Source organism: Pseudoalteromonas sp. 68 DY56-GL68 (assembly GCF_041414825.1).
Classification (GTDB): domain Bacteria; phylum Pseudomonadota; class Gammaproteobacteria; order Enterobacterales; family Alteromonadaceae; genus Pseudoalteromonas.
In genome coordinates, this window is record NZ_JAOCZL010000025.1 from 115,343 (window position 1) to 173,013 (window position 57,671).

Annotated in this window: 42 protein-coding genes, 3 pseudogenes and 1 other annotated feature (1 of these 46 cut by a window edge); of the genes and pseudogenes, 33 read left to right on the plus strand and 12 right to left on the minus strand. The window is 41.0% G+C overall.

What is annotated here, in order from left to right:
* Positions 1 to 97: 97 nt before the first annotated feature.
* Positions 98 to 307, plus strand: coding sequence for a hypothetical protein (locus tag NYF15_RS21000; protein WP_130150938.1), 210 nt, complete (start codon positions 98 to 100; stop codon positions 305 to 307).
* Positions 308 to 314: 7 nt separating this feature from the next.
* Here NYF15_RS21000 and NYF15_RS21005 read toward each other — a convergent pair whose 3' ends face one another.
* Both NYF15_RS21005 and NYF15_RS21010 read right to left on the minus strand, forming a co-directional pair.
* Positions 315 to 917 carry an alpha/beta hydrolase gene (locus NYF15_RS21005; protein WP_237120242.1) on the minus strand — a complete coding sequence of 201 codons (603 nt, stop codon included), beginning with the start codon at positions 915 to 917 and terminating at the stop codon, positions 315 to 317.
* Positions 918 to 925: 8 nt separating this feature from the next.
* On the minus strand, positions 926 to 1,462 hold the full coding sequence (locus tag NYF15_RS21010) for a YaeQ family protein (RefSeq protein WP_130150940.1): 537 nt from the start codon (positions 1,460 to 1,462) through the stop codon (positions 926 to 928).
* Positions 1,463 to 1,773: 311 nt separating this feature from the next.
* On the opposite strand from NYF15_RS21010, the gene NYF15_RS21015 reads away from it, so the two are divergent.
* The gene (locus tag NYF15_RS21015; protein ID WP_371354580.1) at positions 1,774 to 2,955 is read left to right on the plus strand and encodes a tyrosine-type recombinase/integrase; all 1,182 of its coding nucleotides are present in this window, start codon (positions 1,774 to 1,776) and stop codon (positions 2,953 to 2,955) included.
* Here NYF15_RS21015 and NYF15_RS21020 read toward each other — a convergent pair.
* Positions 2,938 to 3,795 (minus strand): hypothetical protein, encoded by an 858-nt coding sequence (locus NYF15_RS21020; RefSeq protein ID WP_371354581.1) that lies wholly within the window; start codon positions 3,793 to 3,795, stop codon positions 2,938 to 2,940. The two genes, NYF15_RS21015 and NYF15_RS21020, sit on opposite strands and share 18 nt — an antisense overlap.
* 405 nt (positions 3,796 to 4,200) lie before the next feature.
* On the opposite strand from NYF15_RS21020, the gene NYF15_RS21025 reads away from it, so the two are divergent.
* Entirely contained in the window at positions 4,201 to 4,884 is a 684-nt protein-coding gene (locus NYF15_RS21025; RefSeq protein ID WP_371354582.1) for an inovirus Gp2 family protein, read from the plus strand.
* 67 nt (positions 4,885 to 4,951) lie between these two features.
* Here NYF15_RS21025 and radC read toward each other — a convergent pair whose 3' ends face one another.
* Positions 4,952 to 5,446 carry a DNA repair protein RadC gene (gene radC / locus NYF15_RS21030; protein WP_371354583.1) on the minus strand — a complete coding sequence of 165 codons (495 nt, stop codon included), beginning with the start codon at positions 5,444 to 5,446 and terminating at the stop codon, positions 4,952 to 4,954.
* Between the two features lie 129 nt (positions 5,447 to 5,575).
* Here radC and NYF15_RS21035 point away from each other — a divergent pair, with 129 nt between their 5' ends.
* The 4 genes and pseudogenes from NYF15_RS21035 to NYF15_RS21050 form a co-directional block, all read left to right on the plus strand.
* A complete protein-coding gene (locus NYF15_RS21035) occupies positions 5,576 to 5,752 on the plus strand; it encodes an AlpA family transcriptional regulator (RefSeq protein ID WP_371354584.1) in 177 nt (58 codons plus the stop codon).
* A 172-nt stretch (positions 5,753 to 5,924) separates the two neighbouring features.
* Positions 5,925 to 6,257 (plus strand): hypothetical protein, encoded by a 333-nt coding sequence (locus tag NYF15_RS21040; protein WP_371354585.1) that lies wholly within the window; start codon positions 5,925 to 5,927, stop codon positions 6,255 to 6,257.
* A gap of 12 nt (positions 6,258 to 6,269) precedes the next feature.
* Positions 6,270 to 7,489: pseudogene (locus NYF15_RS21045) on the plus strand (IS3 family transposase).
* Positions 6,548 to 6,664, plus strand: a sequence feature (AL1L pseudoknot). Its footprint overlaps the pseudogene before it by 117 nt.
* Positions 7,490 to 7,526: 37 nt before the next feature.
* Positions 7,527 to 7,937 (plus strand): annotated as a pseudogene (locus NYF15_RS21050) (transposase); the annotation flags it as partial.
* Here NYF15_RS21050 and NYF15_RS21055 read toward each other — a convergent pair.
* The gene (locus NYF15_RS21055) at positions 7,926 to 8,660 is read right to left on the minus strand and encodes a hypothetical protein (RefSeq protein WP_371354586.1); all 735 of its coding nucleotides are present in this window, start codon (positions 8,658 to 8,660) and stop codon (positions 7,926 to 7,928) included. The pseudogene NYF15_RS21050 and the gene NYF15_RS21055 overlap by 12 nt on opposite strands.
* 159 nt (positions 8,661 to 8,819) lie before the next feature.
* Here NYF15_RS21055 and NYF15_RS21060 point away from each other — a divergent pair, with 159 nt between their 5' ends.
* Positions 8,820 to 8,966: a hypothetical protein gene (locus NYF15_RS21060; protein ID WP_371354587.1), complete on the plus strand. Its 147-nt coding sequence runs from the start codon at positions 8,820 to 8,822 to the stop codon at positions 8,964 to 8,966.
* Between the two features lie 435 nt (positions 8,967 to 9,401).
* On the plus strand, positions 9,402 to 12,176 hold the full coding sequence (locus NYF15_RS21065; RefSeq protein WP_371354588.1) for a collagenase: 2,775 nt from the start codon (positions 9,402 to 9,404) through the stop codon (positions 12,174 to 12,176).
* 409 nt (positions 12,177 to 12,585) lie between these two features.
* Here NYF15_RS21065 and NYF15_RS21070 read toward each other — a convergent pair whose 3' ends face one another.
* Positions 12,586 to 15,063 (minus strand): hypothetical protein, encoded by a 2,478-nt coding sequence (locus tag NYF15_RS21070; RefSeq protein WP_371354589.1) that lies wholly within the window; start codon positions 15,061 to 15,063, stop codon positions 12,586 to 12,588.
* 65 nt (positions 15,064 to 15,128) lie between these two features.
* Between NYF15_RS21070 and NYF15_RS21075 the strand changes: the two genes are divergently transcribed.
* From NYF15_RS21075 to NYF15_RS21085, 3 genes are all read left to right on the plus strand, one after another.
* The gene (locus tag NYF15_RS21075; protein ID WP_371354590.1) at positions 15,129 to 16,877 is read left to right on the plus strand and encodes an MFS transporter; all 1,749 of its coding nucleotides are present in this window, start codon (positions 15,129 to 15,131) and stop codon (positions 16,875 to 16,877) included.
* Between the two features lie 4 nt (positions 16,878 to 16,881).
* On the plus strand, positions 16,882 to 19,251 hold the full coding sequence (ygjK, locus tag NYF15_RS21080; protein WP_371354591.1) for an alpha-glucosidase: 2,370 nt from the start codon (positions 16,882 to 16,884) through the stop codon (positions 19,249 to 19,251).
* A gap of 169 nt (positions 19,252 to 19,420) precedes the next feature.
* Positions 19,421 to 20,389 (plus strand): dihydrodipicolinate synthase family protein, encoded by a 969-nt coding sequence (locus NYF15_RS21085; RefSeq protein ID WP_193988916.1) that lies wholly within the window; start codon positions 19,421 to 19,423, stop codon positions 20,387 to 20,389.
* A 75-nt stretch (positions 20,390 to 20,464) separates the two neighbouring features.
* Here the strand turns inward: NYF15_RS21085 and NYF15_RS21090 are convergent, their stop codons facing one another.
* Both NYF15_RS21090 and NYF15_RS21095 read right to left on the minus strand, forming a co-directional pair.
* Positions 20,465 to 21,679 carry a M24 family metallopeptidase gene (locus NYF15_RS21090; RefSeq protein WP_371354592.1) on the minus strand — a complete coding sequence of 405 codons (1,215 nt, stop codon included), beginning with the start codon at positions 21,677 to 21,679 and terminating at the stop codon, positions 20,465 to 20,467.
* Positions 21,680 to 21,721: 42 nt separating this feature from the next.
* Positions 21,722 to 22,969, minus strand: coding sequence for an NAD(P)/FAD-dependent oxidoreductase (locus NYF15_RS21095; protein WP_371354593.1), 1,248 nt, complete (start codon positions 22,967 to 22,969; stop codon positions 21,722 to 21,724).
* Between the two features lie 267 nt (positions 22,970 to 23,236).
* Between NYF15_RS21095 and NYF15_RS21100 the strand changes: the two genes are divergently transcribed.
* The 9 genes from NYF15_RS21100 (at position 23,237) to NYF15_RS21140 (ending at position 34,467) form a co-directional block, all read left to right on the plus strand.
* Positions 23,237 to 23,452, plus strand: a complete 216-nt coding sequence (locus tag NYF15_RS21100; protein WP_250659873.1) for a hypothetical protein — start codon at positions 23,237 to 23,239, stop codon at positions 23,450 to 23,452.
* A 3-nt stretch (positions 23,453 to 23,455) separates the two neighbouring features.
* Positions 23,456 to 24,457 carry a 4-hydroxyproline epimerase gene (locus NYF15_RS21105; RefSeq protein WP_075593974.1) on the plus strand — a complete coding sequence of 334 codons (1,002 nt, stop codon included), beginning with the start codon at positions 23,456 to 23,458 and terminating at the stop codon, positions 24,455 to 24,457.
* 13 nt (positions 24,458 to 24,470) lie between these two features.
* Positions 24,471 to 25,967, plus strand: a complete 1,497-nt coding sequence (locus NYF15_RS21110) for an aldehyde dehydrogenase (NADP(+)) (protein ID WP_371354594.1) — start codon at positions 24,471 to 24,473, stop codon at positions 25,965 to 25,967.
* 120 nt (positions 25,968 to 26,087) lie between these two features.
* Complete coding sequence (locus NYF15_RS21115; RefSeq protein ID WP_069439272.1) at positions 26,088 to 26,759, plus strand: GntR family transcriptional regulator; 672 nt, start codon at positions 26,088 to 26,090, stop codon at positions 26,757 to 26,759.
* Between the two features lie 313 nt (positions 26,760 to 27,072).
* Entirely contained in the window at positions 27,073 to 30,066 is a 2,994-nt protein-coding gene (locus tag NYF15_RS21120; protein ID WP_371354595.1) for a TonB-dependent receptor domain-containing protein, read from the plus strand.
* Positions 30,067 to 30,230: 164 nt separating this feature from the next.
* A complete protein-coding gene (locus NYF15_RS21125; protein ID WP_371354596.1) occupies positions 30,231 to 31,277 on the plus strand; it encodes a proline racemase family protein in 1,047 nt (348 codons plus the stop codon).
* Positions 31,274 to 32,359: a Xaa-Pro peptidase family protein gene (locus NYF15_RS21130; protein WP_118845670.1), complete on the plus strand. Its 1,086-nt coding sequence runs from the start codon at positions 31,274 to 31,276 to the stop codon at positions 32,357 to 32,359. Before NYF15_RS21125 ends, NYF15_RS21130 begins: the two co-directional genes overlap by 4 nt.
* Before the next feature lies 1 nt (position 32,360).
* The gene (locus NYF15_RS21135) at positions 32,361 to 33,305 is read left to right on the plus strand and encodes an ornithine cyclodeaminase family protein (protein ID WP_371354597.1); all 945 of its coding nucleotides are present in this window, start codon (positions 32,361 to 32,363) and stop codon (positions 33,303 to 33,305) included.
* 796 nt (positions 33,306 to 34,101) lie between these two features.
* Positions 34,102 to 34,467 (plus strand): hypothetical protein, encoded by a 366-nt coding sequence (locus NYF15_RS21140; RefSeq protein WP_371354598.1) that lies wholly within the window; start codon positions 34,102 to 34,104, stop codon positions 34,465 to 34,467.
* Here NYF15_RS21140 and NYF15_RS21145 read toward each other — a convergent pair.
* A pseudogene (locus NYF15_RS21145) lies at positions 34,453 to 35,507 on the minus strand (helix-turn-helix domain-containing protein). The gene NYF15_RS21140 and the pseudogene NYF15_RS21145 overlap by 15 nt on opposite strands.
* A gap of 247 nt (positions 35,508 to 35,754) precedes the next feature.
* Here NYF15_RS21145 and ylqF point away from each other — a divergent pair.
* On the plus strand, positions 35,755 to 36,708 hold the full coding sequence (ylqF, locus tag NYF15_RS21150) for a ribosome biogenesis GTPase YlqF (protein WP_371354599.1): 954 nt from the start codon (positions 35,755 to 35,757) through the stop codon (positions 36,706 to 36,708).
* A gap of 736 nt (positions 36,709 to 37,444) precedes the next feature.
* Positions 37,445 to 40,897, plus strand: a complete 3,453-nt coding sequence (locus NYF15_RS21155; RefSeq protein WP_130150942.1) for a PAS-domain containing protein — start codon at positions 37,445 to 37,447, stop codon at positions 40,895 to 40,897.
* Here the strand turns inward: NYF15_RS21155 and NYF15_RS21160 are convergent.
* From NYF15_RS21160 to NYF15_RS21170, 3 genes are all read right to left on the minus strand, one after another.
* Positions 40,894 to 43,866 (minus strand): DUF3857 domain-containing transglutaminase family protein, encoded by a 2,973-nt coding sequence (locus NYF15_RS21160; RefSeq protein ID WP_371354600.1) that lies wholly within the window; start codon positions 43,864 to 43,866, stop codon positions 40,894 to 40,896. The genes NYF15_RS21155 and NYF15_RS21160 overlap by 4 nt on opposite strands.
* Before the next feature lie 118 nt (positions 43,867 to 43,984).
* The gene (locus NYF15_RS21165) at positions 43,985 to 44,641 is read right to left on the minus strand and encodes a response regulator transcription factor (protein WP_193988003.1); all 657 of its coding nucleotides are present in this window, start codon (positions 44,639 to 44,641) and stop codon (positions 43,985 to 43,987) included.
* A gap of 112 nt (positions 44,642 to 44,753) precedes the next feature.
* Positions 44,754 to 47,045: a TonB-dependent receptor gene (locus tag NYF15_RS21170; protein WP_371354601.1), complete on the minus strand. Its 2,292-nt coding sequence runs from the start codon at positions 47,043 to 47,045 to the stop codon at positions 44,754 to 44,756.
* Positions 47,046 to 47,340: 295 nt separating this feature from the next.
* On the opposite strand from NYF15_RS21170, the gene NYF15_RS21175 reads away from it, so the two are divergent.
* The 10 genes from NYF15_RS21175 to NYF15_RS21220 all read left to right on the plus strand — a co-directional run.
* Positions 47,341 to 48,642 carry a GntP family permease gene (locus NYF15_RS21175; protein WP_188729191.1) on the plus strand — a complete coding sequence of 434 codons (1,302 nt, stop codon included), beginning with the start codon at positions 47,341 to 47,343 and terminating at the stop codon, positions 48,640 to 48,642.
* A 9-nt stretch (positions 48,643 to 48,651) separates the two neighbouring features.
* Positions 48,652 to 49,839: a homoserine O-acetyltransferase gene (locus NYF15_RS21180; RefSeq protein ID WP_371354602.1), complete on the plus strand. Its 1,188-nt coding sequence runs from the start codon at positions 48,652 to 48,654 to the stop codon at positions 49,837 to 49,839.
* 4 nt (positions 49,840 to 49,843) lie between these two features.
* Positions 49,844 to 50,605, plus strand: coding sequence for a 3-hydroxybutyrate dehydrogenase (locus NYF15_RS21185; RefSeq protein ID WP_371354603.1), 762 nt, complete (start codon positions 49,844 to 49,846; stop codon positions 50,603 to 50,605).
* 9 nt (positions 50,606 to 50,614) lie between these two features.
* Positions 50,615 to 51,322, plus strand: coding sequence for a CoA transferase subunit A (locus NYF15_RS21190; protein ID WP_054552327.1), 708 nt, complete (start codon positions 50,615 to 50,617; stop codon positions 51,320 to 51,322).
* Positions 51,323 to 51,333: 11 nt separating this feature from the next.
* The gene (locus NYF15_RS21195; protein WP_237120250.1) at positions 51,334 to 51,993 is read left to right on the plus strand and encodes a CoA transferase subunit B; all 660 of its coding nucleotides are present in this window, start codon (positions 51,334 to 51,336) and stop codon (positions 51,991 to 51,993) included.
* 219 nt (positions 51,994 to 52,212) lie between these two features.
* A complete protein-coding gene (locus NYF15_RS21200; RefSeq protein ID WP_237120251.1) occupies positions 52,213 to 53,454 on the plus strand; it encodes a porin in 1,242 nt (413 codons plus the stop codon).
* Positions 53,455 to 53,472: 18 nt separating this feature from the next.
* A complete protein-coding gene (locus NYF15_RS21205; RefSeq protein WP_130150990.1) occupies positions 53,473 to 54,438 on the plus strand; it encodes a tripartite tricarboxylate transporter substrate binding protein in 966 nt (321 codons plus the stop codon).
* Between the two features lie 13 nt (positions 54,439 to 54,451).
* Entirely contained in the window at positions 54,452 to 54,916 is a 465-nt protein-coding gene (locus tag NYF15_RS21210) for a tripartite tricarboxylate transporter TctB family protein (RefSeq protein WP_130150954.1), read from the plus strand.
* A gap of 3 nt (positions 54,917 to 54,919) precedes the next feature.
* Positions 54,920 to 56,458 carry a tripartite tricarboxylate transporter permease gene (locus tag NYF15_RS21215; RefSeq protein ID WP_130150955.1) on the plus strand — a complete coding sequence of 513 codons (1,539 nt, stop codon included), beginning with the start codon at positions 54,920 to 54,922 and terminating at the stop codon, positions 56,456 to 56,458.
* A 14-nt stretch (positions 56,459 to 56,472) separates the two neighbouring features.
* On the plus strand, positions 56,473 to 57,671 hold the 5' portion of the coding sequence (locus NYF15_RS21220) for an ATP-binding protein (protein WP_371354604.1). It continues 424 nt past the right edge of the window; only the first 1,199 of its 1,623 coding nucleotides appear in the window; the start codon lies at positions 56,473 to 56,475; the stop codon falls past the right edge of the window.

The following is a 57,671-nucleotide window of genomic DNA, read 5'->3' on the forward strand; positions in this document are numbered from 1 at the left end:
GCAAGCAACTAGGCTGATTTAGAAATTGATTTAGGTCAAAAAAACAACATTTCAGAAGCGCATAATGAGTTTACCGCATTTATTTAGGAGAAGAAAAATGGACGGTAAAACAGCGAAAGAAAACAAAGCTGAAATAGTGGTTGTAGTGATTGCATTACTTGCTTTTGTTATTGGTTTAGTAGGGCATTTAGCAGGTGCTAGCTTTGCAAATTTTGATACCTTTGGCTATATCGCTGCGCCTATCCCACTTATTCTGGGTATTATCGTACTGATTTCATACAAAGTGGCAGCAAGTGCTGAAAAATAAGGCGCAACTAGTCTTTGTTGATAAGCTTTATAATGTAATCCATCACTTGGCGTGAGTAGATCATACTGGTGTGACTTAAATGAAACACCTTGTGCTCTGCCATGCCATTGAGCTTGGTTTCATCTATTAGCACTGTGCCATCGGAGACACTGCCTTTAGAAATTAATGGCATGAGTCCTATAGGTAAATCCCCAGCGATACTGTAAAGCTTCGCCTTAAATGGCCAGTCGCCGTTTTCAGACAATAAAAACTCGACACTATTTTTAAGTAGCATATCGAATCCTTTTTGCTGTATCTGTTTAGCAATATGACTGCCTTTGTGTGGAGTGCCGAGCGTAATAACTTTTTCTACATACTTGCTTTGCGAAGAATTCGCTTCAAGGTAAGCGCGTGCAACGAGCCCCCCCAAAGAGTGACACACCATGGCTGTTGGTTTGTCGCCAATGAAGTGATCAATTTTATCAAAAATAGCCGCTCTATTAGGGGATAGCGTGTTGTAGGTCAAATTAAGTATTTTTAACCCAGACTTTTCAAGGCGTGTACACAAGGGGCGCATGACAAAACCTGACATATAAAGTCCATGTAACACTACAACTTGTCTAATTGCCATCGCATACCTTACATTAATTGCTGAGGTTTAATTTCAATATTTGCTGTATCTGAGCTTACCCACACCTCGCCATCTTGAATAGTGATTGTGAGCTTAATATTGCGATCTGCCAGTGCAGCTAATGCTTGAGTCGCTGCATAATCGAGACTAAAAATACGCAAGTTTTTAAAATCATACAACTTAGGTTGATGTTTTTGCCACCAAATAGTTTGATTATTCTCGCCGTAAGTATACAAAACAACCTGTTTGGCTTTATTACAGGCTTTTTTCAAGCGCTTTTCATCTGGTAAGCCGAGCTCAATCCAAAGCTCAATTTCTTCGCTGTAGTTTACGTGCCAAAGTTCGGGTTCATCATCAGCGCATAAGCCTTTAGTGAACTCTAAACCTTCACGCGCATTTAGTGCAAAAGCGAGTAGGCGGATCATCAGCCTTTGCTCGGTCTCTGATGGATGCTGTGCAAGGGTTAGATTGAAATCTTGATAAAGGTGGCGATCCATATCGCTTAGCGATATTTGCGCTTTGATAATAGTTGATTTAAGAGCCATAACTGCTTACTTGAAAAAATTTGCGTCATTATAGCGCAATTCCAAGCTGAGCCAGTTAAAATAGCATGCAATTTATTTTTTAGGAGTAAAATATGGCCATCCAGTGGTTCCCAGGTCACTAGTATTGCCTTCCGCCTTTATTCGCCGTTTTCTTACCTGTCATTTAAAATCAATTGTTTATACTTGTTTTTTTCCGCTGTCTTCCATTGTTTGATTGTTGAATCCAAGTCATCCAGTACCCCGCTCAGTACCCCCATCAATAAAAATACTATATACTCATGTTATTCATTAAATGTATAAGAGTGCGTCATATGCGCTTGACTGATCGCAAGATAAAATCAATAACTGCTACCGGCAAAGAACAAACTTTTTCTGACGGTAATTGCTTAATATTACGTGTAAGAGCTAATGGCACTAAGTCTTGGCGATTTAAATATACAGTTAATAAAAAGGTTACCAAACTATCTTTAGGAAGCTACCCAGCAGTAACACTTGCGGTAGCAAGAGATATAGCAATGCACTATATACAACTTTTAGCTAAAGGTGTTGATCCCAAGGAGTATGAAAGCACAAAGAAGTTAGAGCTAACGAGGAAAAAGGCAAATACATTTTTGGCAGTTGCAGAATCTTGGTATGAGCGGAAAAAGCCGACGGTGACAGCTCAACACGCAGCTCGGGAATGGCGGACCCTAGAGATGTATATATTCCCAAAAATGCAAAATATGCCTTTAGAAAGCATTACAGCAATTGATACTATTGAAATACTTAGACCGCTTGAGTCTGATGGTAAGCACTCAACAATTAAGCGAATTTGCCAGAGCCTAAATCAGATCATGGATTACGCGGTAAATCATGGTGTAATCAATGCCAATCCACTAGCAAAAATCATAAAAGTATTTACTAAGAATACGGTAGAGCATATGGCTACAATAAGGCCTGAAGAGCTACCTGACTTTTTAAGCGCTTTAAATAACTCACAAACAATTCAGAACAAAACTAAACTTTTAATTTTGTGGCAACTGCATACCATGACGCGCTCAAAAGAAGCTGCTAGGGCTAAATGGGAAGATATTCACTTTGATGATAAAGTTTGGATAATTCCAGCTGAAGAAATGAAGCGCAGAAGAACGCATAGAGTACCTTTAACTCCTGCAACGATAGCAATATTAAAGAACATGAAGCCACTCAGCGGGCATCATCAATATATTTTTCCTAATGAACGTGATCCTCATGGCCATGCAAGCACCTATACAGTGAATGCAGCTATAAAACGCAGTTTAGGGTACAAAGATAAGCTGGTGGCTCATGGCCTTCGTTCTGTTGCATCTACGGCGCTTCATGAGCAAGGTTACGATAGTTTGTTAGTTGAAGCTTGCTTAGCTCATGCAGATGAAAATGAGACCAGAGCGGCTTATAACCGCTCGGATTATTTAGAGCAACGCAGACCAATAATGGAGTGGTGGAGTGGCTTTGTCTTACGAAGTTCCTTTTAGTTTTGAATGCGCTTGTTCTATTAAAAGCTCTATTGTTTCATTTAAGTTTAATCGTTCTTTTTTTGAAATTTCTTTAAGCTTAATTTTGATATCTTTTCTGAGCATATAGTTTGATGCAACTCTCTCGGCATTTTCGTTACGATATTTTCTTTGTGAGTTTGCCCTTTTTATCTTGATGAGAAAGTTTTCAGCGTAGTGTTGGTTAGTTGCATAAGGTAATGTATCAAAAAAATATTGAATATACTGAAGCATCCCCTTATTTGAAGTGTCTGTGGCCTTGGGTGCGGCAATGAAGCTGTCTACGGTCCTTATGTCAAATTTTTGATCTATATAATTTATTATCCACTGCATATGTTCGGTATTTTTAAAATTAACCCATTCGGTCTTCTTAGTAAGAGCTTTCGACTCATCTAAGAAACCTTTTATTTCTTGCTCTATGTTTTTTTCAAGTATTATCGGGGGATATCTAGTTGCGAAGGTGTTTGTATTTCTATCTTTGGCTAGCACGAAATCAATTAATGCTAGCAATTGAATATGAGAGTTTTCTGCAAGTATTGTTTTAGGATCGTAATTTTTGTAAACAAGAAATTGAATAAAATTTATTAACCTCTGATTCTTACTGATATTCTCAAGTTCGGGGAGAGATGTTTTGTTTTCTAACCATCGATTGTATACCTCTTCCACAACTTCGAATGTTTTATTTTTTATAAAGTTAATTTTACCTTCCATATCAATACTAGATTTTTCACATAAAAAAGCATGGACAAATGTAATTGCTCTAGAGTTTGTACCTAATAACGCTCTTATACGCTCTTCATCTGTGGGTGGTGTTAGTGCCATATCACTCCGTAACTTTTAAGTGTTTTTTTTGTGTTTTATGTGATTATCTTACATCGAGTTTTAGTGTTTTTATAGACATTTTTTAAATGTTATTAAGTGTGGCTTATAGCGCAGTTATTAGGCTTTATATAGCTTTAACCTTAATTCACAAGTTTTAGTGCGTTCTTTATTACTTCAATCATCAATAACTCAAGAGTTGACTACTTTTTTATTTGAAAGTTTTTGCTGGATTCTTTGAGGTTAGCGCTGTTAAATCATATATAAATTGAAGTATGGAAATGTCGGATAGGTAATATATAGATATAGGTAAATCTAGATAACTAAATTAGTAACTCTGAATAACAGATGTGTATGAAGTTACATGAGTACCTCTTTGTGTAGTTAACTAACCAAGAGAACTCAATAATGAATAAACTCTATACTTACAATCCTGCTTATCAAAAAAGAATTGAACTTGTTTTAGATCATGCGATTTCAAAATATCCTCGCTTAAATGTTTTCAGGTTTGACTTACGTCTTCCAGATTATTATCAGGATACTGATATCCCAAGTCCTCTAGCCAATAATTTAATTTCTAAGTTCTTTGCATCTTTGAAAGCGAAATTGGGTTATGACCTATTAAAGCGAAGGCGCTCAGGTAAAAGAGTCCATGACTCTGAGCTCTACTATGTTTGGGCTAGGGAGGTTGGGGATAAAAAAAATAAAGAGCACTATCACATTGCGATTTTTATTAACAAAGACCGTTTTCACAGCTTAGGTAATTATGATTGTAACTCAGATAGCTTGGCTTCTTTAATTATTCAGGCATGGGCTAGTGCTCTCGGTATCCCTGAATATGAAGCGCAAAGCCTCGTTCATTTCCCTGACAATGCAAGTAACTGGGTTAACAGAAATTCTGAAAAATATCCATCACAAAGGGATATATCAGTATCTCGATTAGACTATTTAGCAAAAAACCAAACAAAAGTGTATGGACTAGGTAAGCGTAATTTTGGGACAAGCCAAGTCCCCAAAAGCTTTACTAATAAAAGAGCGCCCAAAATGGGCGCCAAAACTACTTTATTTCATCTTCATACATTTTTTGAATAATCTTCAAAATCGCAATCGTGTGTATGATGATTCTAATCGTATTGTTATTCAGCAATAAAACCTCCTCTTAGTTAACTATATCAATGTTTAAAAGCCCTTCATGTGCAAATGATACACAGCTTTCCCCTATCACTATGTGGTCCAGTATGGGTACATCAATTAGTGATAATGCTTTTTCCAATTTGTTTGTAATTAACTTATCTGCTTGTGATGGTGTTGGATCGCCGGAAGGGTGATTATGAGCAATAATAATGCTGGCAGCGTTTCTATTTAGTACTGATTTGATCACTTCTCTTGGGTAAACTGATGCAGAATTAATCGTTCCAAAGAAAAGCTCCTCATACTCGATCACCCTATTTTGGCCATCTAAATAGAGTACGGCAAAAACCTCTTTTTCATACGCCCCTAGTTTAGCTTTTAAGAAATCTGTCGCGGTTGAAGGGCTATGAATAGCACCGCGTCTCATATAACGCTGCTGCATTATTTCAGCGGCTCTTTCTAATATTTTATCTTCTAAAAGCTTAAAGTTTGATTCGTATGGTTCTGTTTTAACTAAAGCCATTACCTTTTCCTCTGATGATAATTACATCAGAGTGATATATGCCTTCAATTTTTTGGATTTGGCCACCAGCTTAAAAGTAACTTTCTACATAACTGACATATCTCTTGAACGAATCAAGAGGCAAAAAAAATGCGTTTAATCAAATTAAAAGAAGTAATGGCAAAAACATCATTAGGTCATTCAAGTATCTATAAATTTATTGCTGAGGGTAGCTTTCCAAAGCAAGTATCGTTAGGTGCTAAGTCAGTGGCTTGGGTTGAGTCAGAAGTGGATGAATGGATACTTGATAGAATAAAAAAAAGATAACTTTGAAGTTAAATCATTCATGAGATTAGTTATATTTTAGATATCAATAAATCTAGAGTTGCATTATCGATAAACCTCGTAGCTTTTCTGTTGACCTAGGGGCTATCCCTACTTAGACTGTGAGGAGATCAAGGACGAAACTAGGATATAAAATGAAAAAATCATTATTTCAGTGATGTTATCGGCAGTAGGTGTCGTTGGCTGCTCAAAAGCGGTACCACGATGTGGTGATAGTGAAACTACAGATTTAGTTAAACAAATTGCAAGTCGTGAAATGGGCTATCAGATAGGTAATAAAACAGCAAAGTTGTTATCGTATGAGGTTAGTGCTATCAGGACTACAAGCACAAATGAGCAAACAGGTGCTAATGAATGTGCGGCTGAGCTAGCTTTTGCATATAAAGACAAAAGACCTTTTAAGAAAATATCAGTAATCTATACAGTTGAAGTGACTGATGATAATGAAGTGAATCGCCCCGTGTTTGCCAGAGACTCAATAACTTGAGAAACTGGAACTATGAAAAAATCAAATCGCTATACATCAGAATTTCGTGAACGTGCAATTAGGCTTGTTACTACACAACAGCATGAATACCCCTCTCTTTGGGCTGCGCTAGTATCGATTTCAGATAAACTGGGATGTACTCCAGAAACACTTAGAGCATGGGTTAAGAAATCTCAAACTCAACCGTCTAAACCATCTTCTAACACTCAATCAACTGAAGAACGACTCGCCGCCTTAGAGCGCGAGAATAAAGAGCTCAAGCGAACGAATGATATCCTGAGGCAAGCTGCCGCTTTTTTCGCCCAAGCGGAGCTCGACCGCAAACAGAAGTAAGAGTTGATTTTATTGATGCTTGCCGAGAGCATTACGGTGTCGAGTCAATTTGCAAGGAATTGCTGATTGCACCATCAACGTATTATTCTCATAAACAGATACAAAGAGAGCCTGAACGACTGTCTAACCGCAAAAAACGTGATGCTGAATTGATGATACTCATTCGCGAAGTGTGGGAGGATAATATGTCAGTTTATGGTGCAAGAAAAGTTTGGAAGCAGCTACAGCTTGACGACCATCAAGTCGCCCGCTGTACAGTCGAGCGATTGATGCGAATTATGGGAATTCAAGGTGTTCGTCGGGGTAAAGCACATAAGACAACGATACCTGACGAGCAACAAGATAAGCCACTGGATTTAGTTAATCGTCAATTTACTGCTGAGCAGCCAAATCAACTTTGGGTCGCTGATATCACCTATGTTGCCACATGGAGTGGGTTTGTTTATGTGGCTTTCGTGATAGATGTTTTTTCACGATACATTGTAGGTTGGCGTGTATCAACGACAATGCACACAGAACTTGTTCTTGATGCGTTAGAGCAAGCTATTTGGCACCGTGGCAACCCCGAGGGGTTAATTCACCACAGCGACAGAGGGAGTCAATATTTGTCTATACGATACACTGAGCGACTTGCTGAAGCTGGAATTCAAGCGTCTGTAGGCAGTGTGGGTAACTCTTATGACAATGCATTGGCTGAAACAATAAATGGATTATTTAAAACAGAGGTTATTCGCAGAAATGGCCCGTGGAAGAATGTTGATGCTGTTGAATACGCAACGTTAGAGTGGGTTAATTGGTTTAATAATCAACGCCTATAATCTTCAATTGGGTATATTTCACCAGCTCAATATGAAACAGATTACTATGATAATTTAAGCGAGTCAGGTAAAGTGGCCTGACTTAAACAAACTGGTCTCCGATGAACTCGGGGCGATTCACCAAAAAGCGTTCATGGCTGATTTAAAACCAGTCTACCGTGCAACGACCAAAGATGCCGCAGAAGCAGCCCTAGACGAACTAGATGCTAAATGGGGCAAGCTATATCCTATTGTCATCGAATCTTGGCGTAGAAAGTGGGCTAACTTGTCGGTTTACTTCAAGTATCCAGACTACGTGCGTAAGGCCATTTACACCACCAACGCCACTGAAGCTGTGCATCGCCAGTCTAGGAAGTTAACCAAAACCAAAGGCGCATTTCCAAATGAAAATAGCTTGATGAAATTATTGTATGCGGGCATATTGAATGCTTCGAAGAAATGGACAATGCCAATCCATAGTTGGAATCTGACATTGTCGCAATTAGCCATCCACTTCGAAGGTAGATTAGATGGCGTGCTAGATATTTAGAAATTTAGGCTGACACAGAATTCTGAACGCCCTCTGCTCAGCTTTTCGTAGCTCTACCTCTTTTTTGATTTCAAGCTCTTTAAGCTCAACATCACGCTGGTGAGTGGCTTGAATTGCTTTTTGTTCATCGCTCTTTCTATTCTGCAGTCGCTTTTCAAGTTCATCGAATGCTACAGAGATTTTCTCTTCTACTGTTTTAGCACGCAAAGACTGTATTGCTCGGTTAAATTCTTCATAAGGCATTTTTACAAGAGCATATGCATTTGCTACTCCATCAACATTATACAATTCACGCTTTACTCTCTGCGCACCGGCAACACTAACTTCTTCGACAATTGAATCAATAAGCATATTAATTTGAGTCTCAAGATTTGAATCTAGAGTCTGGTTTTCATATGAACGCTCTTGGCCAGAGATAAGCTGTTTAAAGCTCTTTGCTACATCAAATTTAGCTCTGAGCTCGGCTGCTTTTAATGCAAAAGGAGGTTTGTTTGATGAACCGTATCCAACCCCAAATACACCTGTTGAGTCAGATTGAGGTACATCTAAGTACCAATCTGGAATACTATTAATGAGTTGGTCCATTTTCTCGGTTTTTTTATCAACTTGCTTTTGGTGAGCAACTTCTATCTGTTCAATTTTTTCATGGATACCGTTACTAGAACATGCTGAAACTTTTAGTACAGTGATCGCGATTAATAGGTGACCTTTTAAAGGTTTCATGTATTTCTCCAAATTTGAATTTCAAGAGTAACGATACAGGATGTTTAAAAACGCGCATTTTTAAAAAAACTTAAATTTGATAAATCAGCAGGACAGCATTTATGATCCGTATAACCCCCAAATTTGTGAGGGTTATTGAAGAAACTAAAGGATTTTTGCATGAACAAATTCGCCATATTGTTAGGGTTGTCATTTATTTTGCCCAGTAAAGTAATCGCTGTAACTGGTGGAGGAGACCAAGGCGGCCCAGCATATGAAAGTTGGCAAGGGTTGATTATTAAAGATAAAAATCGTTGCTCTCCGTAGGTTAAGTTGCAGGCTCGACCATTCCGAGAGCGCTATTTGCTCCCTTACCTTTTCTAGATAGTAAATACTAACATCTAAACAAATGATGACCTGAGTGTGGCCAACTTAAAACTATTTTAATTTTAAGAGCTGTTAATTTCGTTACTTTTACATTATACAAGTTTATCTTTAGTTTAGGGTGTATTTACATTTACGCATATCTACAGCTTTGTCCTTTCTAGCAATACTTCTCATCCTAAATATTTAATGACTTTGTTTTCTTAGTTGAAATATAGATTAACTTCAGACCTTATTTCTTTCGTCAAACCATCAACAGAATCTACTTACACTGTTATGTAAATATAAAATATATTGTATACAGTGATAATTTTATGTTACAAAAGTGTTTCTCTTTCTGAGTTGGATAGAGAAAACAATAATTATCAAAGGTAAATTATGAAAATTAAAACATTAATTCTGGCGCTACCTATACTTGGAGCAAGCTCTTTAGCTCAATCAGCTAACCTGCAAGAGCGCTTGTTTACACCAAGAAATGCAGAAGTTGAGCGCACACATCATCACGGTGTAGATCACCAACATAATGAAAAAGCCCCTATAGCTGAGTTGCAAAAGCAGCCACAACAACTTAATCAATTTATGATGCGCAGCCAAGCCGCCGTTGTCAGTTGTGATTTAGCTGCGATGGCAAGTGCAAGCACTAGTGCAATTATCACTGAACTTAAGAGCCAAGGTACTAATTGCATTAATGAACTTTTTAGTGCGCCATCTTCTATTCAGAGTCAGGTTTATAGTTCAGATAACATGTATGCCGTTGCAAATCATGCTAAGTCACTCTCACAGACTTATGCTGGTGGTGGAGATGTTGATTTAGAAGCGCTGTTTTTATATTTGCGTGCGGGTTTTTATGTTGAGTTTTATAATGCTGACGTGAATTTTAGCTCTTGGGTACAACCTGCAGTAGTTGATGCTATAGATGCATTTGTAAACAATAGCCACTTTTATGATGATAATGATGGACACGGTAAAACACTTGCTGAAGTTATCATAACTATGGATAGTGCTGAGCAGCAGCATCGTTACTTAAACGTGGTAAAGCAGTGGTTAACGCGCTTCAATGAGAGTTATGCTGCAAAATGGAATATGCGTAGTGCTGTTAATGGTATTTTCACGCTACTTTATCGTGGCCAGTGGAATGATGCATTTGTAACCGCTATCGGCACTGATACTGACTTAGTTGCTAAGCTAAGCGCATTTACTCAAAAGCAGTGGATGATAGACTCAGATGCACAATACTTGATTGTTAACGCTGCCAGTGAATTAGCTCGTTTAAAACAATATTCAGGCACGCCAATACAAGCAAGTGTTGATACTGGTTTGAAAGCTATTTTTAGCACCTATAACAGTTTTGGTTATGGTGATGCAGTATGGCTTGCAGCAGCTGATTCTGTAAGTTATTACTCAGATTGTAATGACTACGGTATTTGTGGCTTTGTTGATGAACTAACTCAACAAGTGTTGTCACAAAATTATAGCTGTAGTAGTACTATAAAAATTCGCTCGCAAAATATGACGGCTATTCAACATGCAGCAGCATGTGATGCTATGGGCGCTGAAGAAGGGCTTTTTCATAATAAGCTAGCCACAAATAACACCCCTGTTGCTGATGACAACAATAACTTTTTACAAGTAAATATTTTTGACAGTAGTGACGATTATAGCAAGTACGCAGGTGCTATCTTTGGTATAAATACTAACAATGGCGGTATGTATTTAGAAGGTGACCCATCTGTAGCTGGCAACCAAGCTAATTTTATAGCTTATGAAGCAAGTTATGCCAATGCAGAGCACTATGTATGGAACTTAGAGCACGAGTATGTTCACTATTTAGATGGCCGTTTCGACTTATATGGTGACTTTAACGCACCCACAGAAGATATTGTCTGGTGGTCTGAAGGGGTTGCAGAGTATGTTGCTAATTTAAATAACAACGATGCTGCAAAAGCCACTATTAGTGATGGCTCGCGCTATACACTAGCGCAAATTTTTGACACCACCTATGATGGATTTGATCAAGATCGAATTTATCGCTGGGGTTACTTAGCTGTTCGCTTTATGTTTGAACGTCACAACAACGAACTTGATGCCATGTTGGCTCATACCCGCACTGGTAATTGGAGTGCCTATAAATCAAAAACTGTAGAGTGGGCCAATAACTATGAGAATGAATTTGTACAGTGGTGCGATGACTTAGTTGCAGGTACGAGCACTAATACCCCACCAGTAGCACAAATTAATGGCCCATATTCTGGCATGCAAAATAACAATATTAGCTTCACGAGTAATGGTAGTAATGATAGCGATGGTAGTATCGCCAGTTATCAATGGAACTTTGGCGATGGTAGCAGTTCAAATCTGGCAAATCCTACTCATAGTTACACAAGTGCAGGAGAATACACCATAACATTAACTGTGGTTGATAATGAAGGTGCAAGCCAAACTGTCACTACAGTAGCAACTATCGAAGCTGACAGTAGTGTTGATGATGGTGTGCTATTGAATAGCCAGCCAATTAACATTAGTGGCGCTCAAGATGAATTTTTATATTTCACTTTTGATGTTCCTTCAGGCGCCAGCGACCTTATGTTTAATTTAACTGGTGGTACAGGTGATGCGGATTTATATGTAAGTTTTGAAGCAGCACCGAGTGAAGCTATATATGATTGTCGCCCTTACATTGGTGGTAACGAAGAGTCGTGTGCTATAAATCCTGCACAAGTAGGCCGATACCATGTGATGGTTAGAGGTTATAATGCATTTGATAACGTTCAGTTAACAGCATCATTTACCCAAGTGACTTCTAACGTGCCAGATGTGTGTGCTAGTCAAGGTAGCCGAAGCAGTGGCCGCTTAAATGATGGCGAAGTAATTTGTCTAGGTAATAGCGATCCTATGTGGTTTAGCATTGCAGATGTTCAAGGCCAAAATGGTATTGCGATCACCACCGCTAATGGTAGTGGTGATTTAAGTCTAAGCTACGCTGCAAGTGGTTGGCCAAATGGTAACAATGAAGTGGCTGAGTCAAATAATAGCGGAAATGGAGAGTGTATTTATATTTCAGGCCAGAGTGAATACTGGGGCTACCTAAAAGTAGCTGGTAATAGCACTGGTGCAAGCTTAGTCGTCGACTTTAACAGTCAAGGGTGTCGTTAGTTAATATATAAACTTAAAGCGTGATCTCACGCACTTTATATAATGGAGTCATCAGTTTTCTGGTGGCTCTTTTTTTATAAAGAAACAAATGCAAAGGTTCATTTCTTCAAAGTCAAAACACCCCTTTAGCTTTTTTCTGGTGTTTTAAACTAACTATAAATTGAACTACTTGGATGTAAAGTTGAAAAATAAACATTCAATTGTACTTACGTTGCAAAAGTGTCGCCAAAGCTGACAACTTCAATATTGATGAGTGCATTGAAAGGTAATTAAATTAGGCCAAAGGTGGCTGAATACCAAGAGAAAGAAAGCAACATCAACTCAGTTAACGCTGGACTAAACAATGGTAATCTAAAGAGGAGGCAAAAGCCACTTTCTTGCGAAAGTGGCTTTTGTCCTATTGTTAAGCTTAGGACAAAGTAAGCTCTTGAATAAGACGAATAGGCTCACCATCAACATTTAAAATGGCCTTTACAGAAATCTGTTGTGGTTTGTCAGTTTTTGTTACTTTGAAGGTGTATGTTTTTTGTTCATAAGGTGCTATATCAACACTTTTCTGTTGAGATTTTGCGGGGGTGGCTTGCTCGAATAATGTTGAGGTTAGAATAATGTCCCCAGTTGTTTCTCCAGAATAAGGACCAGATAAATTAAACGCTACTAACCAATGGTCTTCATGCTCTTTCGTTTTTACTACATTAAACTCAACGCCATTAAACGGGGTTACTCGTTTTGAGAGCGTAGTTTGGTGCGTTAACGACTTCCATTTGAGAGTTTGCGCAATAGTAATCTTATCAGCATTTATTTCTGTTAGCAGTGAGATATTATGTGTTCCTGAAGTCAAGTTGCGTTTGAGCTGATGAGTTTTGATTAGCTTATCAGCGCTATCTATGAGCGATACTTGTGCAGTAATTTCTAAAGAGGAACCAGTTGGATTGACCACTCTTAAAAAAGGCTTTTGTTGGTGATAATAAATATCAGATTTAACCCCGGAAAGAGTACTAAAACCAGTATTATTTAATGTGGTTATATATTGATTTTCCAAGAACTCTAGTTCAGAACTGGCTTTATCGTGCAGCTCTATAGAGGGTAATTTTGCCAAAATATTACTCAACTCAAGATCGCATTGTGGTATAAATCTCTCGTGTTGCTGGCAGGTTTTAAACACTCGGTTTAATAGAGCATAATTTTTAAAAAGCCAAGGGTTTGTAAGCGCATTCTCTGCTGTGACAGACACCAAGCGAGTGGGGGTAGGGTTAAATAAGTACGGGGTGATTTTATGGTTGTTATTTTGACCTAATAAGCTGATCTTTTCGCTGTTAAGTGTTGAAATCATTTGCTTATTCAGGGGAATAGAAAATTGTTGGGTTACTTTTTGACTGTCACTTTGAGCGTGCAAGTTAATGCTTAATTGTGCTTGCTCGAGCGTTAGGTTTATTGCAAGTTTCTTATCTGCAATTAATGCACTTTTTATCTCAGGTGTCAGGGCTATTTGCTTTGCTTTAAAGTTATCGTAGCTTTGTGCATTTATAATTAAGTGACTGCCATCTTCAATAAGCAGCATCAGTAATTGATCATCATTCACTTGCTCTTCACCAATAAAAGTGCGGCGATATTTTAGATTTTGTTGGTCACGCTTTCCTTGTAATGCTATGCCAATTTTTCCTCGATGTAATTGAGCAGCTTCGAACTCGATTAGCGCGGCCACTTGGTTTTTATTTGCTACATCAATGAGTGAACTCGGTTTTGGCGCTGGAAAGTCCATGATTGGGTGGTTGGCAGCTGAGGGGGGATTAATATCTAATCGTGATAACGCCGTTGATTGAGTATTACGTAGCCAGTAAGCGTTACCGTCTTGCTCCCAAGGCCCTGATACAATATGGAAACTAGGTTGGATATTTTCTACAAAATCAGCAAAACCTTGTTCTATTTCCGACCAATTTTTAAAAGTACTTTTAAGCAGTGAGTTAGCTGTTGAAAGTGTGGCTTCGCTGTGTGGGTTCGCTAATCTGAGCTCTTCAATAAAGTGAGCAAAGTACTGTGCCCGTTCAGGAGAGCTTAAAAGATAATGAATAATAAAAAAATTAAGTCCACGTTTTAGTGCTGGATCGTCATTTATTTCTTCAATTGTAGGTTTATTTGCGCTGTAATATTGTTTTAAACCGGTTTCAATGTAATTCATTGGGGCGCGATCAAATACCATGACGGTGAGTTGTTTTTGCTTAGGATCATAAACATGGTGAGCAATCGAATCAGCTAAACCTTCGGTGATCCAATTAGGTGCCCACGTTGAATGGCCGTTTAATGCCATATGAAAAGCATGCATGGTTTCGTGAATAACTATATAACGCTGATGGTGCTCACGGTGGCTGGGGAAATTATATCCGGCACGGTTATAAAACATGGTTTCACCACCGGCCGTTTTATGTACCCCACGTAAAAAACCATCATCAAGCATGGCTTCTCGTACACGGGAGCGACTACTACCATAAACAACTGCAATGCGTTGGCGCTCAATATTTGGGGGAGCCATACCAAATAAAGCAACATAATGTGGATATGCCATTTCAAGTAGCTCTAAGTATAGCGTGACCTTCTCTTTGGGTAGATCACTTTTTAGCGCAAAGTGCTTACTTACCCACCAGTTGTAGCCCCGACTATTTCCTATTTTGCCATCGCTGTATGTATATGGAATTGTTTTTCCTAAAAACTCAATATCGATATTATTGAGTGTGCTGGTATAGCCCTGGACGGTAATGTTTGCTTGCATTTTACTTGGGCCGCTTTTTATGTTGCCGATATCAGGTTTATTATTCGCACTAGTATTAGGCGTGGGCTGACAGGCAGTGAGTAGTAAAGTTAATAATGTGAGAGATATAATTTTTGTCATTTTAGTTGTTTTGTCTGTATATTGTATGCAATATAAAATACTGCGTTTAATTGAAAAAGTAAACTATGAATAATAACCAACAATTACAATCAGCAGCACAGCAGGAAACTGGCAAAAATAAACAAACTTGGCGTAGCTTTGGGTTAGGTTTCTACTTGGCTAATACCATGGAAATTTTTGAGCGTTTAGCTTGGTATGGCTTTTTTGCAGTATCGTCGGTGTATATGACCACACCCATTGAGCAAGGGGGGGTCGGATTTAGTGATGCAGAGCGAGGCGCCGTACAGGGGATAATTCCGTTTTTTTTATACTTATTACCTGTGATCACTGGGGCTTTTGCCGATCGCTATGGCTATAAAAAAATGTTTACATGCTCATTTGTTGTGATGGCGCCAAGCTATTACTTCTTAGGTCAAGTGACTGATTTTAATTCGTTCTTTATGATTTTAATGTTAGTCGCTTTTGGTGCATCCTGCTTTAAACCTGTGGTAGTAGGCACTATTAGTCAAAATACTAACGACAGTAACCGAGGATTAGGCTTTGGTATTTTTTACACTATGGTTAATTTGGGGGGCTTCATTGGCCCGTTAGTGGCTGGGTATTTAAGGACTATTAGTTGGGATGCGGTATTTATTATGTCGGCATCTTGGATTGTTATTAATTTTATTCCATTGCTTTTTTACCGTGAGTCAAGCAGTAAACTACGTAGCAGCATAGGTGCGGCAGCGGTTTTACAGCAAGCTCAACATGTTTTGGGTAACAGCCGTTTCGCATTATTACTGTTTACCAGTGTAATTATTTTAATGACGGGGGGAGTTAGCTGGTTAACATACACTCAAGCTTTTTCACTAATTACGATTTGGTTAGCTGCGAACTGGTTATGGGATAAGTGCGTAAGCGTGCAAAAAGCGTCTAAATGGTATCTACAACCGGTGAGGGTTAGCAATCGTAGTTTTGCACTATATTTAGCAATATTAACGGGGTTTTGGACGGTATATAACCAAATTTTTTATACTCTACCTCTGTTTATACGTGACTATATTGATACTCAAGATTTAGTTGCACTCTTGAGTTACTTTGGTCAATCAGCAGTGGATTTTTTTGCTTATGTTGATATTCAAGCTTTAAGTAACAAACTGCAAACACTGGCTGCTACTCAAAGTCTAACACCAGTCAAAGAGATAAATTTAGAGGCAGTGCGTCTAGAGTTAGTCCACCTAAAAGTCAATGTTCCTGTTGCTGAAATAGCGTTATTTTTTAAACAAGCTAGTGCTTCTAACTTTTCAGCTGAGCAAAGTATGCAAGTGGCGCAGCAGTGGCTTAAATACCGACAGGTAAACCCTGAATACCTGATTAATTTAGATTTTGCAGCTATTGTTCTGTTACAAATAATAGTAAGTGTTAAATGTCAGCATTTTAAAGTTATATCTGTCTTAATAAGCGGTTTAATTGTCACAGCAGGTGCTTTTTTAGTGTTGTTATTAATGAGTGCGGGGGTATTACTAAGTCAGTTGGGAGGTTTAGTAGTGGTAACGGTTATATTATTAATTGCTTTTGGTGAAATGCTCACCTCACCAAAAAGCCAAGAGTATGTTGCCAGCATAGCTCCAAAAGGCAGTGCTGCGATGTTTATGGGTTATTACTTTGTGTCTATGGCATTAGGCTTTTTATTTGCTGGATTTTTGTCTGGGTGGAGCTACGGCTACCTGGTCAAAGAGATAAAGTCACCTGAAATCATGTGGTTATTATTTGCAGGCATTGCACTAGCTACTGGGTTTGGTTTTTATTTATTAGCGCGATACAAAAAGGGCTAAATAAATGATTTTTAAAAATCTGTTTATTTTAATCACCGTGCTTTTAATCAGTCATTGTGAGGCTGCTGCTAGTGAGGTGGTTGATTATAAAAACTTAATAGATAGAACCGGAAGCCCATATTATATGCAGGACTTTGAGCAAGGCGGCCACCAACGTTTTAGCCCTCTTTTTGATCTAGGCGCGTGGCATGGACATTTGCTACCAACGGATGAAAACGTCGGCGCGTTCACCGGGCCTGCTATTGTTACTGAGGAGTATTTAAATTTTATAGCGCCTTATCTAGAAAAGCTGACTGTTTATAAAGGCCTGAAAGTCGATGAGGCCAATAAAGTGAAGCTAGCAATGCGGGCTTACAGCGAACCCGGCGCGTTAGTGCAAGAGCTAAGCGGTGATGGGGTAAACATAACGCTTACTTTGCGCTTTGTGACAAATCGCACTTCATTAGTTAAAACACAGATTAAAACCACTGAGCCTGTTACATTACATTTCACAGGACAGCTTATAAACCATTTACGTGCTAACAATGGCACTGAAAGAGAGGGGTGTTCGCCATTTGTGGTTTATCCGAAATTAACCCCCCGATGGCAAGTCACCAACAATAGTATTGCGATTAGTTTTGGCAAAGTAAGGGCGCATGGACACATACTCACTTCGGGGAGCTCACAGTTATTGCTTAAAAAAACGTTAGCGGTTAGAACACGTCATGACGACCTAAGTTACTCAAGCACAACGCACATAAAAAACAATCGTACATTCTACACAAGCTATTCATATTTATTAAATAATCAAGAAGCGGTACGTGAAAAAGAGGTTATTGATAAAATTTTAAAGCAACCCGAACATCATTTATCACTTAGTAAATTACGTTGGCAAGAGTATATAAATAAAGCCACACAGCCAATTAGTAACAAGCAACCAGCTCTACAAAAACTTGCAGTAAAAAGTGTTGAAACGTTAATTGGGAATTGGCGCAGTAAAGCTGGTGCAGTAGGTTTTGATACCGTTAGTCCTGCCGTGACCGGTCGCTGGTTTTCAGGTAATCAAACTTGGCCTTGGGATAGCTACAAGCAGGCATATGCACTGGTAACATTTAATCCAGAGCTTGCTAAACAAAATTTGAATGCTGTGTTTGAGCATCAAATAACGCCAAACGATGCTGTCAGGCCATGGGATGCTGGATTTATACCTGACTTAGTGGCCTATAATTTTAGTGCAAAACGCGGTGGGGACGGCACAAATTGGAATGAGCGTAATACTAAGCCAAGCTTGGCAGCTTGGGCTGTGTGGCAGGTGTTTGAAAATACAGGCGATACTCAGTGGCTCGCGCACATATACCCTAAACTAGTTGCTTATCGTGAATGGTGGCTACGCAATCGTGATCATAATAAAAACGGTGTGCCAGAGTATGGTGCCACTGTTGATAAAGTTCATAATACTCGTGACGGCAAGTTATTATTTAAAGTAAAAACCTCGGCAGGTTGGCGAACAAGAAGTGGCTTAAAAAACTATAGGACTTACCTAAGCGATGAAGCAACCTTAGAAATTAAAGTTCCGGCACAAACAGCCGCATCTTGGGAATCTGGTCGTGATGATGCTGCTGTGTTTGGTTTTATAAATAATCAACAGTTAAATCGTTATATAAAAAACGGCGGGATTCGTGGTGACTGGTACGTTGGTTTTGCAGAAAATCGTAATGATACAGGTACATTAGTTGGGTATTCATTATTGCAAGAATCTGTGGATCAAGCCTCTTATATGGCTGCTGATAACCGTTATTTAAGTAAAATAGCGAAGCAGCTTAAGTTACCGCACCAAGCAAGTTACTTTTTAAGGCAAGCCGCTCGGTTAAGGGATTATATCAATCGGTGCATGTTTGATAAAAATACAGGCTTCTACTACGACATTGAAATAGCAGATACCCCCTTAGCGAATGGTTGCGCTGGGAGGCCTTTAGTAAAAAGAGGCAAAGGTCCTGAAGGGTGGTCACCGTTGTTTAATCAAGTAGCGAGTATGGAACAGGCCAGTGATGTGGTAAAAACAATGCTTGATAACAATGAGTTTAATACTTACGTTCCGCTTGGCAGTGCTGCGCTGACTAATCCGGCTTTCGGTGCGGATATCTATTGGCGTGGACGAGTATGGCTTGATCAAGCTTACTTTGGGTTAGTAGGTATGAGTCATTACGGTTATTGCAAACAAGCTCAACAATTAAGTGAAAAGCTATTAAATCATGCCAATGGTTTGCTTTCTAATGCGCCAATACGTGAGAATTATAATCCGCTTAATGGTGAGCAACAAGGAGCGCCTAACTTTTCATGGAGCGCAGCACATTTATTACTAATTGCTCAAAGGCAAGGTAAATGGTGCCAATAATTGGCACTGTTTAATTCAGTTCACCAGACTAATCACACTATGGGATAAATTAATCACCACTGCTTAAGCTTCACAAATTACAAGAGAATTAACACAAATAGAATATTGTATACAATATTCTATTTGTGTTAATATTTATAGGAGTTACCTTTAAGCAACAGGAAATATGATGAAAACAACGAACACAGATTGGCGCTTTTCAGTTATGCCGGCCGTATTCACATGGCTAAAAGAGTCTGAATCTGGATCATTTGAAATAGACTTTGATACAACAAAGAAATATGCTGCAGAAATTTTAAAAGTGCAAGGGAAAGGCGGTAGTAGAATGGGGGGGCTTGTTGGCTCAGGCACATTAGGTGAAAATAGTTATCTAAGTGTTGATCAGCGTCTTTCTTTACTTGAAGCTCTTTCTGATGTTGCAAAAGAATATGGTGTCCCACTGATCAGTGGCGCAGCGGCAGAAACGAAAGAAGAAATAGCTGAAATTGTAAAGCAACTAGCATCTGTTGGCGTAGATACCGTTATGGTTATGCCGCCAAAAACCAAAGAAGCACCTAGTGATGAAGACATGTATGCGTATTATGCGCTTTGTGCAACAGCCGCAAAAGAGGCGGGGATCACTATTATGCCTTATAATAACCCTGATGCAGCGGGCTATCATGCACTGTCAACAGAGCTTCTTAAAAAACTTGCTGCGCTTCCAGAAGTTACTGCACTAAAAATATCAACCTCAGACGTTTCAATCATTGAGACGATAATGTTAGAAAACAAAGATGCTAAAATTTTGGCAGGTGTAGACACAGTCACTGTGCATGCCGGACTAGCAGGAGCATGTGGCGGGATCACAGGTGTAGGTTGTATCTTTCCAAAAGCGAGTGTGACGATGCAGGAGTATGTAAATAAAGGGGAATGGGCTGAGGCTAACAAAATTTCTCAGGCTATGAATTCCATCTCTTACTTGGATGCTCAACCGCTACTTATGGAGTACCTTAAGTGCGCATTTGGAATTCATCATGACGATAAGGATGGTGGACTTCGTACCTTCGGTAATAAATTAACTCAACAGCAAATTGATGACGTTTGTGCAAGATATCTTTTAGCTAGAGAGAGACTCAAAGCTTTGGACTTGTTAGGCTAATTCGTTTTCTAGTTCTTTCAAGTACTAATTAGCTGCACGGTAAGCATTCGCCGTGCAGCAATGAGTATATTTATCTTATAACCCAAATGGGTTTTCGAGGCTATGAGCGGGTTCAGTGAACCACTTTGGACCATTTTCAGTAATATAAAAGTGATCCTCTAAACGCACACCAAATTCACCAGGTACAACGAGCATTGGCTCATTACTAAAGCACATACCAGCGGCTAGAGGTGTTTTGTCACCGCCGACCAAATAAGGCCATTCATGGATGTCTAAGCCTATGCCATGCCCGGTACGGTGTGGGCAGCCTGGAGTTTGATACTTAGGTCCAAGGCCTTGCTCAGCTAAGTAAGCGCGGGCAGCGTGGTCGACACTTTCACAACTTTGACCTATTTGAGCTGCATCAAAAGCGGCCATTTGTGCGGCTTTTTCATAATTCCAAAACTGTCGTTGGCGGTCCGTAGCTTCACCAAATACGTAAGTGCGTGTAATATCTGATAAGTAGTCGTGTACTTTACAGCCAGTATCAATTAAAACCATATCTCCTTTTTTAAGAATCTGTGGTTCTTTGACACCATGAGGAAATGATGTCGCGAGGCCAAACAAAACTATGCAAAAGTAGTTACCTGGCGCGCCAACTTTTTGGTGGGCTTGTTTAATAAATTCTTCTACCTCAGTCGTGCTTATACCCTCATATAGCATACTGGCAGTGGCCTGATGAACTTTTAAGGTCATATCCATCGCGCGTTGTATTAGCTTTAGTTCGTTTGCTGATTTATGCATGCGACAATGAGCAGTAACAGGCTGTGCATTAACAAGGTTTAAGCCTGTTTGCGCTTTATTTATGCCATCGAAAATGAAAAACTGCGCGCTTTCGTCAATCCCTACAGTGCCACTCTCAGCAATGCCCATTTCGGTGAGCACTTTGACAAATAATGCATAAGGACTTTCGTGTTCAAGCCAGCCGCGAATTGGGCCTTCTATAACTTTAAAGCCATTGAGAGAGCCAATTTCAAAATCAGGAGCTATATATTGTAATTCGCCCTTCGCGGGTAAAATAGCACCGACCATGCGCTCACTTGCGTACCAGCGCATACCCGTAAAGTAAGTAAGGTTAGTCCCTGCATTTAAGTAAATGGCATCAATATTATTGGCTTGCATATACTCTTGAGCACGGGCAATACGGGCTAGATGCTCATCAGCTTGAATGGGAGTTAAATCGCGAGTCATATTGGAAAGACTAGCAAGTGCTTGTTCTTTCGTTTGAGTACTAATACCTTTGGTCATCATTAGGTTCTCCTATGTATTTGTTTAATTATAATTTTTAAAGAATTAGCGCATAAACCGTTTTATAGAATATGGCTCTAAATTTATGGAGGGGGCTTTATTGAGACACAAATCTGTAATTAACTCGGCAGTTATGGCTCCTTGTGTCAACCCTAAATGCTGATGACCAAAGGCAAAGTACAGGTTATTGTGATTGGGGGCTTGGCCTATTATAGGTAATGAGTCAGGCAATGATGGCCTACAGCCCATCCATGTAGTCGTTGCACTAAGAGGCTGGCTAGCTAATAACGCTTGTGCATGGGGCAGTAAAGCTAATGCACGTTTATTGTTAGCCTTTCTATTTATACCCGCAAACTCCACTGTGCCTGCCACTCTTAACCCTTGACTCATCGGGGTCATGATAAGACTCCGTTCAGCAGAAGCTACGGGCCGTGTTAGGCCATGATTAATATTAACCATACAGTGGTAACCGCGCTCGGTATCTAAAGGTGCTGTGTATCCTAGCGGCTCGATGAGAGAGACACTCCAAGCACCCGCTGCGATCACGACTTTATCGAAATTGAGACTATCTTGTTCATCACTCACCATAAAACCTTCACTTTTAGGCGTGATAGCAACTACTTTCTGTTGACGAAATTGCCCTTTTAATAAACTGAACTTTTGCGCTAATTGGATACAAAATAAATGTGGTTCAATACTATGAGCAACGTCTTCAAATAATAAAGCGTGACTTATTTTATCGGATAAACTGGGCTCTAGAGCATGTACTTGCTTTGTATCAAGTAGCTTTACTTTAATTCCTTGCGCTTGATACATAGCCAAGGTGCGCTGCACATCAACCAATGGGGTTTTTTCAAAGGTAAGTAAACTCCCTTGTTTAGTAAGCAGGTGGCCCAGTTGATAGTTTGCTAATAATCTTTCATAAGCATGAATTGCATGTTCATTTAAAGCTTTGAGAGCATGTGTATGTGCAATAAATCTGGCACTAGGCATATTTTTAATAAACTGCCAAAACCAAGGGAGAGCTTTTATTGCATAGCGCCAATCAATGCGCAATGGTCCTAATGGGTTAAAAAGCATAGCAGGTAATTTTTTTAATAATGCTACCTGCGCTAGAGGAAATACCTGTTCGGTGGCAAAGTGCCCAGCATTACCTTTTGAACAGCCTTGCGCTAGGCCATTTTCATCGTATAGCGTCACTGCAAAGCCAGCTTGTTGTAACTGTAAAGCTGTGCAAATACCAATTACACCGGCACCGATCACGGCGACTCTTTGAGTTCTTGTATTGGTCAAAATTACCTTCCCCTGATGATAAAAGTAAAACGCTATACGTTTTTTAAAAAATAAATCGATATTGTATTTACTGACAAGTAGTAAGAAAAAAACTCTACAAGCTCTTTCTAACTCATTTTTAGTTTAACTTTCAATTAGTTATGTGTAATTTGTTATTTGTAATCTTTTAAGGGTGTGTACTTATAAATTTAATATTAAAATAGGATATTGATTATTGTATACAATATACCTATCATATCAAGTATAAATTCAGTTCGGAATAGGCAAATGAAAACCAATTGGCATGGCATAAACCCAGCAATGGCCGCTCAGTTTAATAGTGATGAGTTAGTTAGCTCTACATGGCAACTAGTTGGCAGCGCTATAGTAAAAGCTATAGCAGATTTTAAACCACTGGTTGTAAATGAAAAAACTTCTTCATCAACGCTTAACGATACTGCGAAAGCGTATTGTGTTGATGTAAATAAACCTAAATTGGATTAAGTGATGCGCAAAGGAACATTTTTTTGTATTGATGGCCATACTTGCGGTAACCCTGTGCGGCTTATAACAAGTGGCCACCCTCTGTTACAGGGAAATACCATGAGCGAAAAGCGCCAGGACTTTTTAGCTAACCATGACTGGATCCGTCAAGCGCTCATGTTTGAGCCCAGAGGTCACGATATGATGTCGGGCGGTTTTTTATACCCACCTACTAGCGAAGATGGTGATGCAGCCATTTTATTTGTAGAAACTTCCGGCTGCTTACCTATGTGTGGTCACGGTACAATGGGTATTGTTACCTTCGCCTTAGAGCATGGTTTGCTACATGCTAAAACCCCCGGTACTTTAAAACTGGATACGCCAGCAGGACGAGTTCAGGTCAATTATGAAATGACTGGTGGTAAAGTGCAGTGGGTTAAAATTTACAATGTGCCTGCTTATTTAGCGCATCAGTCTATATGTATCAATATTCCAGAGCTGGGCGAATTAAAGGTTGATATCGCCTTTGGTGGTAACTTTTATATTATTGTTGAACCACAGGGCAACTTTAAAGGTATTGAACATTTTAGTGCAGGGCAATTAATCAAATACAGCCCATTAGTGCGTGATGCTATTAATGCCAAAATACAATGTATCCATCCGCTCGACTCTACCGTTCAAGGTGCTAGCCATGTGTTATGGACTGGCTCACCCAAAAATTCCAACTCAGATGCGGCTAATGCGGTTTTTTATGGAGATAAAGCTATTGACCGCTCACCATGCGGAACAGGCACTAGCGCCCGCATGGCTCAGTTGTTTAGTAAAGGCTTATTGCAGCAAGGCGATGCATTTATTCATGAAAGTTATATTGGCAGCCAGTTTATTGGCTGTATAGAGCAGGTGTCTGAAGTGGCAGGTCAAACTGCTATTTTACCTAGCATTCGCGGCTGGTCTCGGGTAACCGGAACGAGCACCATTACAGTAGATGACGACGACCCATATGCCTATGGGTTTCAAGTAATTTAACGAGGAGAAAAGCATGACATTAACAGGACAAAGCCTAATTGCCGGACAATGGCAAGGTCGCGCTGAGCAAGGTGAATTTCAAGCCTTTTCACCGGCTAAAAATCAACCATTATCGACACGCTACTTTAATGTAACGAGTACTCAGTTAAATATGGCAGTTGATGCTGCTAATAATGCTTTTATCGAGTACAGAAAAACGAGTTTTAGTCAGCGTGCAGATTTTTTAGCGTGTATTGCAGAGCAAATTTTAGCACTTGGCGATGATTTACTAACGCAAACCGCGCAAGAAACCAATTTACCTATGGCACGCTTACAAGGTGAGCGAATGCGCACGGTTAATCAGTTAAAAGCATTTGCCAGTGCACTGCGTGAAAACCCAGACTCACCACTAGGTTTAAAGCTGCTTGATGAAGCTGATAGTAATCGCTCGCCACTACCTAAACCTCGTACAGAGCTTAATTACTTACCTCTTGGGCCTGTAGCTGTATTTGGTGCGTCTAATTTTCCGTATGCATTTTCAACACTCGGGGGGGATACCGCCGCCGCACTTGCAGCAGGCTGCCCAGTGGTTGTTAAAAATCATACTGCGCATCCAGGCACTGGGGAGTTAATGGCCCGTGCAGCGCTTGCTGCGATTAAAGAATGTGACATGCCGCTAGGTGTATTTTCAATGCTGCAAAGTGATGTTTACGATATTTCGCATCAATTAGTCGCAGCTCCGGTCATTAAAGCAGTCGGTTTTACTGGGTCGTTTAATGTGGCTAACTTACTGCAAGCTACTATAGCGAAACGCCAAGAGCCAATTCCATTTTATGGTGAGCTAGGTAGCATAAACCCACAAATAGTTTTACCCAATAAAGCGCAAAATGAAGGTAAAGCTATGGCTGAAGCTCTTTGCCAATCAATGCTAATGGGTAATGGCCAATTTTGTACCAGTCCTGGCTTATGGCTGGTACCAACGGGCTGTGATGAATTAGAAGCCGAGGTAGCCAACTGCATTAGTGCAGCCGCCTCAGATACTTTATTAACCCCAGGTATTGTGAAGACCTTTAAAAAGCAAGTTAGCCAGCGCAGTGAGCTCGAAAACGTAGAGCTTATTGCTAAAGGGGAACTCACAGAAGACTTTCATGGTAATGCCCACGTATTTGCATGTAATGTTGATACTTATTTAGCAACTCCAATGTTACGTGAAGAAGTATTTGGCCCAGCCGCTTTATTGGTTCGTTATGAAAGCATGGAGCAGTTAAGCTTACTAGTAGCAGCGCTTGAAGGGCAGCTTACGGCAAGTGTGCATGACAGCGCTGATGATTTAGCTAAAGCTGAACACGTTATAGAAGAGCTGAAATACAAAGTAGGGCGTTTAATACACAATCAAATGCCAACCGGCGTAGAAGTATGTGGCTCAATGAACCATGGTGGACCTTTTCCAAGCTCCACAGATGTTCGCAGCACTTCTGTTGGGTTAAATGCAATGTTGAGATTTTTGCGACCAATTTGCTATCAGTCTTAGTTAATTGTAGCGGGAGTGGAAATTGCATTTCCCGCTATCTCTTTATTATGAAGGATTCTAACTTGGCATGCGTGTTTTCATAGGTATAATGCATATTAAATGCAATTTATAAAAATTACTATGGCCATAGAACATAAAACTCGAACTCAGCTTGTTGCAGAAGCTATCCGCGAAAAAATTCTTTCAGGTGAAATCAAAGCGGGAGATCCATTACGTCAAGCAGCATTAGCCACTGAGCTAAACGTAAGTCGGATTCCAGTACGTGAAGCTTTGCTTCAACTCGAAGCTGAAGGGTTAGTCAACTTTGAAGCTCATAAAGGTGCGACTGCTACACAGCTTTCGGCATCTCAAATTGATGAGATTTTTGATTTAAGAGCATTGCTCGAAGCGGAACTACTAAAACATTCGATAAATAATTTAACTGATCAGGATTTAATTGATGCAGAATTAATTTTAGCTGAGCTTGAAAGCGCTATGGACGCTGGCGATACTCATTTAGCTACTGGAGATTTAAACAGTCAGTTTCATGCTAAATTATACAGCCGCGCCGCGCGCCCACAAACCCGTGAGCTGGTTGATATGTATAGTAAAAACTCTGAGCGCTATGTACGTATGCATATTTTATTGGCAGGTGGTTTAACAAAAGCTCCTGAAGAGCACCGTACTTTACTTGAGTTATGCAGAAAAAAAGACTGTCAAAATGCCTGTGAATTTCTAAAAAATCATATTGTTAAAGCTAAAAACGATATAAAAAAATTACTAATAAAATTAGAAGGTGAAAAAAGTAATTAAAAAATATACCTAGCAACTAGTACAGGCTATTAAACTCTAATTTATAACTTTAGGCATTGCTTTCGCTTTCCAGCAGCAATAATACAGAAGTGATGCCTTCCCTCCCTTTTTATTATTCCAATTAGCACCATAAATAGATCCTTTCTGTTGGGTCGAAAGTTTATAAGAATTTTTCATTAATAAGATCAGTTGCTTAAAGATGAATATGAATTATGTGTATATTTAATATTGTATACAATATGTAATGGGTGTATATTTTTTGTCGTCTAAGTTAAATAGGCAATAAAACCAACAGGAACAAGGGAACATTCACATGTTTACAAATAATAAAAAGCAAACTCGGGGAATAGGCATTAAATCGCTGTTAGCAACGGCGGTAACGGCTGCATTAATAATGACTCCTACAGCAAAAGCAGTTGATGGTAGTAGCATTGTTAAAGGTCATGTAGTGGCACAAGCTGGCAACGATTTAACCGGGGCTACAATAACTTTAAAACATAAAAGTAAAGGCTTAGTGTATACCATTACTAGTAATAATGATGGTGACTATTTACTGCGCAATGTGCCAGTTGGTACATATGATGTCACTATAAGTAAAGAAGGCTTTGAGCCGTTAGTTGAAGAAAATGTTGCAGTGACGATTGGTCAATCAATTATTCTCGATGCACAATTATATAAAGCCGGTAGTGATATTGAGCGAATTGCTGTTACGGGATCCGCCATTCGCCGTGTAGATATGGCTTCGTCTACTTCAGGTCTAACATTCAGTGATGCTGAATTAAAAGCTATGCCAGTAAACACTGGTTTTGAAAGTATTGCGTTATTAGCTCCAGGTACAGCGGCACCGGGTGGCGCAAGTTTTAATGGTGCTTCAAGCTTTGGTGGTTCATCAGCAGCTGAAAATGGTTATTACTTTAATGGCTTAAACGTAACCAGTATCCGTACAGGTTTAGGCTCAATTCGCTTGCCATGGGAAGCTATTTCACAAACGCAAGTGAAAACGGGTGGTGTTAGCCCTGAGTTTGGTGGAGCACTTGGCGGTATTGTTAATGCGGTGTCTAAGTCTGGTGATAATGACTTTAATTTCGGTGCAGAAGTACGTTGGGATCCTGATAGTTTACGTAGCCAGCACGACTCTATTTATCAAGAAAATGGGACTATTAGCACTAATACCAAGCAAAGTAGTTACGATTTTAAAGAGCTTCAGTTATGGGCTAGTGGTGCAATCATCGAAGATACCTTGTTTTTTTATGGTTTGTTTGCACCGCGCCGTGAAGAGTCAGCTGGCGCAGGACAAACAACTTATTCTGATTTTGAGCGCGATGAAGACCGCTGGTTTACAAAAGTAGATTGGTTTATAAATGAAGATCACTCAGTGGGTTTTTCAGCAATGAACAATAAGCGCACTTGGACCGATAAAACCTTTGCTTACAGCTGGCAAGAGAATGTGATTGGTGAGCAACAAGGTGTGGATGCACCAGGGGAAGATGGCGGTAAAGTATATAGCTTAAATTATAATGGCTACCTAACTGATACTTTTTCTGTTTCAGCAGTTGTTGGCCGAGTGACTGAAAACGTTGAAAATGTAGTCGCATCTCCAAATCCTGGAGTTTGGGATGAACGTGATGGTTTTGTCACTTTAAGTCAACACACAAATTCATCGGTAACAGAACAAGAATTTACGCGTGACCAAGCAAGAATTGATTTCAACTGGGATCTAGATATGCATTCAATCCAGTTTGGTGTTGATTACACTAATGTAAAAGTTGATTACTTTGAGGGCCAAAACGGCATTGGTGATGCAGAAGGTTGGTGGACGGTTAAAACTGCCGGTGATAATGATATATCGGGAGCTTCTTTAGGAAGTGACTTTATAGAAAGACGAGTTCGAAGTCGCGAAGTCGATTCAGATACAACTTCATTAGCTTTTTATATTAACGACTCATGGCAAGCAACCGATAATTTAGTGCTTAACATGGGGCTACGCTATAGCCAGTTTGAAAACACGGTATCAGATGGTCGTGCCTTCGTTGATATTGACAATCAAATAGCACCGCGTTTGCAAGCTATTTATGACGTATCGGGTGATGGCAGCGCTAAGATTTTTGCTACATATGGACGTTATTTCCAACCCGTATCTGCGAACATGAATATCACCCAAGGATCTGCTTCGATTGAATGGTTTGAGTACTTTGAGTTAGATGAACTAGACGCAAACGGTGCACCAACTTTAATGGCTGATGGCTCGCCAAGCAGAGGAGATATGTTGCGAGATAGGCGTTGGCGCCAGCGTGGTATTACTGAACCAGGGTTGATTGCTTCATCTGCATTAAAACCAATGTACAGTGATGAATTTACTATCGGCTATCAGCAAGAAGTGTTCGATACTATGTCAGCGGGTGTACGCGCTATTTATCGTGATCTTGGACGCAGTGTTGAAGACACTGATATCGGCCCGGTATTAGCTAAAAAGCTGGCAGAAATGGGCATTACCGATAATGTGGGTCAAGGCTCTTATTATGTGCTTAATAACCCAGGTGAAGCTATTCAAATGTCATATGATTTTGACGGTGATGGCCAGATTGATGAGGTTAATTTAAGTGCTGATGAACTTGCTTTACCAGAGGCTAAGCGAAAGTACTTAGCACTTGAGTTTACCTTAGACGGCAATGTGACGGATGATTTACGTATTAATACCTCATATACCTGGTCACATAGTTATGGTAACACCGAAGGGCTTGTGAAAACGGATAACGACCAAGCTGATCCAGGCTGGACAACCTCTTATGACTATGGCGATTTGATGGATCACGGCTACGGTAACTTACCTAACGACCACCGCCATGCATTTAAATTCAGTGGTGCATACAACATCACAGAAGCTCTGACCATTGGTCTTGTTGCCCGTACTACATCAGGCCGTCCTAAAAGTTACTTTTCAGTTCATCCAGCGGGCGTAGATAGCTGTGCAGAGGGGAATCCTTGGGATGCGTGTATTAGCCAATACTATGATCAAGCATCACATTACGATGAAAATGGTAATCCAGCTCCTCGTGGTAGCAAAGGAAACCTACCTTGGTTAACGAATGTCGATATGTCATTGACTTATAACACGGACTTTTTTGGTACCAATATGACTTTAAAAGGCACCGTCTATAACTTATTTGATGGTGATAGTGCTATGTCAATCAATGAAGAGCGTGCGCAGTACGGTGATAATGGCTTAGAACTGAATCCAGACTATGGACTCGTGACGGGGCGTCAAGGCGCGCGTTATGTGTCTTTAGTTGCACGTATAGAGTTTTAACTCCCTAGTGAAACAGCTGTTTGAAAACAGCGGACTAAGCTATTTATCTTAGGGTAATTTAGTGTGTTGTTTTGATGTTTAAGCACATGCTCATTTGAGCCATACAGCCTTAATGCTGAGCAGGAAACTGCTTGGCATTTTTCGTATAAATTTTAAGGTTAACTATGACGAACAGTTTATATTCTCATTGGCAACAGCCTAAAGATGGTTGGCTGCAAGTGGATACTCTTGATATGCATACCGGCGGTGAACCTTTACGCATAATCATTGATGGGTTTGCTGAACTACAAGGGCAAACCATGATTGAAAAGCGAGCTGATTGCCTAACAAGATTCGATCACCTACGTAAAGCACTGATGTTCGAACCCCGAGGTCATGCTGATATGTACGGCGCGTTGATCACAAAACCTGAACGTAAAGATAGCCATTTTGGCGTACTGTTTTTACATAATGAAGGCTATAGCACAATGTGTGGTCACGCTATCATTGCGCTTGCCACAGCAGCTAAAGATAGCAGCATTTGCAACTTTATTGAAGGCGTTAATGAATTACGTATAGATACACCTGCAGGGCTTATCAAGGCGTATATTACTCTTCGAAATAACCAACTAATAAGTGTTTATTTTGATAATGTTGCAAGTTATGCAGAAAAACTTGATATGCCAATAGAGATACCTCTGTTTGGTACCGTCAATTGTGATATTGCTTATGGCGGCGCTTATTATGCTTTTGTAGATGCTGATACTTTGGATGTAAGTTTGGCGCCCAACGATCATGAACAAATTATTAGCTTAGGAAAAATCATTAAGCAGGATGTTAATAGCCACTACCAACCAAAACACCCGACCGATGATGCATTAAGTTTTTTATATGGGGTGATTTTCTATTCAAATTCACAAAAAAGTCATTCTGTATTTAGCCGCCATGTCTGCATTTTTGCTGAGGGCGAATTAGATCGCAGCCCTACTGGTACCGGCGTGAGTGCCAGAGCTGCATTAGAGTTTGCAAAAGGCAGGCTTAAATTAGGACAGCAAATAAAAATAGAGAGTATTTTAGGCTCTATATTTTCAGTTGAGCTAAAAGCGCAACGCATGTTAGCTGATACCCATGCAGTAATACCTAGAGTGAGCGGTGAAGCTTTTGTCACTGGCAAACATACTTTTTTAATTGATCCAAATGATCCCCTAAAGCAAGGATTTATATTTCGATGAAAAATCAATTTACCTCTCGCCAACAATTACTAAAGCAGGCATTAAAAAAAAATGGGTTAACAGCGCTACTCGTATTAGGCCATGAAAATATTCGTTACTTAAGTGGCTTTAGCGGTAATGCTGCTTACGCGTTAATAACTGCGGAGGAAAGTGTACTAATAACCGATTATCGCTATTTTGGCCGAGCTCAAGAAGAGTCTATTGGCTTTGAGGTTGTCAGCCGTGATCGTGATAGTGAAACATTAGGTCAGTGCATAAATCGTTTTTTAACGACTAATAGTCAATTAGGTTTTGATGCCGCTTTTATTGATGTTGCGCTTTGGCAGCAAGTGGCAAGTGAGTTAACTAGTCATACAGTTACACAAGTTACCGGTATGGTTGAACGTTTACGCATGGTTAAAAATGATTGGGAAGTCGAGCAAATAAAAGCGGCTGCGGCCATTGCTGACGAAGCGCTTAGACAAACATTACCCTATTTTAAAGAAGGTGTAACAGAGCGAGACCTAGCGCTGGAACTTGAATTCAGAATGCAAAAACTAGGCTCTGAAGGAATGTCGTTTGCCACTATTTTAATGTTTGGAGAGCGTTGTGCACTGCCTCATGGCAGCCCGAGTGAACGTACTCTATCTAAAGGTGATTTTATTACTCTTGACTTTGGCGCAGTGGTGAATGGTTACCGCTCTGATATGACTCGCAGTTATGTACTTGGTAAAGCTTCAAAGAAACAATCAGCAATCTATCAAAGCGTAAGCAATGCTCAGCAAGCAGCGATCAACCTACTCAAAGCAGGTGTTGACTGTCTAGACTTACAAAATATCTCACAGCAAGTACTCGATGACTCTGGTTTTGGTAAATGGGCAGGGCAAGGGTTGGGCCATGGAGTTGGCTTGTTTTTACATGAGTTGCCCTTTATTAATAAAAATTGCCGTCATGTATTAGAGGCAGGTAATGTGATCACGATTGAACCTGGTATTTACATTCCGAATTTTGGTGGTGTGCGAATAGAAGACGATATTTTAATAACTCAAAATGGTTATGAAGTATTAACCCAGGCTCCTAAGCCGTTCGAATTGGAGGGGTAGGATGAAAGTAATAGATCAAACGCAAATTGATGCTGTCCTAGATTTTGACTCGCTTCGCATTGCTTTACAAAAAGGGTTTGCTCAGCAGTTTACTATGCCCAAGCGTCATGTGTATGAGTTAGATAAAACAGACACAAACCATGACGCATTTGCCGTATTACCAGCATGGAATGAACAGGTTATTGGAGTAAAGGCATTTACCTACTTTCCAAGTAATACTGATAGTGAGTATGCGTCACTTTATTCAAAAATAATGCTGTTCTCTCGCGCTCATGGTGAACCTCTTGTTCTAGTTGATGGTACACGTGTAACACTTTGGCGCACAGCTGTAGTATCTGCTTTGGCAAGCTACTATTTATCGCGAAAAGATAGCCAGCATTTAGTGTTTTTTGGCAGCGGCAATTTAGCTGAGTATATGGTTCGAGCACACTTGAGTGTGCGCGATTTTAAATGTGTAACGTTAATTGGGCGTAATCAAGATAAAGTTGCTGTTTTACACAATAGCTTACAGCGTGCATTTACTGATATTGAGTTTGTTATCGGACAAAGTTGTGAAAAAGTTATTAAAAGTGCCGATGTGATCAGCTGCGCAACAGGTTCACCAACGCCATTATTTAAAGGTGGTTGGTTAAAGCCTGGTACGCATGTTGATTTGATTGGTAATCATCGCTGCGACTCGCGCGAATGTGACAGTGTTACTATCGCACAAAGTAAGGTATATGTAGATAGCAAGGAGAATGTTCTTGCTGAAGCTGGTGAATTGTTGATTCCTATTTCTGAAGGAGTTTTTGATGAAGCTAATATATCCGGCGAGCTTGCGGATCTAGCTAAAAAAAATAACTATGAGAGAAAATGTGAATCCGATATAACAGTATTTAAGTCTGTTGGCACAGCGTTAAGTGATCTTATAACTGCACATTATATTTATAAGTCATTAAAAAAATGAGTAGCTTATTACTTTTATTATTAGGGCTTTGTTTCGTTATGTTGAGCTTACTAACATTGATAAGATGGCTCAGGATTCGTTATGATAAGCACCATTGGCGAGTTTGTAAAATTGTAAACATTAACAATGTAATTGATAATAACGTGCGCAATTTAGAGCTTTTCTACTACAAAAAAATATTAGTCAGCTATGAATTTAAAAGCAAGATTTATAGTGTTTATATTGCATTTGATCATCAGCTTATAGCCCAGTTTAAAAATGGGATTGATTGTACAATTTTAATTGACTCTAACAATCCTAATGTCACTTATCTGAATAGTAATTACTGGGTGAAGTACTGTGGAGTTTGGCTTTTTTCGGGCATTATTTTTATAGCTTCAAGTTTTTTTAACTTCTAATTAAATTGTAATGTCTAAGTTAGGTGGTTAGTTGAGTGTATAATTGTAGATGGCAACATACTTTCATCTCAAATGAGAATTGTTAGAGTATGGCTTTCATACTGCCGCATTAAAATTCGTGATGATGAACTGCGTTAGTAGATATAATAGAAATGGCAAAATTAGTTGGAAAGATGCTAATAGTTATCAGTTAATGCATGTCTACTCAGCTTCTCATACTTGAAAGAAATGTTGCTCGTTTTGTGAATAGTAATGAGCTATGCCAATTGAATAGCACCATTACAAGTCTAAATACTTAGTATAGCTAAAGTTGTTAGTAATTTAGAAATTCATAATGTTTAAAATTTTAAAAATTGATCGTAGAATTAAAAAAATTATGTGTAAGATACTTTAAACGAATGTCCCAAGATAAATACGTATCAATTACAGAAGCAGCAAGATATGCTCGAGAGAAAAAGTTATCTTCAATTAAAGAGTGGCTTGAGGCCAGTGAAGGTGATGAATTTCCAGAGTCTATTCCTAAGCGCCCACCTAATGTATATGGCTGTAAATGGTCAGAAGTTTTAGCTCCTAAAAACTCACCTGGTTGTGGGCGATTCGTTGAGTTTCATGAAGCTTGTCGAATTGCTCGGACATTGGGTGTTGAGACGATGACGCAATTTAGGGAGTTGAGTAAAGAGGGTGGTAGGCCTGCTAATATACCATCAAATCCAAATCTTCATTACAAAAGTGAATGGAAAGGTTCTGCATTAAAGCACCTCTAACTTTCGCTCTTTGTGGAAGCTTGAAAGTGATACACCTAATAGCTCTGCTGCTTTAGATACTCCAATATAGTCTTCACTTAGCGCACGATACACTAGCTGCTTGTACAGGTAAGTATCCTCATGAGGGTAAGGTTCGCCCGGTTCTTGGGTACGCCAGCCCTGTTTACCAAACCAAATGAACATATTCTTTTGAGTTTGAGGTGATATGACGCCTGACTGTAAAGCACGATACAAAGAAGCAAGCATGCTTATGCCGTATTCATGCTTGAGCATATATAGTTCTTGAGCTTCTAGTTGTGTTCGGCTTTTACCCAAGTGCTGTATTAAGCTAGTACTAGGTAATAAAAAAGCCCCAGCAAAGTAATTACACGCCTTTTCCTCATCTAAGTTTTCAGAAAGTCGGTTATGTAGTACTAAATGACCTAATTCATGAGCAAGTGTAAACCGTTGGCGATCGCCGCTTTGTGCCGAAGAGATAACAACAACAGGCAGCCCATTAATATTACCCGCTAGACCATCAAATTTTTTACTGGTTTCTACATCAGTGCAAATTATCATCACACCTTTCGACTCTAACGTATCAATCATGTCATGAATAGGATTTAAACCTAATCCCCATTCGTTGCGCATAGTGATAGCAATATCTTCTAATTGATCATATGAAGCAATCACATCAGGTAATGTACTGGTAGTGAAAACGGCGTAATAGGTTTAATCGAGTCTGGATAGAAGTTTAAAAGCTCTTGCCAGCGCTCAGCCTGATCCAAAACATCACCATTTATGCAATCTAAAATCCTCTGCGGCGTACTTGCGCGCTTACGATATTCCACACCCTCTAATTTTACTTTTATAGGTCGGAAAAAGTATTCTGTGCGCACTTCTAGTACGCTGGCTAGTTTTAATCAGTTAGATGAAGAGGGCATGGCAGTACCATGCTCATATTTTTTTATCGCATTAGCGGATACACCAACTGCGGTAGCTAAGGCTTGCATTGATAAGCCTGAAGCTTTTCGGGCACGAGTGAATCGTTCAGCAAACATATACCTTATGGTTTATAAAATGCATTATTTTGTCGTAAATATAAACCATTGGTGTATTTTTGTCCATGAACATAAATTACACTTTCATACTAAGAGTTGCTTCAGGGTTTATTTATACAAGAATTTTAGAAGGGTTATGTAGTAAACTACTCACTATTAATTGAGGTGATAAATCGAAATTATTCACCCAGTACCCCGCATAGTACCCCATGGTGTTATTGGCTTAATTAAAAGGTTTGAAAATCAAATGAGTAGAACAGGAATACAGTGGTTCCCAGGGCACATGAATAAAGCCCGTAATGAAATCAAAGAAATTATGCCACAAATGGATGTGATCATTGAGGTGCTTGATGCCCGTATTCCTTACAGCAGTGAAAACCCTATGGTAACAGCGCTGCGTGGCGATAAGCCGGTCATTAAAATCATGAATAAAGCGGACCTTGCAGATCCTAAATTAACGCAAGCATGGAAAGACTACTTTGAGCAGCAAAGTGGCGTTAAAGCGATTGATTTTGGGAATGATAAAGCAGGTGAAGTACATCGTATTAATGAGCTTTGTAAAAAATTAGTGCCGCATAAAGTGGGCGCTGATAAACAAATTAAAGCCATGATCATGGGTATTCCCAATGTTGGTAAATCAACACTAATTAATACCCTAGCGGGCCGAATTGTAGCAAAAACGGGTAATGAACCTGCGGTAACTAAAGCTCAGCAACGAATTAAACTTGATGATGGCATTATGCTTTACGACACGCCAGGCATGTTATGGCCAAAAGTAGAAAACGAAAACTCAGGTTACCGTTTAGGGGCAACGGGTGCAATTCGTGATACGGCCATTGATTATGAAGAGGTGGCAAGTTACACCGCCGAATATTTACTGCATGCATATCCTGAGCTTTTAAAAAGTCGCTATAAAATTGATGAGCTACCAGAGTCTGACTGGGAGTTTGTTGAAATGGCAGGCAAAAAGCGTGGCTGTATTCGTGGTGGAAATCAGATCGATACTTATAAAATGTCTGAAATTCTTATTAATGAATTACGAGATGGCATTATTGGTCGCATTACTATGGAAACACCAGCCATGCGTGAAGAAGAAGAGCAAATGGTTGCACAGCTTCGCGCCGCGTTAGAGGCAAAAAAAGCCGCTAAAGAAGAAGAGAAAAAGCAGCGCCGTGCCCGTGCGCGTAAAAACCGTCGTTAAAATTAAAACGTTGATTTTTAGACATAAAAAAAGCCCTGAAAGGGCTTTTTTAGTTTCATATCTACCGTCACCGATATGAGCAATGTAGCAAGTAAAATAAGTAGGGGTGCCCACATATTGCCAACATCAAGGGGCGTTGCGGCTAGCAATATGTGAGCTAAGCTTTAACGTGGCGACACGTGTTTCAGGGTCTTGAAACAATCAGGTTATCCCGTACAAGTCGTAATGCTCTTCCGTCTTGTTGATATTGATTATCAGTTAGATTTGACAAGCTGTCAATATCTAAATAAAAATAATTATCATTTCTGTTTTTTATTTTTCGACACATTGATTACTTTGTTTCAGACATAAAAAAAGCCCTGCAAGGGCTTTTTTAGTTTCATATCTACCGTCACCGATATGAGCAATGTAGCAAGTAGGTGATCACCTGTTGCCAACATCAAGGGGCGTTGCGATCAGCAACAGGCGATCTTAGCTTTATCGTGGGCCACACGTGTTTCAGGGTCGAGAAACAAATCAGTTTATTCCGAACAAGTCATAAAGCGTTGTCGACTTGTTGATAGTGATTATCAATTAGATTTAGCTATCTGTCAACACCTAAGTGAAAATAATTCTCATTTCTTTGTGTTTGTTTTTTAATCTTCTCAAATACAATGTATTAGCACTAAAGTTGGGCTGTAAATTATGACTAATAAAAACTATGCTGAAGCTATAATAATTAAAATAATCAAATGCGATGTTCTCAATTTGGTCAATAAGCCTACTTGCGATTATTTACCTAGCAATTCTATTTGCTGTTGCAGGCTGGGCTGATAAAAGAAAAGTACTGCCTTTTAAAGGCTTAACCTATGGTTTATCGCTTGGGGTATATTGTACTTCTTGGGCGTTTTTTGGCACCACGGCACAAGCAGCATATAACGGCTGGTGGTTAGCACCGACTTATGCTGGCACTATTTTACTGTTTATTTTTGGCTGGCAGGTATATTGTCGCATTGCACATATTTGTCGGCAGCAAAAAATAACGTCGATGGCAGATTTTATTGCCACCCGCTATGGACAATCTTCAAGCTTATCAGGGCTAATATCACTTATTTCTGTGATTGCGATTGTGCCTTATATCTCTTTACAGCTTAGTGCGACCGCACAAAGTATGAATTTACTTACCGACAGAGCCGTCACACAAAGTCATGAAGTGTGGGCCGATAGCACTTTTTACATCACCCTTGTTTTAGCGTTATTTGCTATTTTGTTTGGTGCAAGGCGGCTAAAACCCAGTGAGCATAACCCTGGCCTTATTGCGAGTATTGCTTTTGAGTCTGTGGTTAAGTTATTGGCATTTGTTGCAGTGGGTTTATATGTGTGCTTTGCATTATTTGACAGCCCCATGGCACTGTTTGAAAAAGCACAGGCGCTGAATATCGATCAGCAAGTAGCTGTAACACAAAGCCCAACCTATGTGTATGTTGCCCATACATTACTCGGTATTTTGGCAACCCTATGCTTGCCAAGGCAGTTTCATATGAGCTTTATCGAAAAAAATAACGATAAAGAATTGGCTTCGGCACGTTGGCTATTTCCGATTTACTTATTACTTATCAATCTGTTTATTTTACCGATTGCATACGCCGGATTAATTTATTTTCAAGGTCAAGAAGTTGGCTACGATACCTTTGTACTGGCACTTCCTATGGCAGCTGACAATGCTTTTGTAGCATTACTGGCATTTTTAGGCGGCTTTTCAGCTGCAACCAGTATGGTAATTGTGTCATCAATTGTACTTTCTGTGATGATAACCAATGACTTTATAAATCAGTTTATTTTACGCCGCTCGCAGCTTACATCGAGTAGCCGTGGACTCGATAAAAATAACCTTCTACACGCGCGTAAAATCGTTATCGTACTCATTTTATTACTTAGCTATTTCACTCACCGGGTACTGGGCGAGAGCACAACGCTTGCTAATGTTGGTTTAATGTCGTTTACCTTGGTTGCACAATTTTCACCAGCTATGATTATTGGTCTGTGGTGGCGACAAGCCTCTTGTAGAGGTGCGCAGCTTGGTATACTAAGTGGCTTTATCATCTGGGGTTACACGCTATTACTGCCAAACCTAGCAGGCGGATTAGGTAACGATAGCTTGTGGCTCGTGAATGGGCCTTGGGGGATTAGCTGGCTTGCACCCACCAATTTATTCTCATTAGGCATGGAAAGCATTAGCCAAGCCTTGCTGTTATCGTTAGGTGCGAACTGTTTAGTGTATTTTTTGGTGCCGTTATTTAGTCGTGCAACTTTGGCTGAACGCTTGCAGAGTAATAAATTTGTTTCTCAATTAAGTGACTCACGGATCAGCAACCACCTACATCCACTTAGTTATCATGATTTAGGAGCTTTATTGCAGCGATTTGCCGAGAAAGAGGCCGCGCAATCTCTGGTAAACCATTATTTCCCTGATGATAAAGGTAAGTGGAAGCGCCCTGCTAATGTTGAATTAGAGCTACTGGTTGAGCGTGAGATGTCAGCGGTGATTGGCGGGGCATCGGCACGGCTCATTTTAGATGTAGCTAAAAATGAGCAGCGCCAGCCACTAGAACAAGTTGCTGAGTTTGTTGATGAAGCAAGTCAAGTTCTTAAATTTAATCGTGATTTACTACAATCAACCATAGAAAACATCCAACAAGGGATCAGTGTAGTCGACAGTGAACTGCGACTTGTAGCGTGGAATCAAGGTTATAAGAATATGTTTGCTTACCCAGACGATGCTCTATATATAGGGCGTCCGGTGGCTGATATTATTCGTTTTAATGCTGAGCGTGGTCTGTTCAGGGGCGAAAGTGTGACCAGCGAAGTCGAAAAACGTTTAGCGTATTTACGCCAAGGCAGTGCATATAAATACCAACGTTCGCACAATGATGGCCGTGTCTTTGAGATGCAAGGTAATCCACTGCCAGGGGGAGGGTTTGTAACAACCTATACAGATATTACTGAATTTGTTAAGCAACAGAAAGCGCTGACAGAAGCCAATGTCAGCCTTGAGGAAAAAGTAACAGCACGTACATTAGCACTTACTCAAGCAAATCAAGAGCTATCAAAGGCAAAACAGGTGGCGGAACAAGCAACAGTCAGTAAAACACGCTTTTTTGCTGCTGCGAGTCATGATTTACTTCAGCCCTTCAATGCCGCGAGTTTGTTTTGTTCATTAATGAATGAAAAAGCACAAAGCACTGAGCTTAAAGAATTAGCGATGAATATTAAAAATTCATTAGGCAGTGCTGAAGAACTGTTATCGAGTATTTTAGAACTAACGAAGCTCGATTCAGGTTCGTTTAAAGTACAAATGAGCGAGTTTGCAGCCAGCTCACTTGTAGAGCCGCTGCGCAATGATTATGAAGCGCTCGCAACTGATAAGGGTTTAAAGTTTATAATTGAGACTTGTGATGTGCGTTTGCACACAGATAAAGCGTTGTTACGCCGAGTATTGCGAAACTTACTCAGTAATGCCATTCGTTACACTGAGCGAGGCGAAGTACGCTTAAAAATGCATCATGACGATGATGATCATGTGTCATTCATTGTTGAAGATACAGGAATAGGCATTGCTGCAAGTGATCAGCAAACCATTTTTCAAGAGTTTAAACAGCTTGGTGCTAAACCAAGTGCTGAAGGGTTAGGGCTAGGGCTTGCAATCACAAAGCGTATTTGTGACCTTTTAAAAATCCCTTTAGTGATGGGCTCTGAGCTTGGAAAAGGAACGCAGTTCACTTTAACACTGCCATGTAAGGTCAGCCGTCAAGCGAGTAAAGAGCAAAGCGCAGAAGCGCAGCAAGAAACAGAGCTTGGTCAACTGCGTATTTGGCTGCTTGATAATGATCGAAATGTGTTAGAGGCATTAAAGCAGTTACTAGAAAATTGGGGCTGCGAGATCTCCACAGCCACTAATTTAGCAGACCTTGAGCAGTTAAAGGCAAGCCAAGCACTACCGCAATTACTGATTATCGATTATCAGCTGGATGATGGGGTAACGGGCCTTGAAGTGATTGAGCAAGCAGCCCTTACTGCGTTACCGGCCATCGTTAATACCGCGAATCATGATGAAGGTATACGTGAGTTAGTACTCGATGCGGGCTACCCATTGCTTTATAAGCCTTTGAAAGCGCCCGCCTTAAAACGCATGATTAAGCGACTTACTTAATCAGCGTTTTGCTCAGTTGATGGGGTATTGGCTTTCATTAAGCGCTCTACCTCAGCGACAAATTTTTTATCTAAACCATCTTCATGGCTTAAAAATAACATCATTTCATCACCATTGTGGTCAATTACTGTTACCGTGGTGGTTAGTAGGGTACTTTTAGCATAATCGACGTTGAGCTTTTTAATGTCACTAAAGCTGCGCTGATCTTTTTCGAGCACACCTTGCTCATTTTCCCAGTAACTAAAAATTGTGTTTTCTGTGATGCCGTTTCCATCAGTTTTAAAATCAACAAAGGCATCGCTATAAAAGTATTGCACATTCTCATTTGCTGGGATGATCTCTTTTCGTTTTAAAAAGTTAACTTGATACGACCATAGCTTATCGCCGGTTACTATGGTTGAATTTGGCAACAAATATAGCTCATAAATTAAGCCATAAAATAACCAAGGCAACATGAATATCGAAATGATAACCTGCCTCGCTCGCCATTGAGAGTGGTACTCAAGAGCCTGTTCAGGTTGCTTGAGGTTTTGAATGTAATTAACCAGCGGCAACCATAAAATAGGTGTCACTAAAAACAGCCAGGTACCATATTCCCAGTTATAGCTTACGACTTCAGAAATGATAATCGCCAGCCATAACACGAACCCAACCGCAACGGGCATGATCTTATTTTTGCCAAAGGTTTGCTCGCTATGCTTGCAAAGCTGAAGTAACAACGGAATAAAAAACAGTGGTGCAAATATCCCTCGGGCAATCGGCATTATATGGCTTTGTTGCTGCTCTTTTATCGCTTTCCAGTTGCGATAGCTCCAGTAGTTAATGAATATTCCTAAGCTCAATAAGCTGTAAATAACAAACTTACTGTTACTGACAGGGTAGAACTGTTGCTCAGCAAAAAATGGGCGGTTACTTGCTTCTATACGCCAAGCGCCGATGAAAAAGATGATTGCTGCCAAGTAACTTAAAATAAAAACGCTATACCAATTGGTTTCGTCATCCACTGGTGTGGTTGTGGCGCTATTTGTGCCGTATTTAATGATGCCGTAATGGGTCGCGTTATTGAGTTTTTTGCGTTCGCTTAGGTAAAGGTCTATTTGATCGGCTGGAATATGATCCTGCTTAGCACTGTAATCAAAGAATAAGGTCAACACCGAGTCTTTAAATGTCACGCGTTTTTCGAGATGAAAAAATGGGTTATCGATCGTGACCTGCTCATCATCAAACTGCCAATTAGAGTCCGTAAAAGTAACCTCTATTGTTGTTTCGATATTATTGGGGTAACGAAACCACATTGGTGCATTGTTACGTTCTCGCTGTTCAGGTTTATAAACCGAGCTTCGAATGTCACTGGCGTAAAAGTTGTTTTTAAAATCATTACCATCAGGTCGCCAAAAGTTATCAATAGTATAGTGCTCATTGGTAATTAGCTGACCGGTGTCCTCTGGAGATTCAACCAGCATAGGTTTGGCTGTTTTTAAGCCTTTGTAGGTATCTTGATAATATTCTCGATAATCATCTTCTACGCTTTTTAAGCTGTTTTTAGCGATTGAACTACGACGATTTATTGCTTCAAAGACGCCGTATTTATATTGAGTTGAGAAACTAACTGGCTCGTCAATACCTTCTGGGATCTGATAACTATCAAAAACCTGTATGCGTTTAAGGGTTGGCTCTGTGAGCATATCAGTAAAGCCTGTTTCACCTTGCTTAATTATTAACGCTACATCGTAGTTCGGTTGAGCTAAATGTTCTAAATTGCCGCGCTGATAAGAAATGGTCGGATCGAGCCAATAGCGCTTACCTTGGTGCTCTAAAGTGACAATGACATGATCAAATAAGCTAGGAGATACCGGTAAGCTGGCAGTACGTTTTCTGCCTTCGGTGTTAACTAAAGCAGGGTGAGCCTCTACGCCGAGCGCTTTAAGTAAAGAGATGAGCAAGACGGTTTTGTCTTTACAATCGCCATAGCGCAGTGCCAAGGTTTCTGATGCAGGAGTAGGTTGATGCGAGTTGGCGCCCATTTCTAGGCCCAAATAACGCACGTCGTCTTGGCTAAAACGTAGGGCCGCCACAATTTGAGACTCTAAATCGGCATGTTGAAACTTAATTTGACGGGCAATTATTTCAATAGCAGGGCTCACTTCGATGGCTGATTGGTACAAAGGTAACGACCAATTGATCACCTCTTGCCAATTATTTACTTCAGAAAAATACACTTCCTTGTAAGGTGAGTACCAATAAGGTACTTCACTTGCTGAGATCATTGTAGGCTCATTGTGTTGGCTAATTTGGTAGTCAAAACCCGTATCTAGCTTGGTTTTAGTAACTGGTGACTCGCCATTCATAAAGTTGATATATAAGGGCGTAGGCTTTTGCCACTTTACCCGCATAAATTGCTGCACTATCGGCACCGACCAGTTTAGTGTGCGCATGGTACTAAAGTGTTGATAAACCGGATTGCTGCCCGAAATCGTATAGCTGTAATCTAATATATCCATGACACGCATATCATCAATAATGATATTTAGGCTTAATGTGCCATTGTATATTCGACTTGCTAGGTCGGTCTCACGTTGTAACACCTGTAGCTCGGCACTATTTAGTTTATCTATATATTGACCGTCACGAATAATGCCTAAGCTATTGAGCGTAAGAGATTGATAATTTGGGTCAAAATCAATATTCAGCTGGCTTATATAATCAACCCCAGACTGATTGACCGCTTGCATTACGGTGCGATTAAAGCGTTGCTGTGGGGCTTGCTCAGATACCTGAAGCTGAGTGTCGAGCATCAGGTAGAAAGTCCCGTCTCGTATTTGGTCTCGAGGAATCTCAGGGATAAGTAACTCATGGTGTTTTACCCAGTTAGCTGCGGGCGCAATCTGATAGTCTTCAGCGCTTGCAAAACAGCTCACAAAGAATAAAAAAACAGCCAGTACCTTAAGTTGTAAGTGCATCCATTTCATTGTTATTTTCTAATTCCATTATATCTATGAGATAAGTTACTGAAATAAGAAGCCGCTGCCAACTAAAACTCATTAAAAAATTAAGCTGATTTGTTAAGTGATAGAGCTATATAAAAAGCTACTCGATTTTGCCAACCTGCGAAAGCTGATTAAACAAAATGCCTGCTTGGGTGCGGTTATAAACATTGAGTTTGCGTAAAATCGCTGACACATGTTGTTTGATTGTGGTTTCTTGAATCGACATTTCAAAGGCGATTTGTTTATTCAATAAACCGTCGGCAATCATCGCTAGTACGCGGTATTGCTGTGGGGTTAGTTTTTCGAGGTTACGAGCAAATTCGCTTTGTTCGTCGTTGATCACCACATCAGTTAAATCTACTTCAGGTGGTAACCACGTATCGCCATTAAGTACATGACTAATTGCTTCACTGATGACATCTAAAGAAGATGACTTCGGAATATAGCCAGCAGCGCCAAGGCTCATAGCTTGTTTGATTATAGCGGGTGTCTCATTGGCAGAGACCATGATCACTAAGATATCAGGGTAGTGGTTTCGCAGTTGCGAAAGGGCTTGTAGGCCATTTGCACCTGGGATCGTAAGGTCTAAAAATATTAGTTCAATCTCAGGGTGAGCGCTTAACAGTGTAAACAAACCATCAATGTCACTGGTCTCTTTAATATGTTCTTCAGGCACTGATGTCGCGGCAGCTTGACGCAGCGCACTTCTAAATAACGGGTGATCATCGGCGATTATGGTGTTCACAGCTAAAGACATTCCCTCGATTCTCCAATGCGTTATGTTATAAGTGATTTTGCCTTTTGAAACAAGGTTTGCCTGAGGGGAAGTTTCAGACAAACCTTTCTCACACAAGGATTTAGATTCTATTTTAGAAACGGTAACCAACAGTGAAGGCTACAGTGCGAGGGTCGCCGTAGTAACCAATTAGCGTATTATCACCACCTAAACCTGGGGTGTATTTGCTGGTATCTGTTGGGTCTGTTGGATCAGGTGCCACGAACTGGTAACCACCAATCATGTACTCTTCGTCCGTTAAGTTTTTACCGTAAAGACCTGCAGTCCAGTGACCATCTGTGCTGTACCAAGTAATACCCATATTAAAGATACCGTAAGCATCTTGCGTTAATAGACTATCTTCTTCGAATAGCGCATAGTCGCCTCTGTGGTAGTAGTTACCATTAATAACAAAGTCGCCCATTTCTGTGTACATACGGTACGTTGCACCCAGATTGAAGGTTAAATCAGGTGTGTTTGATACTGTAAAACGGTCTGATTTATCGAATTGTTCACCTGTTACAGGGTCAAAATCAATCACGTTATCGAAGTTACTGTCAATATAACCTATTGATGCATCAAAGCTGAGCGATTCAGATGCTACATAGTTAAGCTCAAGCTCAATACCATCAGATGTTGACTCACCAATATTACCTAAGCGTTGGTTTAGATCTGCATCTGTTTCACCGGGTAACACAGAAATATATTGACGATCTTTATGGTCGAGTGAGAATAAGGTGACGTTTGCACGTAAGTTATTGTTCCACTCACTCTTCATGCCGATTTCGAATGAATCAACAATTTCTGGTTTTGCAGCGGGCTCTGCTGTGCTTGCCCGAGGGTTGAACGTACCTGACTTAAAGCCTTGCGCGTAACTTGCAAAGAACATGATGTCGTTTGAATACTGGTATTCAACACCTGCACGCGGTGTGAAGCGTGACCATTCTTCCTCATCATCGAGTACCGTCGGTACAAGTTGGCCTTCTGGGCGAGTGTAACCAGGGATCCAGTTTGATTCTGGATAAACAGTATCAAAAATTAAACCGTTATAAACATTCGCCTCTTTTTTGTCTTTGGTGTAACGCGCACCCAATGTCATTGACCATTGTTCGTTAAAGTCATAACTACCTTGGATGTAAGCCGCCTTACTTGTTGAGTTACTACAGCCACCGGTTTCACGGGTTAAGCTTGGGCCACCTAATGCCTGACCTAATACTTTCAAGATAGCTTGGAATTGACCACATGATTCACCGTCATAGTAATAAAGACCCGAAACCAGTTTGTAGTTATCGCCTTGATGGTTTAGCTGTAATTCATGAGTGGTTTGCTCATCATCGTAAATTGCAGGAACATCGAAAATTTGAATTGAAGTATTATCAAAGTCGATGTTGGTTGGTGAGTAGCTCTCACGGCTTGAACCGACATATTTAATGCTGGTGTAGTCAGTCATATCCCAACGAGCAGTCAGGCTGTAGCCTTCAAGTTCAACTTTGTTCCATGTTGGTAAGCTGGTGTATGAGTCATACACGCTGTCTGGAACTGGCGCATCGGTTAGTAGGCTTGGTAGTAAACGGTAGCCACCTTTTGCGTTTGATTTGTCTTCTGTTTTATCCCACGCTAAGCGAAAGAATAAGTCATCAGTCGGTGTGTATTCGAGTGTTACACGTGCTGCGGTCACGTCTTTGTTGTAGTTTTCGCGGTCTTGGTTATCAAGAGCCGATGTTAAAAACTCACCAAAGCCATCACGGTTAAGCGTTGCAAACCCAAAGCCCACGTAAAGTTTTTCGTCAACAATCGGTAATTGGCCGGTAATCTTTAAATCTTTCTGGTTATAGCTGCCCACAGTCCCCTGTACATTTAACGTGGCATCACCGCTCATTTCTTTGGTGACGTATTTAATTGCGCCACCTATGGTATTTTTACCGTAAAGTGTTCCTTGTGGGCCGCGTAATACTTCGATTTGTTGCACATCAAGTAGATCAAGCACGGCACCTTGTGGACGAGCAAGGTAGACATCATCAATATAAATACCTACGCCTGGTTCATAACCCCAAAGAGGATCTTGTTGACCTACACCACGAATAAACGCAGTAATGGTAGAGTTAGTACCACGACTAGCTTGCAAGGTGGTATTGGGTGAAAACTGCTGAACTTCGGTCATGACGACAATGCCATTTTCTGCCAGTTCTTCAGCACCAATTGAAGTGACAGCAACAGGCACTTCTTGCAGATTTTCAACAGTTTTACGTGCTGTTACCTGAATACGTTCAAGTTCACCTTTTTTTGCTGCAGGTTCGGCTTGTTCTGCCGCTTGAGCACTGACACCTGCCAAAGCAAGTGATACAGCCAGAGTAAGTGGCGCGACTTTTGGGTTAAGCTTTATCATGTTGTATTCCTTGTTATTGTTGTCATTAGTCTTATGGCCACTCACATTGATGTTGCCGAAGACTGAATAAGATTTGCCCGTGTCACCTGTCAATTAATGTAGAAGATAGTTGCAGAAATTGAATTAGTACCATAGTGCTATACCCGCCACAGCCCTTTATTTATCAAGCAATTAAGCTATTTTTAAAGCAGATAGTACCTTAGTGTTATGTATTTTTTGAGCGCTTAGGGTAAGACTAAAAGCATTATTCCGATGTCACCTCATCTGTGTAATAACAATAATTATAGGAATGTCTATGCTGAGCATGATAGGACTGTTAGGCGGTTTAATACTGCTGATCATTTTAACGCTGCGTGGGGTAAATTTATTTATCGCTGCGCCAATCTGTGCACTGTTAGTTGCACTTAGTAGTGGCATGGCCATTTTCCCTGTATCGGCAGATACAAACTTTATTAACGCCTATATGGATGGCTTTGCAGGCTTCTTAAGTGCGTGGTTCTTTATGTTCTTACTGGGTTCGTTATTCGGTAAGTTTATGGAAGACACCGGTGCTGCAGACAGTGTTGCAAGCTACATTGTGGGTAAATTAGGTATGAAGCACGCCGTTCTTGCGGTTGTGATTGCCTGTGCAGTTTTAACCTATGGTGGCGTGAGCGTCTTTATCGTTGCGTTTTCTGTTTATCCAATGGCATTAAGTCTGTTTAAAGATGCAAACTTACCGCGCCGCTTTATTCCAGCAACGCTGGCATTTGGTTCGGTGACCTTTACCATGACTTCGGCAGGTTCGCCAGAAATTCAAAACTGGATTCCGGTTAAGCACCTTGGCACATCGCCTTATGCAGCATGGGAAGTGAGCTTAGTGGTCGCTATTTTCATGGCGACAGCAGGTTACTTTTGGTTAAACAAGATGATCAAAAAAGCCGTTGCTAACGGCGAAACCTTTGAAGCACGTGATGATGATCCTGTGGTTATTGAGCGTCGTCGTCCGCATCCAATCACGGGTGTGATCCCACTGATTGTGGTATTAGTTCTGTCATTTGCATTGCACGATATTTTACAGCAAACAGCGCTTATTGTTGCCTTGCTTGGTGGTGTGTTGAGTATTGTGATTATTAACTTCAAGCATTTTCACGATATGGGTAACGCTATTAATGTGGGTACAACCGGCGCTTTAGTGGCAATCGGTAATACCGCTGCCGTGGTTGGTTTTGGCGCTGTGGCGAAAGTGTCACCAGCATTTACCGCCGCTGTCGATGTGATGACCCATATGCCGGGTAATGAACTACTTGGTGCTGCGGTTGCGGTTAGTGTGATTGCCGGCTTAACAGGCTCTGCTTCTGGCGGGCAAGCCATTGCATTACCGCTTGTCGCACCTGGGTATTTAGATATGGGTGTGAATCCAGAACAACTACACCGTGTGGTGGCGATTAGTTCTGGAGCACTCGATACCTTGCCACATAATGGCTATGTGGTTACAACGATACGCGCTATCTGTAAAGAAACGCATCAACGAGCGTATTGGTCAATGGCAGCGCTGACTGCGGTCATTCCGCTTATCGGTGTCGCATTGGCACTCGGACTCTTTATTTTCTTTTAAGGAACAGCAATGAAAACCAAATTAATAATTTTGCTATGGCTGGTTGTATTTAGTAGCACTGCGTTTGGCGCTGCAAACAAAGCCGACACCATGCTGGTGGAAAAACAGCATTTTACAACAAAAGATTTTACCACTGTGTCTGGTGTGACCTTAGAGCAAGTGGACATTGGCTGGGAAAGCTATGGAAAACTAAACGCCAATAAAGATAATGTGATTTTAATCACTCATTACTTCTCTGGTACGTCTCATGCCGCAGGTAAATATAAAGCGGATGACGCCCTACCGGGTTATTGGGATGCGATTATCGGCCCAGGTAAAGCTATCGATACGAATAAATATTATGTGATTAGCTCAGATACCTTAGTTAATGCCAACTGGCATGATCCGAATGTCATCACCACAGGCCCTGCGTCAATTAATCCAAAAACAGGTAAACCTTATGGTTTGGATTTCCCTGTGGTTACGATTACTGACTTTGTGAATGTGCAAAAGCGTTTACTCGACAGCCTAGGTATCACTAAGTTACATGCTGTGATGGGCGCATCAATGGGGTCGTTTCAAGCACTTGAGTGGGCAACACGTTACCCAGATAAAGTTGAGCGCTTAATTCATGTGATTGGCGCAGCAACGATGGATGTATGGACAGTCGCTGCACTTGAAAAATGGGCGTTACCAATTCGTCTAGATAAAAACTGGCAGCAAGGTAATTACTACGGCAAAGAGCGCCCATTAGATGGTTTAGCGGCAACCATGCTTAATATTACGCAAGATGCGATGCATCCAATTATTTATAACGCGAGCTTCCCTGACTTTAACGTATTAGATGAAGGCGCGTTAAAAGATATTCGCACCTTGCCTAAGTTAAACCAAGTACTCGCTCAGCGGGCAATGGCACGAGCGAAAACGCAAGATGCAAACCATGTACTTTATTTGGTACGGGCATCACAACTATTTACCGCTGGCATGCAAAGCGATTTAACAACGGCACTTAAAAATGTCTCTGCCAAAACATTATTGCTACCCGCAACGAACGACTTACTGCTTCGCCCTGAGAATATGCGCACTGTGTATAAAACGATGAAAGCAGCAGGTAAAGACGTTGAGATTTCAGAAATTGAAGGGGGCTGGGGACACCTTGATGGCATCTTCTCAATAGCCCCTAAAGCGCAGCTTATCAGTGAGTTTTTAGAGGAGTAGCCCGATGAGCAGAACGGTTTTAATTACCGGTGCAGCCAGTGGTATTGGATTATATGTTGCACAGCAACTGGCGATGCAAGGTCACACTATTATTGTGACTGATTTAAATCAGCAAGCAGCACAACAAGCGGCAGCAGGCATTGTTGAACAAGGCGGCAGCGCTGAAGGGTATGCACTTAATGTGGCAGAAAGCACCGCAATAGAGCAGTTTTTCACTGAGCTTAATCAGCCAATTGATGTACTTATTAATAATGCGGGTATTCAGCACGTTGCAAAGCTTGAAGATTTTCCGGCAGATAAATGGCAGTTCTTGCAACAAGTTATGCTCGTTGGCCCTGCGATGATGACCAAGGCTGTACTCCCTCGCATGCGTGAGCAAGATTTTGGTCGCATCATTAATATTGGCTCAATCCATGCGATGGTGGCGTCTAAATATAAGTCGGCTTATGTCGCTGCCAAACATGGCTTAATCGGCTTTGCTAAAACCATGGCACTTGAAACTAATGATGCCAATATCACCATTAATACCGTGTGCCCTGCGTATGTAAAAACGCCGCTTGTGGAGCAACAAATTGCCTCGCAAGCCAAAGAGCATGGTATTTCTGAGCAACAAGTGATCGACACGATTATGCTAGCACCGATGCCGAAAAAAGCATTTATTAGCTTAGATGAGATCCTGCATACCATTAGCTTTTTAATGGCCGATGCAGCACGCAATATTACCGCCCAAGCAATCGCCATTGATGGCGGTTGGACTGCACAATAGGAGGAGCCAATGGCAGGGTTTGATAAAGTAGTTACAAGTTACAGCGAAGCAATGGCTGGCCTTGAAGATGGCATGACTGTGATAGCCGGTGGTTTTGGTTTATGCGGTATTCCTGAAGGCTTGATTGCGCAAATTAAACGTCAAGGCACCCGTGGCTTAACGGTGGTATCGAATAACTGTGGTGTTGATGGTTTTGGTTTAGGCGTGCTGCTTGAAGACAAACAAATTAGCAAGATGGTTGCCTCTTACGTTGGTGAAAACGCGCTATTTGAGCAGCAACTATTAAATGGTGAACTGGAAGTTGAGCTCACACCGCAAGGCACTTTAGCTGAAAAAATGCGAGCTGGCGGCGCGGGCATTCCTGCATTTTATACCGCTACAGGTGTCGGTACACCGGTGGCTGACGGTAAAGAAACCCGCAATATTAATGGCCGTGACTATTTATTGGAGCCAAGTATTACTGGCGACTTTGCGATTGTTAAAGCGTGGAAAGCAGATCGTTATGGTAACTGCATTTATCGTCATACGGCGATGAACTTTAACCCGATGGCAGCAACCGCAGGCAAAATTACGGTTCTTGAAGTTGAAGAAATTGTTGAGCCGGGGGAGTTGGAGCCAAGCCAAATTCACACGCCGGGTATCTATATTGACCGGGTGATTAAAGGTGAATTTGAAAAACGCATCGAGAAAGTTACCACTAAGCAAGAAAATCAATAAGGAGCACGCTGATGGCATTATCACGAGAACAAATCGCTAAACGCGTGGCGATGGAACTACAGGATGGTTACTACGTTAACTTGGGTATAGGAATTCCAACCTTGGTCGCTAATTATGTCCCTGATGGCATCGAAGTGATGCTGCAATCTGAAAATGGTTTACTCGGTATGGGGCCATACCCAAGTGCAGACCAAGTTGATGCCGATATGATCAACGCAGGTAAAGAAACGGTCACTGCTGCAACGGGGGCGGCTATTTTTAGCTCTGCAGAAAGCTTTGCCATGATTCGTGGTGGGCATGTTGATTTAACTGTGCTTGGTGCGTTTGAAGTGGACCAAAACGGCAACATTGCCAGTTGGATGATCCCGAAAAAGTTGGTTAAAGGGATGGGCGGAGCAATGGATTTAGTGGCCGGTGCTAAAAACATTATTTGTACTATGACCCATGCCAACAAGCATGGCGAATCAAAACTGCTGACCGAATGTAGTTTGCCGTTAACTGGGGTTGGTTGTATCAATAAAGTGATCACCGATTTGGCATTGTTAGAAATTAAAGACGGTGCATTTCATTTATTAGAGCGTGCCCCAGGAGTCTCAGTCGATGAGATTATAGCCAAGACACAAGGTAAGCTTATTGTCTCTGAAGATGTACCTGAAATGACCTTTAGTTAGCAATTAAGCTCCTAATTTGACTGAATTTTATACTAAACCCTAGTAATGTGCTTTTTGTTCATGAATTTTATGAGCAAAAAGCCATTTATTATCATCAATGCAACTTACCTCCTAAACATTTCGTTAATCTATCGTTAACACTAAGCTCCAAACCAGATCGCCATTTGCAGTCGGCCGATCAACGACAACAAATAATTATAATCTGGTGTGGAGTAATTCATGAAAGCAAGTAACACACAGCTCGCTTTAGCCGTTGCAGCGGCGTTAGCAAGTACATCAGCATTCGCACAAAGCGACACTGAACAACTACAGCAACAACTCGATGCACTTCAAAAAGAAGTGGACTCATTAAAAACATCTAGCGGCTTTAACCTAGAATTTGGTGGTCGCGTACAGCTTGATTACAACTATTTCGACGGCGCTTATAATGCCGACAATGATGGCGCTGGAGGCAGCGACTTCTTTCCTCGACGTATCCGTACTTATGTTGAAAGTGAACATGGTAACTGGGATCACAAACTATTACTCGAATTTGCAGAAGGCACGGCTGAAATTGTTTTAGCCCGTGTACGTTATGCATTCGACAACGGCTTAAAAGTAAAAGCTGGTAAAATTCGTGAAGACATGTCGCTCAATGCGCTAACCAGCTCTAAGCACATTAACACCATTGAGCGCAGCACCCTTGCTAATACCTTCTCACCTTTCTTCCGTTGGGGTATTTCAGCTTATCAATATTTTAAGGACTCAGGCTTACGTTATGCCGTAGGTGTTTACAAAAATGATGCGTTTGGTGCATCAGGCCATGATGAAGACGACAAACTCACATTGGCTGTAACAGGTCGCTTAACGTGGTCAAGTGCGGCGCCTGGTGATGTGATTCATTTAGGTGCTTGGCACTCTTATCGCGATATGGGCGGTAATGATTTAAGCGCTCGTTTTGCCCGCGGTGAAGTGCGTGAAACCAATGTGCGCTTAGTGGATTACGCGGTAGGCGGTGAAACGGCAGCGCTAGATAGTATGTCGCAAACAGGCCTTGAATTTGCCTACCAAGCGAATGCATTCACGCTAGAGGCTGAATATGCCAGCCGTTACCTCGATACGGTGGATAGTAGCAATGTATTAGATGGTGAGCGCTTTGATGGTTTTCATGTTTCTGCCAGTTACTTCTTAGGTGGTCAGCAGCGCAATTACAAAGCGGGTTCTGCGTTATTTGTTCAGCCAAAAGGGATTAAAGACGCATGGGAGCTGGTTGCCCGTGTTTCACAAATGAATGCCAGCAGTAAAGACCAAGGCACAGACGTAACTACTTATACGTTAGGCACATCATATTACCTAAGCAGCGATATTAAGTTTATGGGCAACCTGATTTACAGCGATGTTGATGGTGCAGGCGCTTCTTCGCTGGTAGGTGATGAAGATTCAGGTATGGGCATCAGCGCTCGTATGCAGTACTTATTTTAGGAGTCGTGCATTATGACTATGTTTAAATCAATTAAGAGCTCTTTATTAGCAGCCTCGTTATTAGTAACCAGCCCGTTGGCGTTAGCTGACTTACACTTTTTAGTACCTGGTGGTCCAGGTGGCGGTTGGGATACCACTGCCCGTGGTGTGGGTGAAGCCATGGTAAAAGCGGGGATTGAAGATAATGCGTCGTTTCAAAATATGTCGGGTGGCGGCGGTGGCCGTGCGATTGCTTATTTGATTGAGTCGGGCACTAAAAAAGGCGATATGTTGATGGTGAACTCAACGCCTATCGTCCTACGCGCATTATCAGGCAAAATTCCTTACAGCTATCGTGATTTAACGCCAGTTGCCAGCATGATTGCTGATTACGGCGCGTTTGTTGTGCGTAATGATTCGCCTTATAAAACATGGCAAGACGTCATTGATGCCATGAAAAAAGATCCCGGCTCTGTAAAAGTGGCGGGAGGTTCAGCGCGCGGCAGTATGGATCACTTAGTGGCAGCACAAGCTGTGAAGGCGGCGGGTATTGATGGTCGTCGATTACGTTACATTCCATACGATGCGGGTGGTAAAGCGAAAGCAGGCTTGTTGTCGGGTGAGGTCAACTTACTTTCAACGGGCTTAAGTGAAGCACTCGAAGTCGCCAATGGCGGTCAAGCGCGTATTTTAGCGGTGACTTCAGCAGATGCTTTACCGGATTATCCTGAAATTCCAACCTTAAAGTCGCTAGGTTACGACATGGAATTCGTAAACTGGCGCGGCTTTTTTGCAACCCCAGATTTACCAGCAGACAAACTAGCCCAGTACACAGAAAAGTTGCGTAAATTACAAGCAACACCTGAGTGGGAAGCGGTTCGTGCGCGTAATGGTTGGTTAAACCTGTTTCAAGAGAAAGAAGCGTTTATTAAGGCGCTTGAGCAGCAGGAAGCACAGCTAAAAGTGGTCATGGAAGAGCTTGGTTTTATTCGTAGACTAGGTTAGTTGGGACTTTTTAATGTTAAACCGTGAACTAATTGGACCAAGTTTATTCTTGGTCCTCTTTACCCTTTACGCCCTTGTGGCTTGGCAAATTCCACTCATGCCATTTGAAGAGTACGAAAGCGTTACTTCTGCAACCTTACCTAAAGTGTATGCCGTATTCGGTATTGTGGTGTGTGTACTATCAATTGGTGCCAATTTATTAAAGCAAGCACCAGCAGAAAAAGCAGAGCTACTCAGTAAGGGCAACTTACTACGTACCTTTGCACTGTTAGTGTTAATGGTTGCCTATAGCGCCATGCTCGAGCCGTTTGGTTTTTTAATTGCCACCAGTGCCTTTTTAATTGCTGGCTTTTTTATTATGGGCGAACGCCGTAAAACGGTGTTGTTGTTTGCCTCTGTGCCTGTGGCTGTGGTTTTTTGGTTTTTAATGACACAAGTACTGGGCATTTACTTAGTACCTGGCAACCTGTGGAGTTAAGTTATGCTTGATGGAATTATGTTAGGTTTGTCGACCGTACTCGACTGGAACAACTTGTTATATGTGATTGTTGGCTGCTTTGTTGGCACCTTCATCGGTATGCTACCTGGACTTGGTCCAATTACTGCGATTGCATTGATGATCCCGATCACTTACAGCATTGGTGCTGATTCGGGCATGATTTTAATGGCGGGTGTTTACTACGGCGCTATATTTGGTGGCTCTACGTCTTCTATTTTGATTAATGCGCCAGGGGTTGCAGGGACGGTAGCGTCATCGTTTGATGGTTACCCGCTAGCAAAACAAGGTAAGGCAGGTAAAGCTCTGGCTATTGCAGCCTATGCGTCCTTTATTGGTGGAACAATTGGCGCCATTTTACTGATGGTGGCTGCGCCATTATTAGCGAAAGTGTCGTTAAGTTTCCAATCACCTGATTATGTTGTACTAATGTTTTTAGGCTTAACGGCCATTGCCGCATTCTCTAATAAAGGGCAATTTTTAAAAGCTATGATGATGACAGTATTTGGTTTAATGCTGGCAACGGTAGGGATTGATCCGTCTTCGGGTACTGAACGTTTTACCTTTGGCCAAGCCGATTTATTAGATGGCATTAGCTTTTTATTAGTGGCAATGGCGACGTTTGCGTTGGCTGAGGCACTCATTAATGTGGCGCGCCCTGAGGCTGAACCAGATAAAAAATTGGATGATCCTGATACGCCAAAAATTGGTTCAACAAAACTGACTAAAGAAGAAGTCAAAGACATGGCTCCAGTGGTTGGCCGCTCATCTTTACTTGGTTTTATTGTCGGTGTTTTACCAGGGGCAGGGGCGACGATTGCCAGCTTTATGGCCTACGCCACTGAACGTAACCTTGCTCCAAAGGCACTGAAAGATAAATTTGGTAAGGGCTCGATGCGTGGCTTAGCAGCCCCTGAATCGGCTAATAATGCAGCCTGTACCGGCTCATTTGTACCGCTACTTACGTTAGGTATTCCTGGCTCTGGCACGACAGCGATTATGTTAGGCGCCTTAATCGCCTACGGTATTCAACCAGGTCCTATGTTAATGCAAGAAAACCCAAGCGTGTTTTGGGCAGTTATTGTCAGTATGTATTTTGGCAATATCGTACTGCTTATTCTGAACCTGCCGTTGATCCCATATTTTGCTAAAGTGCTGGCTATGCCTAAATCGGTGCTCACCGTGATGATTTTATTCTTCAGCTTAATTGGCGTTTATTTAGTGTCGTTTAACACCTTTGATTTATTTATGATGGTGGGCTTTGCGTTGGTGGCATTAGTCCTTAGGTTGCTAGCTTTCCCGATGGCACCTTTGTTACTTGGCTTTATACTTGGCGATATGATTGAGCGAAACTTCCGTCGTGCGATGATGATTTCAGATGGCTCGCTGAGCTTTTTATGGGACCGCCCATTAACACTCAGTATTTTCGTAATTTCAATCTTAGTGTTGTTGTTCCCATTGAAAGATTATATTGTCCAACGTCGTAAAGAAAAAGCAGCCACGCAAGCACAGCAGCATGCGTAGCACAAGGCGATAAGATGAGATACACCAATAAGCTAAACCCATTTCAGCATATGGTTAAAAAGCCAAAGCGCTTAGAAACACGACTCATTATTTGGGTTACTGGTCTATGTGTTTTACAAGCTGTGTTGTTTGGCGCTTTGGTGTATCAGATCACAGCGCAGAGTCTACATAGTCACATGGGTGACAAGGCACTGGCGTTAGCAACGAGCATTGCATCGCGAGATGATGTACAAAAAGCGTTACTAACACAAAAAGACCACGCAAAGCTTAATATTGAAATAGAGCAAATTCGTGAATTAACGGAAGCAAGTTTTATCGTTATTGGCGATAGCCAAACAACACGTATTGTTCATCCTGATGCTAATAAGCTGGGTAAGCACATGGTTGGGGGTGATAGCCAAGCTGCACTAAGAGGTGAGCGCTATGTGTCTATTGCGAAAGGCAGCTTGGGTGAGTCAATTCGCGGAAAAGTGCCAGTCTATTCTGAATCAGATGAGATAATAGGGCTTGTTTCAGTGGGGTTTTTGGTGCAATCGATTGAGCCACTAATTCGTGCTCGAAGCGCCGAAATCATGCTTTGGGGCTTATTGTTAGTGGGGTTGAGCATTTTGGCTGCGGTGTATATTGGTCAACGGGTTCGTAATGCTATTTTTGGTTTGCAGCCAGATGAAATAGCACGGCTATTTTCTGAGCAAGATGCTATTTTGAATACTGTTCGTAGCGGTATTATCGCCCTTGATCCAGAAGGTAATGTGCGTAACTTAAACCAACGAGCCTGCGAAATTCTTGGCAAATCGACTAGCTGTATCCATCAACCATTAAAGCTTGAAGACTTACTTCCTGAACATACCGAGTTTTTAATGCATAATCAGCAGCGCCCGATTGTTGGCTTTGAATTATTTGCTGCCGATAAACGCATTGTGTTGTCGCGATATGCATTACAGGTGCAAGGTCAGGCTGATGGTATTTTGTTGAGTATGCGCCCTGCTGATGAGCTTGAATATTTATCGCAGCAATTAACCAAAGTGCAAGCCTTTGCAGAGTTATTGCGGGTGCAAACGCATGATTACTCAAACAAGCTAAACTTAATTGGTGCGTTAATTCAAATGGGGCAAACGGATCAAGCTATTGAGTTAATAGGACAAGAAAGCAAAGGCTCACAAGCGCAGATCCATCATTTACTCGAAAGGATCCAAGATCCGGTACTTGCTGG

What these genes read in the sequence shown, in the direction of transcription:
- NYF15_RS21000 (WP_130150938.1), top strand. Translation starts at nt 98, where the DNA reads ATGGACGGTAAAACAGCGAAAGAAAACAAAGCTGAAATAGTGGTTGTA.
- NYF15_RS21005 (WP_237120242.1), bottom strand. Translation starts at nt 917, where the DNA reads ATGGCAATTAGACAAGTTGTAGTGTTACATGGACTTTATATGTCAGGT.
- NYF15_RS21010 (WP_130150940.1), bottom strand. Translation starts at nt 1,462, where the DNA reads ATGGCTCTTAAATCAACTATTATCAAAGCGCAAATATCGCTAAGCGAT.
- NYF15_RS21015 (WP_371354580.1), top strand. Translation starts at nt 1,774, where the DNA reads ATGCGCTTGACTGATCGCAAGATAAAATCAATAACTGCTACCGGCAAA.
- NYF15_RS21020 (WP_371354581.1), bottom strand. Translation starts at nt 3,795, where the DNA reads ATGGCACTAACACCACCCACAGATGAAGAGCGTATAAGAGCGTTATTA.
- NYF15_RS21025 (WP_371354582.1), top strand. Translation starts at nt 4,201, where the DNA reads ATGAATAAACTCTATACTTACAATCCTGCTTATCAAAAAAGAATTGAA.
- radC (WP_371354583.1), bottom strand. Translation starts at nt 5,446, where the DNA reads ATGGCTTTAGTTAAAACAGAACCATACGAATCAAACTTTAAGCTTTTA.
- NYF15_RS21035 (WP_371354584.1), top strand. Translation starts at nt 5,576, where the DNA reads ATGCGTTTAATCAAATTAAAAGAAGTAATGGCAAAAACATCATTAGGT.
- NYF15_RS21055 (WP_371354586.1), bottom strand. Translation starts at nt 8,660, where the DNA reads ATGAAACCTTTAAAAGGTCACCTATTAATCGCGATCACTGTACTAAAA.
- NYF15_RS21060 (WP_371354587.1), top strand. Translation starts at nt 8,820, where the DNA reads ATGAACAAATTCGCCATATTGTTAGGGTTGTCATTTATTTTGCCCAGT.
- NYF15_RS21065 (WP_371354588.1), top strand. Translation starts at nt 9,402, where the DNA reads ATGAAAATTAAAACATTAATTCTGGCGCTACCTATACTTGGAGCAAGC.
- NYF15_RS21070 (WP_371354589.1), bottom strand. Translation starts at nt 15,063, where the DNA reads ATGACAAAAATTATATCTCTCACATTATTAACTTTACTACTCACTGCC.
- NYF15_RS21075 (WP_371354590.1), top strand. Translation starts at nt 15,129, where the DNA reads ATGAATAATAACCAACAATTACAATCAGCAGCACAGCAGGAAACTGGC.
- ygjK (WP_371354591.1), top strand. Translation starts at nt 16,882, where the DNA reads ATGATTTTTAAAAATCTGTTTATTTTAATCACCGTGCTTTTAATCAGT.
- NYF15_RS21085 (WP_193988916.1), top strand. Translation starts at nt 19,421, where the DNA reads ATGAAAACAACGAACACAGATTGGCGCTTTTCAGTTATGCCGGCCGTA.
- NYF15_RS21090 (WP_371354592.1), bottom strand. Translation starts at nt 21,679, where the DNA reads ATGATGACCAAAGGTATTAGTACTCAAACGAAAGAACAAGCACTTGCT.
- NYF15_RS21100 (WP_250659873.1), top strand. Translation starts at nt 23,237, where the DNA reads ATGAAAACCAATTGGCATGGCATAAACCCAGCAATGGCCGCTCAGTTT.
- NYF15_RS21105 (WP_075593974.1), top strand. Translation starts at nt 23,456, where the DNA reads ATGCGCAAAGGAACATTTTTTTGTATTGATGGCCATACTTGCGGTAAC.
- NYF15_RS21110 (WP_371354594.1), top strand. Translation starts at nt 24,471, where the DNA reads ATGACATTAACAGGACAAAGCCTAATTGCCGGACAATGGCAAGGTCGC.
- NYF15_RS21115 (WP_069439272.1), top strand. Translation starts at nt 26,088, where the DNA reads ATGGCCATAGAACATAAAACTCGAACTCAGCTTGTTGCAGAAGCTATC.
- NYF15_RS21120 (WP_371354595.1), top strand. Translation starts at nt 27,073, where the DNA reads ATGTTTACAAATAATAAAAAGCAAACTCGGGGAATAGGCATTAAATCG.
- NYF15_RS21125 (WP_371354596.1), top strand. Translation starts at nt 30,231, where the DNA reads ATGACGAACAGTTTATATTCTCATTGGCAACAGCCTAAAGATGGTTGG.
- NYF15_RS21130 (WP_118845670.1), top strand. Translation starts at nt 31,274, where the DNA reads ATGAAAAATCAATTTACCTCTCGCCAACAATTACTAAAGCAGGCATTA.
- NYF15_RS21135 (WP_371354597.1), top strand. Translation starts at nt 32,361, where the DNA reads ATGAAAGTAATAGATCAAACGCAAATTGATGCTGTCCTAGATTTTGAC.
- NYF15_RS21140 (WP_371354598.1), top strand. Translation starts at nt 34,102, where the DNA reads ATGTCCCAAGATAAATACGTATCAATTACAGAAGCAGCAAGATATGCT.
- ylqF (WP_371354599.1), top strand. Translation starts at nt 35,755, where the DNA reads ATGAGTAGAACAGGAATACAGTGGTTCCCAGGGCACATGAATAAAGCC.
- NYF15_RS21155 (WP_130150942.1), top strand. Translation starts at nt 37,445, where the DNA reads ATGTTCTCAATTTGGTCAATAAGCCTACTTGCGATTATTTACCTAGCA.
- NYF15_RS21160 (WP_371354600.1), bottom strand. Translation starts at nt 43,866, where the DNA reads ATGAAATGGATGCACTTACAACTTAAGGTACTGGCTGTTTTTTTATTC.
- NYF15_RS21165 (WP_193988003.1), bottom strand. Translation starts at nt 44,641, where the DNA reads ATGTCTTTAGCTGTGAACACCATAATCGCCGATGATCACCCGTTATTT.
- NYF15_RS21170 (WP_371354601.1), bottom strand. Translation starts at nt 47,045, where the DNA reads ATGATAAAGCTTAACCCAAAAGTCGCGCCACTTACTCTGGCTGTATCA.
- NYF15_RS21175 (WP_188729191.1), top strand. Translation starts at nt 47,341, where the DNA reads ATGCTGAGCATGATAGGACTGTTAGGCGGTTTAATACTGCTGATCATT.
- NYF15_RS21180 (WP_371354602.1), top strand. Translation starts at nt 48,652, where the DNA reads ATGAAAACCAAATTAATAATTTTGCTATGGCTGGTTGTATTTAGTAGC.
- NYF15_RS21185 (WP_371354603.1), top strand. Translation starts at nt 49,844, where the DNA reads ATGAGCAGAACGGTTTTAATTACCGGTGCAGCCAGTGGTATTGGATTA.
- NYF15_RS21190 (WP_054552327.1), top strand. Translation starts at nt 50,615, where the DNA reads ATGGCAGGGTTTGATAAAGTAGTTACAAGTTACAGCGAAGCAATGGCT.
- NYF15_RS21195 (WP_237120250.1), top strand. Translation starts at nt 51,334, where the DNA reads ATGGCATTATCACGAGAACAAATCGCTAAACGCGTGGCGATGGAACTA.
- NYF15_RS21200 (WP_237120251.1), top strand. Translation starts at nt 52,213, where the DNA reads ATGAAAGCAAGTAACACACAGCTCGCTTTAGCCGTTGCAGCGGCGTTA.
- NYF15_RS21205 (WP_130150990.1), top strand. Translation starts at nt 53,473, where the DNA reads ATGTTTAAATCAATTAAGAGCTCTTTATTAGCAGCCTCGTTATTAGTA.
- NYF15_RS21210 (WP_130150954.1), top strand. Translation starts at nt 54,452, where the DNA reads ATGTTAAACCGTGAACTAATTGGACCAAGTTTATTCTTGGTCCTCTTT.
- NYF15_RS21215 (WP_130150955.1), top strand. Translation starts at nt 54,920, where the DNA reads ATGCTTGATGGAATTATGTTAGGTTTGTCGACCGTACTCGACTGGAAC.